45 protein-coding genes, 1 tRNA gene and 3 pseudogenes (1 of these 49 cut by a window edge) are annotated in these 57,671 nt (G+C 70.4%); 30 read left to right on the forward strand and 19 right to left on the reverse strand.

The features are described 5' to 3' along the window. From FrCorBMG51_RS30970 to FrCorBMG51_RS09290, 7 genes and pseudogenes are all read left to right on the forward strand, one after another. Window positions 1–1,317 (forward strand): annotated as a pseudogene (locus FrCorBMG51_RS30970) (hypothetical protein); the annotation flags it as partial. A gap of 95 nt (window positions 1,318–1,412) precedes the next feature. Further along, window positions 1,413–3,419: a serine/threonine-protein kinase gene (locus FrCorBMG51_RS09265; RefSeq protein ID WP_047222718.1), complete on the forward strand. Its 2,007-nt coding sequence runs from the start codon at window positions 1,413–1,415 to the stop codon at window positions 3,417–3,419. Between the two features lie 401 nt (window positions 3,420–3,820). After that, the gene (gene sdhC / locus FrCorBMG51_RS09270; RefSeq protein ID WP_013872480.1) at window positions 3,821–4,216 is read left to right on the forward strand and encodes a succinate dehydrogenase, cytochrome b556 subunit; all 396 of its coding nucleotides are present in this window, start codon (window positions 3,821–3,823) and stop codon (window positions 4,214–4,216) included. After that, window positions 4,216–4,653, forward strand: a complete 438-nt coding sequence (locus FrCorBMG51_RS09275) for a succinate dehydrogenase hydrophobic membrane anchor subunit (RefSeq protein ID WP_047222679.1) — start codon at window positions 4,216–4,218, stop codon at window positions 4,651–4,653. The genes sdhC and FrCorBMG51_RS09275 overlap by 1 nt, the downstream gene beginning before the upstream one ends. Window positions 4,654–4,682: 29 nt before the next feature. Beyond that, complete coding sequence (gene sdhA / locus FrCorBMG51_RS09280; RefSeq protein WP_047222680.1) at window positions 4,683–6,437, forward strand: succinate dehydrogenase flavoprotein subunit; 1,755 nt, start codon at window positions 4,683–4,685, stop codon at window positions 6,435–6,437. Between the two features lie 383 nt (window positions 6,438–6,820). Beyond that, window positions 6,821–7,585, forward strand: a complete 765-nt coding sequence (locus FrCorBMG51_RS09285; RefSeq protein WP_013872477.1) for a succinate dehydrogenase iron-sulfur subunit — start codon at window positions 6,821–6,823, stop codon at window positions 7,583–7,585. Window positions 7,586–7,764: 179 nt separating this feature from the next. Further along, complete coding sequence (locus FrCorBMG51_RS09290) at window positions 7,765–8,781, forward strand: SCO4651 family lipoprotein (RefSeq protein ID WP_157180447.1); 1,017 nt, start codon at window positions 7,765–7,767, stop codon at window positions 8,779–8,781. Window positions 8,782–8,991: 210 nt separating this feature from the next. Here FrCorBMG51_RS09290 and FrCorBMG51_RS09295 read toward each other — a convergent pair whose 3' ends face one another. Further along, window positions 8,992–10,488, reverse strand: coding sequence for an acetamidase/formamidase family protein (locus FrCorBMG51_RS09295; protein WP_235433450.1), 1,497 nt, complete (start codon window positions 10,486–10,488; stop codon window positions 8,992–8,994). A 414-nt stretch (window positions 10,489–10,902) separates the two neighbouring features. Between FrCorBMG51_RS09295 and FrCorBMG51_RS33680 the strand changes: the two are divergent. Continuing rightward, window positions 10,903–11,034, forward strand: a pseudogene (locus FrCorBMG51_RS33680) (helix-turn-helix domain-containing protein); the annotation flags it as partial. A gap of 198 nt (window positions 11,035–11,232) precedes the next feature. On the opposite strand, the gene FrCorBMG51_RS09300 reads toward FrCorBMG51_RS33680, so the two are convergent. Beyond that, window positions 11,233–13,356: a hydantoinase/oxoprolinase family protein gene (locus FrCorBMG51_RS09300; protein ID WP_047222683.1), complete on the reverse strand. Its 2,124-nt coding sequence runs from the start codon at window positions 13,354–13,356 to the stop codon at window positions 11,233–11,235. Window positions 13,357–13,683: 327 nt separating this feature from the next. Here FrCorBMG51_RS09300 and FrCorBMG51_RS09305 point away from each other — a divergent pair, with 327 nt between their 5' ends. Next, window positions 13,684–17,409, forward strand: a complete 3,726-nt coding sequence (locus FrCorBMG51_RS09305) for a multifunctional oxoglutarate decarboxylase/oxoglutarate dehydrogenase thiamine pyrophosphate-binding subunit/dihydrolipoyllysine-residue succinyltransferase subunit (RefSeq protein ID WP_047222684.1) — start codon at window positions 13,684–13,686, stop codon at window positions 17,407–17,409. A 53-nt stretch (window positions 17,410–17,462) separates the two neighbouring features. Continuing rightward, window positions 17,463–17,639 (forward strand): DUF6104 family protein, encoded by a 177-nt coding sequence (locus FrCorBMG51_RS29495; protein ID WP_013872471.1) that lies wholly within the window; start codon window positions 17,463–17,465, stop codon window positions 17,637–17,639. Window positions 17,640–17,831: 192 nt separating this feature from the next. Here FrCorBMG51_RS29495 and FrCorBMG51_RS09310 read toward each other — a convergent pair whose 3' ends face one another. After that, window positions 17,832–18,806, reverse strand: coding sequence for a zinc-binding dehydrogenase (locus FrCorBMG51_RS09310; protein WP_047222720.1), 975 nt, complete (start codon window positions 18,804–18,806; stop codon window positions 17,832–17,834). Window positions 18,807–19,423: 617 nt separating this feature from the next. Then, a complete protein-coding gene (locus FrCorBMG51_RS09320; protein ID WP_047222686.1) occupies window positions 19,424–20,692 on the reverse strand; it encodes an NAD(P)-dependent malic enzyme in 1,269 nt (422 codons plus the stop codon). A gap of 339 nt (window positions 20,693–21,031) precedes the next feature. Between FrCorBMG51_RS09320 and rfbC the strand changes: the two genes are divergently transcribed. Next, on the forward strand, window positions 21,032–21,682 hold the full coding sequence (rfbC, locus tag FrCorBMG51_RS09325) for a dTDP-4-dehydrorhamnose 3,5-epimerase (RefSeq protein ID WP_420848594.1): 651 nt from the start codon (window positions 21,032–21,034) through the stop codon (window positions 21,680–21,682). Here the strand turns inward: rfbC and FrCorBMG51_RS09330 are convergent. Continuing rightward, a complete protein-coding gene (locus FrCorBMG51_RS09330) occupies window positions 21,643–21,999 on the reverse strand; it encodes a S24/S26 family peptidase (RefSeq protein WP_047222722.1) in 357 nt (118 codons plus the stop codon). The two genes, rfbC and FrCorBMG51_RS09330, sit on opposite strands and share 40 nt — an antisense overlap. A gap of 118 nt (window positions 22,000–22,117) precedes the next feature. Here FrCorBMG51_RS09330 and sodN point away from each other — a divergent pair, with 118 nt between their 5' ends. The 3 genes from sodN to FrCorBMG51_RS09345 all read left to right on the forward strand — a co-directional run bounded on the left by sodN (window position 22,118) and on the right by FrCorBMG51_RS09345 (window position 24,653). Next, window positions 22,118–22,513 carry a superoxide dismutase, Ni gene (gene sodN / locus FrCorBMG51_RS09335; RefSeq protein ID WP_013872465.1) on the forward strand — a complete coding sequence of 132 codons (396 nt, stop codon included), beginning with the start codon at window positions 22,118–22,120 and terminating at the stop codon, window positions 22,511–22,513. Window positions 22,514–23,055: 542 nt separating this feature from the next. After that, window positions 23,056–23,628: an anti-sigma factor gene (locus FrCorBMG51_RS09340; protein WP_047222687.1), complete on the forward strand. Its 573-nt coding sequence runs from the start codon at window positions 23,056–23,058 to the stop codon at window positions 23,626–23,628. Beyond that, the gene (locus FrCorBMG51_RS09345) at window positions 23,625–24,653 is read left to right on the forward strand and encodes an RNA polymerase sigma factor SigF (RefSeq protein WP_235433451.1); all 1,029 of its coding nucleotides are present in this window, start codon (window positions 23,625–23,627) and stop codon (window positions 24,651–24,653) included. Before FrCorBMG51_RS09340 ends, FrCorBMG51_RS09345 begins: the two co-directional genes overlap by 4 nt. Before the next feature lie 105 nt (window positions 24,654–24,758). Here FrCorBMG51_RS09345 and FrCorBMG51_RS09350 read toward each other — a convergent pair whose 3' ends face one another. Further along, window positions 24,759–25,235 carry a hypothetical protein gene (locus FrCorBMG51_RS09350; RefSeq protein WP_235433452.1) on the reverse strand — a complete coding sequence of 159 codons (477 nt, stop codon included), beginning with the start codon at window positions 25,233–25,235 and terminating at the stop codon, window positions 24,759–24,761. Between the two features lie 175 nt (window positions 25,236–25,410). On the opposite strand from FrCorBMG51_RS09350, the gene FrCorBMG51_RS09355 reads away from it, so the two are divergent. Next, complete coding sequence (locus FrCorBMG51_RS09355) at window positions 25,411–26,433, forward strand: diacylglycerol/lipid kinase family protein (protein ID WP_047222688.1); 1,023 nt, start codon at window positions 25,411–25,413, stop codon at window positions 26,431–26,433. Between the two features lie 19 nt (window positions 26,434–26,452). On the opposite strand, the gene FrCorBMG51_RS09360 is transcribed toward FrCorBMG51_RS09355, so the two are convergent. Continuing rightward, window positions 26,453–27,187, reverse strand: a complete 735-nt coding sequence (locus FrCorBMG51_RS09360) for a glycerophosphodiester phosphodiesterase (protein ID WP_047222689.1) — start codon at window positions 27,185–27,187, stop codon at window positions 26,453–26,455. Window positions 27,188–27,765: 578 nt separating this feature from the next. On the opposite strand from FrCorBMG51_RS09360, the gene FrCorBMG51_RS26555 reads away from it, so the two are divergent. After that, window positions 27,766–28,014, forward strand: a complete 249-nt coding sequence (locus tag FrCorBMG51_RS26555; RefSeq protein WP_013872459.1) for a WhiB family transcriptional regulator — start codon at window positions 27,766–27,768, stop codon at window positions 28,012–28,014. 270 nt (window positions 28,015–28,284) lie between these two features. On the opposite strand, the gene FrCorBMG51_RS09370 is transcribed toward FrCorBMG51_RS26555, so the two are convergent. Then, window positions 28,285–29,757, reverse strand: coding sequence for a sensor histidine kinase (locus FrCorBMG51_RS09370; RefSeq protein WP_047222690.1), 1,473 nt, complete (start codon window positions 29,755–29,757; stop codon window positions 28,285–28,287). Between the two features lie 310 nt (window positions 29,758–30,067). Between FrCorBMG51_RS09370 and FrCorBMG51_RS09375 the strand changes: the two genes are divergently transcribed. The 4 genes and pseudogenes from FrCorBMG51_RS09375 (at window position 30,068) to bsaP (ending at window position 33,735) form a co-directional block, all read left to right on the forward strand. Continuing rightward, window positions 30,068–31,267, forward strand: coding sequence for an 8-amino-7-oxononanoate synthase (locus FrCorBMG51_RS09375; protein WP_047222691.1), 1,200 nt, complete (start codon window positions 30,068–30,070; stop codon window positions 31,265–31,267). Continuing rightward, window positions 31,264–31,978, forward strand: a pseudogene (gene bioD / locus FrCorBMG51_RS09380) (dethiobiotin synthase). Before FrCorBMG51_RS09375 ends, bioD begins: the two are co-directional and overlap by 4 nt. Window positions 31,979–32,081: 103 nt before the next feature. Beyond that, window positions 32,082–33,203, forward strand: coding sequence for a biotin synthase BioB (gene bioB, locus FrCorBMG51_RS09385; RefSeq protein ID WP_047222692.1), 1,122 nt, complete (start codon window positions 32,082–32,084; stop codon window positions 33,201–33,203). A gap of 178 nt (window positions 33,204–33,381) precedes the next feature. Further along, window positions 33,382–33,735: a biotin synthase auxiliary protein BsaP gene (gene bsaP / locus FrCorBMG51_RS34565; protein WP_476742138.1), complete on the forward strand. Its 354-nt coding sequence runs from the start codon at window positions 33,382–33,384 to the stop codon at window positions 33,733–33,735. Between the two features lie 46 nt (window positions 33,736–33,781). On the opposite strand, the gene FrCorBMG51_RS09395 is transcribed toward bsaP, so the two are convergent. Further along, on the reverse strand, window positions 33,782–34,012 hold the full coding sequence (locus FrCorBMG51_RS09395; RefSeq protein WP_047222694.1) for a biotin/lipoyl-binding carrier protein: 231 nt from the start codon (window positions 34,010–34,012) through the stop codon (window positions 33,782–33,784). Window positions 34,013–34,351: 339 nt separating this feature from the next. Here FrCorBMG51_RS09395 and FrCorBMG51_RS09400 point away from each other — a divergent pair, with 339 nt between their 5' ends. Beyond that, entirely contained in the window at window positions 34,352–34,900 is a 549-nt protein-coding gene (locus FrCorBMG51_RS09400; RefSeq protein ID WP_052914508.1) for a DUF5317 domain-containing protein, read from the forward strand. Between the two features lie 422 nt (window positions 34,901–35,322). Further along, on the forward strand, window positions 35,323–35,397 hold the full coding sequence (locus tag FrCorBMG51_RS33685; RefSeq protein WP_369299096.1) for a 50S ribosomal protein bL37: 75 nt from the start codon (window positions 35,323–35,325) through the stop codon (window positions 35,395–35,397). 325 nt (window positions 35,398–35,722) lie between these two features. Here the strand turns inward: FrCorBMG51_RS33685 and FrCorBMG51_RS09405 are convergent, their stop codons facing one another. The 4 genes from FrCorBMG51_RS09405 to FrCorBMG51_RS09420 form a co-directional block, all read right to left on the reverse strand. Then, window positions 35,723–36,673, reverse strand: a complete 951-nt coding sequence (locus tag FrCorBMG51_RS09405) for a GDP-mannose 4,6-dehydratase (RefSeq protein WP_047222695.1) — start codon at window positions 36,671–36,673, stop codon at window positions 35,723–35,725. Between the two features lie 62 nt (window positions 36,674–36,735). Beyond that, entirely contained in the window at window positions 36,736–37,020 is a 285-nt protein-coding gene (gene rsrA / locus FrCorBMG51_RS09410) for a mycothiol system anti-sigma-R factor (RefSeq protein WP_047222696.1), read from the reverse strand. Next, a complete protein-coding gene (locus FrCorBMG51_RS09415) occupies window positions 37,017–37,667 on the reverse strand; it encodes a sigma-70 family RNA polymerase sigma factor (protein WP_175648248.1) in 651 nt (216 codons plus the stop codon). Before FrCorBMG51_RS09415 ends, rsrA begins: the two co-directional genes overlap by 4 nt. A gap of 681 nt (window positions 37,668–38,348) precedes the next feature. Beyond that, complete coding sequence (locus tag FrCorBMG51_RS09420) at window positions 38,349–38,939, reverse strand: alpha/beta hydrolase family protein (RefSeq protein WP_338052719.1); 591 nt, start codon at window positions 38,937–38,939, stop codon at window positions 38,349–38,351. A gap of 245 nt (window positions 38,940–39,184) precedes the next feature. On the opposite strand from FrCorBMG51_RS09420, the gene FrCorBMG51_RS09425 reads away from it, so the two are divergent. From FrCorBMG51_RS09425 to FrCorBMG51_RS09445, 5 genes are all read left to right on the forward strand, one after another. Continuing rightward, window positions 39,185–40,072, forward strand: a complete 888-nt coding sequence (locus FrCorBMG51_RS09425) for a class I SAM-dependent methyltransferase (protein WP_047222699.1) — start codon at window positions 39,185–39,187, stop codon at window positions 40,070–40,072. 163 nt (window positions 40,073–40,235) lie between these two features. After that, on the forward strand, window positions 40,236–41,558 hold the full coding sequence (gene aroA / locus FrCorBMG51_RS09430; RefSeq protein WP_047222700.1) for a 3-phosphoshikimate 1-carboxyvinyltransferase: 1,323 nt from the start codon (window positions 40,236–40,238) through the stop codon (window positions 41,556–41,558). 182 nt (window positions 41,559–41,740) lie between these two features. Next, on the forward strand, window positions 41,741–42,781 hold the full coding sequence (rsgA, locus tag FrCorBMG51_RS09435) for a ribosome small subunit-dependent GTPase A (protein WP_047222701.1): 1,041 nt from the start codon (window positions 41,741–41,743) through the stop codon (window positions 42,779–42,781). A gap of 229 nt (window positions 42,782–43,010) precedes the next feature. After that, the gene (hisN, locus tag FrCorBMG51_RS09440; protein ID WP_047222702.1) at window positions 43,011–43,934 is read left to right on the forward strand and encodes a histidinol-phosphatase; all 924 of its coding nucleotides are present in this window, start codon (window positions 43,011–43,013) and stop codon (window positions 43,932–43,934) included. Continuing rightward, on the forward strand, window positions 43,931–44,773 hold the full coding sequence (locus tag FrCorBMG51_RS09445) for a glycerophosphodiester phosphodiesterase (RefSeq protein WP_047222703.1): 843 nt from the start codon (window positions 43,931–43,933) through the stop codon (window positions 44,771–44,773). Before hisN ends, FrCorBMG51_RS09445 begins: the two co-directional genes overlap by 4 nt. Before the next feature lie 1,045 nt (window positions 44,774–45,818). On the opposite strand, the gene FrCorBMG51_RS09460 is transcribed toward FrCorBMG51_RS09445, so the two are convergent. From FrCorBMG51_RS09460 to FrCorBMG51_RS09470, 3 genes are all read right to left on the reverse strand, one after another. Continuing rightward, window positions 45,819–46,889, reverse strand: a complete 1,071-nt coding sequence (locus tag FrCorBMG51_RS09460; protein ID WP_086055348.1) for an alpha/beta fold hydrolase — start codon at window positions 46,887–46,889, stop codon at window positions 45,819–45,821. A 109-nt stretch (window positions 46,890–46,998) separates the two neighbouring features. Next, a complete protein-coding gene (locus FrCorBMG51_RS09465; protein WP_047222706.1) occupies window positions 46,999–48,429 on the reverse strand; it encodes a gamma-aminobutyraldehyde dehydrogenase in 1,431 nt (476 codons plus the stop codon). A 521-nt stretch (window positions 48,430–48,950) separates the two neighbouring features. Continuing rightward, entirely contained in the window at window positions 48,951–50,357 is a 1,407-nt protein-coding gene (locus tag FrCorBMG51_RS09470) for an aspartate aminotransferase family protein (RefSeq protein ID WP_047222707.1), read from the reverse strand. A 601-nt stretch (window positions 50,358–50,958) separates the two neighbouring features. Between FrCorBMG51_RS09470 and FrCorBMG51_RS09475 the strand changes: the two genes are divergently transcribed. Further along, window positions 50,959–52,311 (forward strand): aminotransferase family protein, encoded by a 1,353-nt coding sequence (locus tag FrCorBMG51_RS09475; protein WP_052914509.1) that lies wholly within the window; start codon window positions 50,959–50,961, stop codon window positions 52,309–52,311. Window positions 52,312–52,446: 135 nt separating this feature from the next. On the opposite strand, the gene FrCorBMG51_RS09480 is transcribed toward FrCorBMG51_RS09475, so the two are convergent. Further along, a complete protein-coding gene (locus FrCorBMG51_RS09480) occupies window positions 52,447–53,835 on the reverse strand; it encodes a polyamine ABC transporter substrate-binding protein (protein WP_047222708.1) in 1,389 nt (462 codons plus the stop codon). A gap of 289 nt (window positions 53,836–54,124) precedes the next feature. On the opposite strand from FrCorBMG51_RS09480, the gene FrCorBMG51_RS09485 reads away from it, so the two are divergent. Next, window positions 54,125–54,382 carry a hypothetical protein gene (locus FrCorBMG51_RS09485; protein WP_013872435.1) on the forward strand — a complete coding sequence of 86 codons (258 nt, stop codon included), beginning with the start codon at window positions 54,125–54,127 and terminating at the stop codon, window positions 54,380–54,382. Window positions 54,383–54,645: 263 nt separating this feature from the next. Then, window positions 54,646–55,371 (forward strand): hypothetical protein, encoded by a 726-nt coding sequence (locus tag FrCorBMG51_RS24955; protein ID WP_175648249.1) that lies wholly within the window; start codon window positions 54,646–54,648, stop codon window positions 55,369–55,371. A gap of 357 nt (window positions 55,372–55,728) precedes the next feature. Here the strand turns inward: FrCorBMG51_RS24955 and FrCorBMG51_RS09495 are convergent. Both FrCorBMG51_RS09495 and FrCorBMG51_RS09500 read right to left on the reverse strand, forming a co-directional pair. Next, window positions 55,729–55,805: transfer RNA gene (locus FrCorBMG51_RS09495), tRNA-Met, on the reverse strand. A 197-nt stretch (window positions 55,806–56,002) separates the two neighbouring features. After that, window positions 56,003–57,671, reverse strand: partial view of a UPF0182 family membrane protein gene (locus FrCorBMG51_RS09500; protein ID WP_047222709.1) — the 3' portion only. It continues 1,307 nt past the right edge of the window; 1,669 of the gene's 2,976 nt are visible here — the last part of the coding sequence; its start codon lies beyond the right edge, outside the window; the stop codon is at window positions 56,003–56,005.

Consider the following 57,671-nt stretch of genomic DNA (forward strand, 5'->3'; position numbering starts at 1 on the left):
GGCGGCACCCCGCCGGCCGGCGGCACTGCCCCTGCCGGTGACGCCACGCCCGACAGCACCGAAGCCGGTCACCAGCGGGCCGGCCGTCCCGTCGACACCCCGGCACTCGACATCCCGACGCTGGACGCCCCGGCTCCCGACATCCAGGCGGCGGTAAGCGCCGCGGCCGCCGCCCGGCAGCCGGCCGCGCCCCCTGCCGGGGAACCGGCCACGTCCCCTACCGGGAAAACCGAGGAGCCGGCCACGCCGCCGGCCCACACCCGGCAGCAGGCTCCCCCCGCACGCTCCGGGCCAGCGAAAACAGCGGCCGAACCGACCGGGACGGCCACCCCGCCGGCCGGCCTCCAGGGTCAGCTTCCCGCCGCGCGTCCCGGACCAGCGAAGACATCCGAACCGGCTGAACCGGCCGGGACGGTCAGTTCAGCGGCAACGCCGGGAACAGCCGCGGCGGCAGCAACCGCCGGAGCGGCTCAGACGCCCGGGTCCGTCCGGACGGCCAGGACGACCACGGCCGCCGAGCCGGGCGAGCCAGGCGGGCCGGGCGTCGCGGGGCCGACGGGCGCCGTGGCGGCCGACCGGCCCAACCGCCGGCGCCTCGGCGTGATCGCCGCGGTCCTCGCGGCGGTGCTGGCGGGTACGGTCATCGTCCTCGCCGCGGCGCTGACATCGGATCCGGACCGGCCAGGGGCGGGCCGGCTGCCGGCCGCGGCCGCGACCGGCCAGGGGGCCTCGGGCGGGACCACCACGGGCCAGGCCACTCCCACGATCACCGGCCCGCCGACCTCCGCCCAGGCGTCACCTGGCGCGAGCATCAAGGCTGCCACGGTCACAGCCGATCCGGGGGTGGCCCCGCTGGACAGCACGCCAGCGCCCCCGCCACCGGGCTGGCGTACCTACTCCGGCCCGTCGGGCTGGTCGATCGCCTATCCGGAGGGCTGGGAGGAACGGCCCGCGCCCGGAAACGAAGGGCGAAACTTCACCAATCCGCAAACCGGCGCCTACCTGCACATCGACATCACCCAGCAGGCCAATCCGTCCGCGCTGGCGGACTGGACGGCGCACGAGGACGGTCTGAGCGCCCAGGTGCCCGACTACCGACGAGTGAAGATCGCACCGAGTGACGGCGGGGACGGGGCAATGCAGGCAGACTGGGAGTTCACGTACACATCAGGCGGAAAGACGGTGCACGTTCTCAATCGAGGATTTGTGCGCAATGGCCATGGCTACGCGTTGTACTGGCGTACCGCGGACTCCCGCTGGGAAATGGACCTTCCGTTGATGTGGCAACTTTTCTCGACGTTCCGGCCCGGCCCCTGACCGTCTTCCGGGCCGATGTCCGACCATGCGCGCCGGGCCAGGCCAGATGAGGGCTGTCTGCACGTCCGGCCGTGCATCTGCAAGACTTGACGGTGATGGCCAGATCGGCACCGCCGCCCGGAGACCCCGCGCGCCACAACACACCCCGATATGTATCTCAGCGTTACCGTCTGGATACTCCAATCGGACGAGGTGGCGCCGGTGTCGTCTGGTGCGGTGAGGACGAGCTTCTCCAACGCCCGGTCGCGGTCAAAGAAATTCTGATTCCGCACACCGGCTCACAGGTCGAGCGCGACGGGCTGCGAGCGAGGGTGCTGCGGGAGGCCCGCGCCCTCGCCCGGCTGAACAGCCCGGCCATAGTCTCCGTCTACGACGTGGTCGAGGAGGCCGAGCGCCACTGGATCGTCATGGAACTGGTGGACGCCGACAGCCTCGGCGAGGTCATCCGTGCCGAGGGGCCGCTGCCGCCCGACCAGGTGGCGGCCATCGGGCTGACACTCACCGAAGCGCTCGCCGCCGCCCACTCGGCGGGCGTGCTGCACCGCGACATCAAGCCCGGCAACGTGCTGCTCGGCCGGGACGGCCACGTCCGGCTGACCGACTTCGGCATCGCGGCCACCGAAGGCGACGCGACTCTCACCGGCACGGGTGCGCTCGTCGGCTCCCCCGCCTACATCGCCCCGGAACGGGTGCGTGGCTCCTCCGGCACCCCCGCGAGTGACCTGTGGGGGCTGGGTGCCACGTTGTACGCGGCGGTGGAGGGGCAGCCACCGTTCGAGGGGCCGGAGACCTACGCCGTTCTGACCGCTGTGGTGGAGGGGCGCCGGCGCCCGTTCCAGCTCGCCGGCCCCCTGCGCGGCCTGCTCGGCGACCTGCTTGACCGGCCGGCCGAGAGCAGGCCGGACGTGGCCGAGGTACGTCGGCGGCTGCGCCCGATCGCGGGCGGGGCCGTGCCCGTGCCGGCTTCGGTCACCGGACCCGACGCGGAACCGGTGACCGAAGCGGTGGCGGACACGGCGAGGAAGTCCGGCCCCGGGCTCGCGGTGGGTGCCGTGGAGCACGCCAGCGGCGATCCGGCATCCGGCGGGGACGCGCGGGCCCGCGGCCCGCGNNNNCGGGCCCGCGGCCCGCGGGTAACTCCTCCCGTCACCGGCGCGCCCACGGCCGACCCGGCGACCGTGGACCGGTCGGTGGGCGGCCCGGCCGAGGATGGCGGCGCGGTGGCCGGCGGCGCGGCCGAGGATCCGACCGAGGCCGGGACGCTGGTCGCCAGGAGGACGGCCGCCGCCGCGACGGTGGGAACGGACGCGCCGAGCACCGGCCGGGCGGTCAGCGCCCCGGCGGCGTCCGCGCGGCGTGACCGTGCTGGCAGTCCTGAGGAGCCGGCGACCGCGGTGGCGGTCCGGACGCGTGCCGGCGGCGCCCCGCTGCTGGACACCTCGGCCGCAACCACCCTGGCCGGCAACCGGTTCACCCCGCCCCCGTTCGACTTCGGCGGGTACGGCGTCGGCAGCCAGGACGACCCCGATGACGGTCTGCTACCGGTTACCAGCAGTGCCGTGGGTAGCCCGCCCGGCAACAGCACAACTCATGATCACCTGGGAAGCGGACGAACGTCAACCGGCTGGTGGCGTGACAGAACTCCCCTGCACCGCGGTGCGCTCGCGGCGGTGGCCGCGTCCGTGGTCATATGTGTGGCGCTCGTGATCGGTACGGTGCTCCGCTCAGGTCCCGAGACCGACGTGCAGTTGCAGCCTGGCGGGGGCACCAGCCCGTCGGCGAGCGGGGTCGCCGGGCAGCGCAGCGTCAACCCCTCCGCGCTCACGTCCAGCCTGAAAGCCCCGGTGGGGGTGGACAGGATCCCCACCTCCCGCCCATCGTCACCGCCCGTAGCAAGCACACCGGCCGAGCCGCCGCCTACCGCGACCGAGCCGCCGCCCGTGACCCCCTCGCCGACGCAGGTGGGCGCGAGCCCGACCACTCCGGCCCCGCCAACGAGCCCGCCCCCCAGGACGCCAACGCAGGAACCATCGACGCCGCCCACCGAGCCCCCGCCCCCTCCGCCGTCCGGCGGAGCACCGCCGCCTGCCGGAGGGGCCTGATGTCACGATGCCGCGCCTCCGGCAGAGGCCCCTGACGGCGAGGCCCCTTACCCTTCAGAGCGCTTCGTCACACAATGAAGACGATCACTATCTGTGACATACCTCACCTAAGTGTCACGGAAGCCGGCATGCCCCGCCAGGAGGCCAGCACTAGCATCGGGTGCACACAAACCGTCGTCCACATCATGATGTCTCCGGGTGCCCTGGTTCCTCGGTGACGCGAGCTGCCTGCCCGTCAGATCACTGCCCGGATCATCGGCTCGAGCGCGGCCCCCTGTGCCACGCTCGTGAACTGGCGGGGCCATGACAGCCGTGTCATCTTTGGCCGGACAAGCCACCATGAGTCATCGGACGGATCATCAGGACCAGCCTGTCGGAAGGCCGGTCCGGAGGAGCTTTCAGTGCCGAAGGCACCAGCGGGCACGCTCTACCGCGGCCGCGAGGGTATGTGGTCCTGGGTTGCTCACAGGATCACGGGCGTACTGATCTTTTTCTTCCTGTTCGCCCACGTCCTGGACACCGCGCTGGTGCGGGTGTCCCCATCGTCCTACGACACCGTGATCGCGACGTACAAGAACCCGGTCGTGAACCTGCTGGAGGTGGGGCTGGTAGCGGCGGTTCTCTTCCACGCGCTCAACGGGATCCGGATCGTGCTGATCGACTTCTGGGCGTCCGGCCCCCGTTTCCAGCGCCAGATGCTGTACACCGAGATCGTACTGTGGGTCATCCTGGTCGTTCCAGGCACCTTCTACATGCTGAAACACACGGTCGAGACCCTGTTCGGGAGCGCGTCCTGATGGCGACAACGATCGACGGCGCGGCCACCCCGGCCATCGAGGCTCCGCGCAGCCCACAACGCCGGCCCGTACGCACCAAGGCGCGGACGAACTTCGAGCTCTACGCGTGGCTGTTCATGCGGGTCTCCGGCATCCTGCTGGTCTTCCTGGTGCTCGGTCACCTGTTCATCATGAACATTCTTGACGGCGGTGTGCAGCGGATCGGCTTCGGTTTCGTCGCGGGCCGCTGGGCCTCGCCGTTCTGGCGGACCTGGGACCTGCTCATGCTCGTCCTCGCCGAGCTGCACGGGACCAACGGCCTACGCACCGTCATCAACGACTATGCCGAGCGGCCACAGACCCGGTTCTGGCTGAAGATGTTGCTGTACGTGTCGGCGTTCCTGGTGATCTCCCTGGGATCACTGGTCATCTTCACGTTCGACCCGAACATCTCCTGATAGCGCCTGGGAAGGCGGAGGTCCAAGCGGTGCAGATTCACAAGTTCGACACGGTCATCGTGGGTGCCGGCGGCGCGGGCATGCGCGCGGCACTCGAATCCGGCAAGCGGTGTCGCACCGCCGTGCTGACCAAGCTGTATCCCACCCGCTCCCACACCGGCGCGGCGCAGGGCGGCATGTGCGCGGCCCTGGCCAACGTCGAGGAGGACAACTGGGAATGGCACACCTTTGACACGATCAAAGGTGGTGACTATCTCGTCGACCAGGACGCCGCCGAGGTCATGTGCAAGGAGGCCATCGACGCGGTCCTCGACCTGGAGAAGATGGGCCTGCCGTTCAACCGGACCCCCGAGGGCCGCATCGACCAGCGTCGTTTCGGCGGCCACACCCGCGACCACGGCAAGGCGCCCGTCCGCCGCTCGTGCTATGCCGCCGACCGCACCGGCCACATGATCCTGCAGACCCTCTACCAGCAGTGCGTCAAGCACGACATCGAGTTCTACAACGAGTTCTACGTGCTGGATCTGCTGCTGAACGGCGGTGTCGCCGCCGGTGTGGTCGCCTACGAGCTGGCCACCGGCGAGGTGCACGTCTTCCAGGCCAAGTCCGTGGTGTTCGCCACCGGCGGTTTCGGCAAGGTCTTCAAGGTCACCTCGAACGCGCACACGCTCACCGGCGACGGCATGGGCATCATCTTCCGGCGCGGGCTGCCCCTGGAGGACCTGGAGTTCTACCAGTTCCACCCGACCGGTATCTGGAAGATGGGCATCCTGCTCACCGAGGGTGCCCGCGGTGAGGGCGGCATCCTGCGCAACAAGGACGGCGAGCGCTTCATGGAGCGCTACGCGCCGACCATCAAGGACCTCGCCCCCCGGGACATGGTGGCCCGGGCCATCTACACCGAGATCCGTGCCGGTCGCGGCTGTGGCGTCGACGGCGACCACGTCTACCTCGACCTGACGCACCTGCCCCCGGAGCAGCTCGACGCGAAGCTCCCGGACATCACCGAGTTCGCCCGTACCTACCTGGGCATCGAGCCCTACACGGACCCGATCCCGATCCAGCCGACCGCCCACTACGCCATGGGCGGCGTCCCGACGAACATCAACGCCGAGGTGCTGCGGAACAACACCGACATCGTCCCGGGGCTCTACGCCGCGGGCGAGGTGGCGTGCGTCTCCGTGCACGGCGCGAACCGGCTCGGCACCAACTCGCTGCTGGACATCAACGTCTTCGGCCGTCGCGCCGGCATCGCCGCGGCGGCGCACGCGAACGAGGTCCCCACCCACGCCGAGCTCCCGGACGATCCCGCCGGCTTCGTCGAAGGCCTGCTCAGCCGGCTGCGCGACGGCAGCGGGACGCAGAACGTGGCAGCGATCCGCCGTGAGCTCCAGGAGACGATGGACGTCAACGCGTCGGTCTACCGGACCGAGGCGACCCTGAAGCAGGCGGTCGGCGACATCGCCGGGCTCAAGGCCCGTTACCAGAACGTCGGCGTCACCGACCGGGGCCGCCGCTACAACACCGAACTGCTGGAGGCGGTCGAGCTGGGCTTCCTGCTCGACCTCGCCGAATGCCTGGTCACCAGTGCCCTGGCCCGCAACGAGTCCCGAGGGGGGCACTCCCGCGAGGACTACCCCAACCGCGACGACGTGAACTTCCTGCGGCACACCATGGCCTACCGCTCCGGGCCGCTGGCCGCCGCCTCACCCGACTCGGAGATCCGGCTGGACTACAAGCCGGTGGCGATGACCCGCTACCAGCCCATGGAACGCAAGTACTGACCGCTACCAACCGCGCGCCGGGTGGCGGGCGGTCCTGGCGGGACCCGGCCCCGGTGCTCGGGACCCCGCCAGGATCTGGCCGGCCACCCGTTCCGCGCGGTGATGCCGCTGCCTCGACGACCGTGGGAAAACGCGGGAGGGTACTCGGGGTGGCAGCCGCGGGAAGACGGCTGAAAAGAGACAGGAAGACGTCGTAAGGGTGCTGGTCAGCACGGCCACCCGTACCCGCACCAGCGTGCCCCGGCACTCCCGGACGGCGGCCACGATCCCGGGCCCGGTATTCCTCCGGGCTCGGGGAGCGAGGCACCGACGGTCGGGAGACCGGCGGCACGGTCTATGATTTGCCGACCCGCCTTGTGGGTCCGATGTGAGAAAGGTCCGGCGTGACTGTCACAGACGATCTATCAACCACTGTACCGGCCGGCGCCAGTCCCAGTACCTCGGATGGGCGGACCATCACGCTGAAGATCAGGCGCTACAACCCCGAGGAGAGCGACAAGGCGTACTGGCAGAGCTTCGCGGTTCCCTTCGTCCCCAGCGACCGACTGCTGGACGCCCTGCACTACGTCAAGTGGAACCTCGACGGCTCGCTGTCCTTCCGGCGCTCGTGCGCGCACGGCGTGTGCGGCTCGGACGCCATGCGGATCAACGGCGCGAACCGGCTCGCCTGCAAGGTGCTGGTCAAGGACCTCGGCTCGGAAATCTCGATCGAGCCCATCAAGGGGCTCCCGGTCGAGAAGGACCTCATCGTCAACATGGAGCCGTTCTTCGACGCGTTCCGTGCGGTCAAGCCCTACCTCATTCCCGAGGGGCACGAGCCGACCAAGGAACGGCTGCAGTCCGCCGCCGACCGGGAACGTTTCGACGACACCACCAAGTGCATCCTGTGCGCGGCCTGCACCACGTCCTGTCCGGTGTTCTGGAACGACGGCGACTACTTCGGGCCGGCCGCCATCGTGGCCGCGCACCGCTTCATCTTCGACAGCCGGGACGCCGCCAGCGACGAACGCCTGGAGATCCTCAACGAGCGCGAAGGCGTCTGGCGCTGCCGGACGACGTTCAACTGCTCGAACGCGTGCCCGCGTGGCATCCAGGTCACCAAGGCCATCGCGGAGGTCAAGCGTGCGCTGATCTTCCGGCGCATATAACGCGGGCGCGGCTGGCGATCCGGTGGTGCGGTGACCACGTATCTTCACCGGGACTCCCGACGCCGCGGTCACAACGATCACATGGCCCGGACCCGGCCGATGGCACTGGCCACCGTGCCGGCCGACGCGTGACACGGCCCGCGTCGGCCGGCACGGACGGCCAGGGAGGACGGACGGTGATGACCATCAGCGGGCCCGGGGCGACACAGTCACGTTTTTTGTACGCTCTCCATTTTTTCAGCTTTTTCCGCTTGTTCGGCCGGCCCAGCTTTTTTGGCTTTTCCCACTCTGGCTTTTCCCGCTCTGGCTTTTCCCGCTCTGACTTCTCCCGCGCCGCGCGGGTCACGGCGTCCGCGCTCGCGCTGCTGGCGCCGGGCCTGCTGCTGGCCGCGGCCGGCTGTTCGTCCGACGACTCCCCCGCACCGCCGCCGGCGATCCCGACGAACGTCGCACCCACCGAAATCAACGGGGTGCCCGCGCCCCTCGCCGGCGCCTACCAGGCGACGATCAACCGAGGGACCGCGCGTATCCGCTTCAGCGACCAGGCGAACTTCGTCTCCTCGTCCGGGCGCAGACAGATCTCCATCACCGGCACCGGCACGGTCGACTTCGTCAACAGCGCCAGTCAGACCGTGCGTGACGTGGCCGGCGGGGGCCGCAGCGAGCTGCTGATCGTCGGCTCTGATCTCTACCAGCGCAGCGTCCCGCCCGCCGACGTGCCGAACCCGCCTCGATGGACCCGTGTCGTCCCCGGCGCCAGCGGCAGCCGCCCGGCGACGCCCGCTCCGACACCGACCACCCAGCCCACGACCGGTGACGCCCTTGCGCTGCGGCTCGGCTTCCTCAGCGGGGCCTCGGCCCCGGCGACCACCGTCGGCCAGGAAACGATCGACGGTGTCACGACCACCCACTACACGCTGTCCGTGAACCTGGACACCGCCGCCACCCGGGGAAACATCAGCGCCACGACGGTCGAGTACTACAAGAACACCCTGGGGACGGCGATCCAGCCAACCGAGGCATGGATCGACGCCGACGGGCTCATCCGCCAGCTCCGCGTCACCGTCGCCACCTCCAGCACCGACGCCGACACCAGCGCTGGACGCAGCGAGATCGTCCGGACGGTGACCTACTCGGACTTCGGCGTGCCCCCTCACATCACCGCGCCATCCCCCGACCAGATCGCGCCAGGCTGACCGCGGCCCCTTCCCTTCCCCACGCGGCACCACGGCACAGCCCGCGCTGATGCCGATCGCTCAGGCGCCCCTTTCCTTCCCCACGCGGCGCCACGCCTGCCTGCTGTCAGGTCTGTCGGCTGTAGGTGAGAACCGCTGCCGTGACGACGTTTTCCACCTACAGCTCCCGCGGCCGTAGGTGGAAAACGCTGCCATTGCCACGATTTTCACCTACGGCTGGGGAGCAGGCCCGGCGTTGTCGGGCTCGGCGATGGGCGCGTTCGGCGGCGCGGACGTGTCCGCCGCGGATCTCGAAGCCGCCGGGCTCGCGGCGGCCGGATCCGGGACCGCCGGGCCTGACGCGTCCGATGCCGGCCGTGGCGTGTCCGGAGGCTCGTGAGCCGTGCCCGCGGCCGGCGGCTCCTCGGAACGCTCGTCCGCGGACGCGGGGCCTGCGACAGAGGCGGGAGGGCCGGAGCCGGCGGTGGAGCTACCAGGAGCAGAGACGCCAGGAACGGAGGTAGCAGGAACAGAGCCGCCGGGAGCGGAGCTGTCAGTAGCGGGGGTGGGGGCGGCCCGGCCGAATCCGGGGCGTACCAGACGGGGTTTGGCGGCGGCCGGCTCGCCGAAGTCCGCCCGGCGGATCCGGCAGTACACGGTCTGTAGATCGCTGCCCGACCGGCCGATGCCGAAGACAGCCGCCGCGGACAGGTAGGCAAGTGCGTCCGCCCGGTCCATCCCCAGCCGGCTGGACAGGAAGAGCACCGCCGACCGGGCGGCCTGACGGGCGGCGTCGGTGAGATCGGCCTGCGCCCCCAGCGGCACCCAGTGGGTGTCGGTTTCGGCAAAGGGCTCGCGCAACGTCCCGAGAGCGGCCCGGGCGGCGGGTTCCTTCAGGACGGTCAGGCGGAACGTCGCCCGCAGCGGCCCCTCCAGGCCACCCGTCGCAACCTTTCCGTCACCTAAAGAATAGTGCGGATCGCCAACGGCGAACAGCGCGCCGGCAACCCGCACTGGAAGAAACAAACGAGAGCCAATAACTAACTCGCCGCAGTCAAGCGCCCCGCCATGTATCCCAACGGAAGTCGAGCGGACCGGGCCAGGGCTGTCGACGGCGACCGACATGATCCCCATGAACGGCGACAGCGGAAAACGCACCTTCCGCCCCTTGGAGACCTCCAGCGCGCCGAAGAGCCTGCCGCGGCGCCGTTCGACAGCGCAGAAGCTGCTTGTCGTCCGGAAGGCCGCCCAGTTCCGGGCGTTCGCGTCCGGGCCGGGCGGGTCGTTCTCGGGGAACTCCCCGGTGAGCAGCCCGGCACCGTGCCGGGTCGACACCACCCCGTACCTGGCCCGCGGATGCAACGAGACGACGTCCACCCGCAGCACGTCGCCGGGCTCGGCACCGCGTACGAACACCGGCCCGGTCACCAGGTGCGGGCTGTCCACCCCGAACCGGTGCGGAATCCCGGAGGAGGCGATCATCCGGGCGTCGTCGAGGACCTCGGACGCCGGAACACCGAAACGGCCGAAGAAGGCGTCCGGGTCACGTCCCTGATCGTCGAGGATTCCCTCCTGGCTGACCGTGTCGATGGTGACCGTGGCCCCCGACTCCACGCTCAGTACGGGTCGGGTGTCGGCGGTCGGCAGCCGCCCCCACAGGATCGTCTCCGGGGTCGACGGCAGGTAGTGCCTGCCGTCCATCTTGCCCTTGCCGGGCTGTAGCGCCACGACGCCGTTACCGTGACATCCGGGACTGCCGCCCGCGGCGCCCGGTGCCAGGACGCCCAGCGTCGGAGCACCCGGCGTCGAGGAGCTTGCCCAGGGACGCGGTCGGGAACACGGCCATTCCGAACATCGCCTGACAGGAGCGGCGTAACCCGCCAGATTCCTGCCCAACGGGCTGGTGACGACACGGCAGACACGGCACGGGCGTCAGAGTCGCAGTGAAATATGACACATATGTTTCCGACACGTTGCGGTCCCCTCATCTGCCCATATGGAACCCGCGCGACAATCTCGGCGCGCGGGCCGGGGGGCATCGCCACACGGGAACTGACGATGTGGGAGAAGCGCACAGATGGAGCCCGTGCGGCAGTGCTCGGATGTCGGTGAGCGGGTCCGGCAGGCCAGGCTCAGGCCAGGCTGGCAGCCGGTCTCACGCAGGCGGAACTGGCATCGAAGATCTCCCTCAAGAGATCCGCTCTCGGACGAGCCGAAGGCGGATCCCGTCACCTCGACGCTCTGGAGCCGTTCCGGCTGTCAGACGCTCTCGGACGGCCTCTCGCCCGCTTCTTGACCTGTCCGCCGGCAGCCGTGGTCTCCCGGCGGACCGCGCTCGTGGACGAACCCGACCGGGCCGCGCGGGAACGCTACCCACCTTGTCGGCCCTTGTCGACGCCGACCTCGAAACCCATCTGCGTGACACGCACCGTTGGGCTCACCCACGGCCGGCTGCGAGAAATTCGGTCTGTATCAGTGGACGCGGGTGAGCAGGAGGGAGCCGGCGGGGTCGACCTGGGCGTGCCAGGTGGGGCGGATCAGGCAGGTCGCCTCGGGGAACTCGACGACGGCCGGTCCCGTCACGGTGTCGCCGGGGCCGAGGGCGGCGCGGGGCACGACGTCCACCTCCCGCCAGGAGCCGTCCAGGTAGATCGGACGACGGGTACGGGCGGCGGTGGGGTCGGCGGCCGGGGCCCGCAGTTCGGGTCGGCGGCCCGGCACCGTGGCCACCAGCCGTACGGCCACCACCTCGACCTCCCGGTCGGGCGCGGTGTGCCCGTAGCGGCGCAGGTGCTCGGCCTCGAAGGCCGCCCGTATCCGCGCGACGGAAAAACCACCGCCAGCACCACCCCCGTCGGCGGTGGCCACCACCGTCAGCTCGTGTGACTGACCCACGTACCGGCAGTCCACCTGGTGTTCGATCACGAGCGCGGGGACGTCCGCGGCGGGGGTGTCCGCGTGGGCGGCCCGGGTCAGCTCGGTGAAGGCGGCGTCCAGGCCGGCCGTTGCCAGCGGGCTGTGCAGCGGACGCAGATAGTCCCGGCGGACGTCGCCGATGGCCAGCCCCAGCGCGGAGAGCACCCCGCAGGCCAGCGGCACCAGCACCCGGCGCATCCCGAGATCCTCGGCCAGCGCGCACGCGTGTGTCCCGCCGGCGCCGCCGAAGGCGACCAGGGTCAGCTCCCGCGGGTCGAGGCCGCGTTCCACCGAGACCACCCGCAGGGCACGGATCATCTCCGCGTCGGCGACCGCCACCACCCCGGCCGCCGTCTCCTCCACCGACAGGCCGTGAGGGCCGGACCCGAGCAGCGCGCCCAGAGCGGCCAGCGCCTTGAAGGCGGCCGCCCTGGACAGGGTGACCTCGCCGCCGAGGCTCGCCCCGTCCGCCAGATAGCCGAGGACCAGGTCCGCGTCGGTCACCGTCGGTTCGACACCGCCGCGGCCGTAGCAGGCCGGGCCCGGATCGGCGCCGGCCGAACGGGGCCCGGCCCGCAGCGCCCCACCGGAGTCGACCCAGGCGACGGATCCACCGCCGGCGCTCACCGAGTGGACGTCCACCGTCGGCAACGTGACCGGTATGCCGGCGAGCACCGCCTCGGCCGTGGTCTGCACCCGACCGCCGATCACCGGGGCGACATCCGTCGACGTCCCGCCCATGTCGAAGGTCAGCAGGTCGGCCAGGCCCGAGCGGGCCGCGACGTAGGCGGCGCCGACCACGCCGCCGGCCGGCCCCGACAGCACGCACGCCGCGGCGTGCTCGGCGGCGATCGCGAGCTCCACCACTCCCCCTGAGGAGCGCATGACCAGCGGGGACGGCAGCCCCGCCGCGGCGCACCGGCGGGCGAGCGCGCCAAGGTAGGTCGACAGCGTCGGCGTCAGATAGGCGTCGGCGACGGTGGTGGCGAACCGCTCGTACTCCCGGAACCGTGGGAGCACCTCGTGGGAGGCCACCACGGTCACGCCGGGCAGCGCGGCCCGCAGCGCGTCGGCGACCTGGCGTTCGTGCTCGGGATGGGCGAAGGAGAACAGCAGGCACACGGCGACGGCCGCCAGCGGCCTGACCACCCCGCCGGCCCTGGCAACAGCCGGCGTCCCGCCGGCCTCGGCAACAGCCGACAGTGCGGTGAGGGCGGCGACGACGTCCCGCAGGCTGTTGGCGTCCAGCGGGACGATCACCCCGTCCGGCCCGGTGCGCTCGACCACGGTGTACCGCAGTTCGCGGGGCACCAGCGGGGGTGGGCGGTCCCGGGTGAGGTCGTAGAGCGCGGGCCGGTTCTGGCGGCCGATCTCGATGATGTCGGCGAACCCGTGCGTGGTCACCAGGGCTGTCCGCGCCCCGCGCCGCTCGAGCAGGGCGTTCGTCGCGACGGTGGTGCCATGGGCGAACCGCTCGACGGCCCCGGCTGCTCCGCCCCGGCCGGAGCCGGGGCCGGCAAGAGGGCCGGCAAGACCGGCTCCGCGGACGGCGTCGAGCACCGCTTCGGACGGGTCGGCGGGCACCGATGGCACCTTCCCGAAGATCATCCGACCGTCGTCGCCGACCGCGACGAGATCGGTGAAGGTCCCACCCACGTCGACACCGAGCCACACCGCCACGTGGCGATCCTGGCATGTCGCGGCGGCCCGCTCCCAGCCGTCCGGGACGGACCGCCTACGGCACCGCCCAGGATGAAGACCGACGGTAACAGTGCTAATGACCATCAGTAATCAACAGGCAGGCCGCAGTCATCAAACCAGCAGGCCACCAGTTACCCAACTCACAAACTACAGCCGCCTACGGCCGCCTGGATCGCTCGTGGCCCGGATCACGGGCCACGACCTTCAGACACATACAGGTGAAGGTGACGAGTAGCCTGATTACACGGCAGCGGAAGGGCCCGCGCCTCGGGCCCCAGCAGAAGGTGGATAGAGGGGAACGCCCCCGTGACAGCACCGACGGTACCCGAGTCCGGCCCCGACTTCGGCCCCAACGAGTGGCTGGTATTCGAGATCTACCAGCAGTACCTCGCCGATCCAGAGAGCGTCTCGCCGCAGTGGCGCGAGTTCCTCTCCGACTACCGGCCAGAGGGTGTCAACGGCCAGCCAGGCGTGGCGGGGCCCATCCCGCCAGCCGTCGCCGACGGTGCGGTACTGGCCGCGGGCGGTGTCCCCGACGCGGCCCCAGCCGGCCAGCCGGCCACCGCGACCCCGGTGGCCCCGGTGGCCCCGGTGGCCCCGGTGGCCCCCGCGGCCGACGCGCCAGCGGCAACAGCCGCACCAGCGGCCGGCCAGAGCGCTCCCGCCGCGGACGGTGGCGTCCCGACGTCACCGTTGCGAGGCGCCGCCGCCCGCGTCGTCGCGAACATGGAGACGTCCCTGCACGTCCCCACGGCGACGTCGGTGCGGGCGGTGCCCGCCAAGCTGCTCGCGGACAACCGGATCGTCATCAACCGGCATCTGGCTCGTTCCCGCGGCGGCAAGGTGTCCTTCACGCACCTGATCGGCTACGCCATGGTCAGGGCGCTGCAGGCCACGCCGGTGATGAACCACTCCTACACCGAGGTCGGTGGCAAGCCCGCCCTGGTCACGCCGGAACACGTCAACCTGGGCATCGCCATCGACCTGGTCAAGGGCTCCTCGCGCCAGCTGGTCGTCGTCGCGATCAAGCAGGCCGAGACGATGGACTTCAGCCAGTTCTGGCTCACCTACGAGGACCTCATCCGGCGCGCCCGGACAAACAAGATCACCGCCGACGACTTCGCCGGCGTGACGATCACGCTGACCAACCCCGGCGGTATCGGTACCGTGCACTCGGTGCCCCGCCTGATGCAGGGCCAGGGAACGATCGTCGGGGTCGGCGCGATGGAGTACCCGGCCGAGTTCCAGGGCGCCTCCCAGGAGACCCTGTCGAGACTGGCCGTCTCAAAGATCATCACCCTGACCAGCACCTACGACCACCGGATCATCCAGGGTGCGCAGTCCGGCGAGTACCTGCGCCGCATCCACCAGCTGCTGCTGGGCGCGGACGACTTCTACGAGGAGGTCTTCCGCTCACTGCGCGTCCCGTACGAGCCGGTGCAGTGGGTCGCCGACATCACCTCGTCCCACGAGGGCGATCTCGACCACGGCACCCGGGTGCTGGAACTGATCCACGCCTACCGGGTCCGCGGCCACCTGATGGCCGACACCAACCCGCTCGAGTTCGCCATCCGCAGCCACCCCGACCTCGACATCATCAGCCACGGGCTGACCCTGTGGGACCTCGACCGCGAGTTCCCCGTCGACGGCTTCGCCGGCCAGCGGACGATGACCCTGCGCGACATCCTGGGCGTCCTGCGGGACTCCTACTGCCGCCGGGTCGGCATCGAGTACATGCACATCCAGGAGCCGGACGAGCGGGTCTGGATCCAGCAGCGGGTCGAACGCTCCGCCGAGCGCCCCGACCCCGCCGAGCAGTTGCACGTCCTCGAACGTCTTGGCGCGGCCGAGGCGTTCGAGTCCTTCCTGCAGACCAAGTACGTCGGGCAGCGGCGTTTCTCCCTCGAAGGCGGGGAGTCGGCGATCCCGCTGCTGGACGAGGTCCTGCAACGGGCCGCCGAGGCCGGCATGGACGAGGTCGCCTTCGGGATGGCCCACCGCGGCCGCCTCAACGTCCTGGCGAACATCATCGGCAAGTCCTACCGGCAGATCTTCGCCGAGTTCGAGGGGTACGTCGACCCGCAGACCGCGCACGGCTCGGGTGACGTCAAGTACCACCTCGGCGCCGAGGGCGCCTACACCACCCTCGACGGCCGCCAGGTGGCGGTCTCCCTGGTGTCCAACCCCTCCCACCTGGAGGCGGTCGACCCGGTGCTCGAAGGTGTCGTCCGCGCCAAACAGGACCTGCTCAACAAGGGCCCGGAGGGCTTCACCGTCCTGCCCGTGCTCATCCACGGGGATGCCGCCTTCGCCGGCCAGGGCGTGGTCGCCGAGACCCTGAACCTCTCCCAGCTGCGCGGCTACCGCACCGGCGGCACCGTGCACGTCGTCATCAACAACCAGGTCGGGTTCACCACCTCGCCGGTCTCCAGCCGGTCGTCGGTGTACGCCACCGACGTCGCCCGGATGGTGCAGGCCCCGATCTTCCACGTCAACGGGGACGACCCCGAGGCGTGTGTGCGCGTCGCGCGGCTGGCCTTCGAGTTCCGGCAGGCGTTCCACAAGGACGTCGTGATCGACATGGTGTGCTACCGGCGGCGTGGCCACAACGAGATGGACGAGCCGTCGTTCACCCAGCCGCTGATGTACGACACCATCGCCACCAAGCGGTCGGTGCGCAAGCTCTACACCGAGGCGTTGATCGGCCGTGGCGACATCACCCCGGCCGAGGCCGAGCAGGCCATGAAGAACTACTCGGCGCAGCTGGAGAAGGCGTTCGCGGAAACCCGCGACACCACCAGCCGGCCGGCCAGCCAGCCCCGGCTGGTGACGACCCCGGCGGAGGCCGCCGCCGCGGCCGCCGTGTCCACCGCCGTGTCACTGGACGTCGTCAAGAAGATCATCGACACCCAGACCACGCTGCCGGATGGCTTCACCGTCCACCCGAGGCTGCGCCCGCAGCTCGAGCGCCGGGCCCAGATGGTCGCCACCGGGGCGATCGACTGGGCGTGCGCCGAGACCATCGCGTTCGGCTCGATCCTGCTGGACGGGCGGCCCATCCGCCTCGCCGGGCAGGACAGCCGGCGCGGCACCTTCGGCCAGCGGCACGCCGTCCTGGTCGACCGGCACACCGGCGAGGAGTACTCGCCGCTGAAGTCGCTGGAGGTCGAGTCGGGCGCCGGCACCTTCTACGTCCACGACTCGCTGCTGTCCGAGTTCGCCGCGATGGGCTTCGAGTACGGCTACTCGGTGGCCCGGCCGGACGCGCTCGTGCTGTGGGAGGCCCAGTTCGGTGACTTCGCCAACGGCGCCCAGTCGATCATCGACGAGTTCATCGCGGCGGGCGAGGCCAAGTGGGGGCAGCGCAGCGCGGTCGGCCTGCTGCTCCCGCACGGCTACGAGGGCCAGGGGCCGGACCACTCCTCGGCGCGCGTCGAACGCTTCCTCAGCCTGTGCGCCGAGAACAACATGCTGGTGTCGGCCCCGTCCAGCCCGGCGAGCTACTTCCACCTGCTGCGCCGGCAGGCGCTCTCGCCCGTGCGCCGCCCGCTGGTCGTCTTCACCCCCAAGTCGATGCTGCGGCTGAAGGCGGCGACGTCGACGGTCGAGGAGCTGACCGGCGGGTCGTGGCTGCCGGTCATCGACGACGCGAGCGTCGATGACCACGCCGGCATCCGCCGGGTGCTGCTGTCCAGTGGGAAGGTCTACTACGACCTGCTGGCCACGCGGACCAAGAAGGAGATCACCGACACCGCGCTCGTCCGGGTCGAACAGCTCTACCCGACCCCGGTCGCGGAGCTGCGCGCGGTGTTGGCGACCTACCCGAACCTCACCGAGGTGACCTGGGTGCAGGAGGAACCCGCCAACCAGGGTGCCTACCCGCACATGGCCATCCATCTGCCGGAGGCGCTGCCCGCCGGCCTGGTGCTGCGCCGGGCCTCCCGTAACGCGTCGGCCGCGCCAGCCTCCGGCTCCTCCTCGCGGCACGAGAAGGAGCAGGCGGAGCTGCTCGGACAGGCGTTCGCCGGTTAGCCTTCCCTCTCATCTCAGCGTGGCTGTCATCTCAGCGTGGGGCGGAGTACGCGGTGTATTTCACCGACCGGGGTGTCGAGGAGCTGTCGCAGCGTCGCGGTGAGGAGTCCGTGACGCTCGACTGGCTCGCCGACCAGTTGCGCACGTTCGTCGACCTGCATCCCCAGTACGAGGACGCGGTCGAGGAACTGGCCACCTACCTGGCCCGCCTCGACGACCTGGACGACTGAGGCGGACGGCCGGCATAGCGGCAGGGGCACCCGTTCCCTGGCCACCGCGCCGGCCAGCCGGCCTCCCACGGTGCGGCTCCCCGAGCCGAACAGCCGAAAGAAAAAGGCAGGGACAGACCGATTTCGATCTGCCCCCTGCCTTTTTCGTACCGTTTTTCGCCTGTTTCAGATGGTTCAAATGATCCAGACAGCTCAGACGGTGAGGACGAGCTTGCCGAAGACGTCCCCGCGGACGAGTTTCGCGAACGACGCGCGAGCGTCGGCGAGCGGACGGACGTCGTTGACGAGCGGGCGGACCCCGGTCCGGTCGATGAAGGCGGCGAGTTCGGCCAGCTCGTCCCGGGTGCCCATGGTGGAGCCGACGACGGAGAGCTGGAGGAAGAACAGCCGGTTGAGCTCGGCTGGTGGGTTGGCACCGGTGGTCGTGCCCGAGCAGACGATCCGGCCGCCGGGCCGTAGCGACCGCAGGGAGTGTCCCCAGGTCGCCGCCCCCACGGTCTCGATCACCGCGTCGACCTTGACCGGCAGCCGCGCGCCGGGCTCGAACGCCTCGTCCGCACCGATCTTCAGTGCCCGCTCCCGCTTGGCGGCGTCTCTGGAGGTGACGAGAACGGTGTGGCCGGCGGCCTTCCCGAGGATGATCGCGGCCGTGGACACCCCGCCGCCGGCGCCCTGCACCAGCAGGGTTCCGCCCCCGGCGGCCGGCAGCGCGGACCGGTGGACGACCATCCGGTAGGCCGTCAGCCACGCGGTCGGCAGGCAGGCGGCCTCCTCGAACGACAGCGAGGGCGGCTTGGGCACCAGGTTGCGCCGCGGTACCGCCACCGCCTCGGCCAGGGTGCCGGGGTACAGCTCCGAGAGCAGCGTCCGCCGCGGGTCGAGGGTCTCGTCCCCGCCGCCGGCGGCCGGGTCACCGATGACCGCGTGGACGATCACCTCGTCGCCGTCCGCGCTCACCCCGGCCGCGTCGCAGCCGAGGATCATCGGCAGCCTGTCCGCGGGCAGCCCGACCCCGCGCAGACTGAAAAGATCATGATGGTTGAGCGTCGCGGCCCGGACGGACACGGTCGTCCAACCGTCGGGGACGTCGGGGGCGGGCTGCTCACCGACGTCCAGAGCAGAGAGGGGGTCGTCGGCGTTCTGGGACACAGCGGCGACAGCGAGCACCAACCAACAGTAAAGCCACGGCCGGCGTGACGCTCGTGATCACATCGATCGGGAGGAGTGGCCGGAATTTTCTCCATCCACATCCATCGGAAAAACAACAAATAAACTACTAGATAACTACACACACATGAAAAACCATGTGCGCTACACCGCCTGCGTCGCACGACAGGGGCGGCTGTGCTCCACTCTTCAACGTGACGACACACAGGCGGGTGCAGGAGCCCAGCTCGGGTGTGTCCCGGTGGTTCCGCCGGAGACAGCAAATACCCGTGTCGGTGGCCGATCCTGCGCCAACCGCTTACGCCGACGGCACCACGATCGTCGTTTCCGTGACGGATTTCGTCTCCTGCACCTACAAGGGATGCGGAACGCTGCGGCCGCTGGCGGAAGTGTCCGAGAACCGGCAGTGCCCCGGCTGCGGCCGGGTCTGAGCGGCCCGCTCCGACCGCGGCCAGGGTGACGGGAGGCCGGGGCCCGGTGGCGGCGCGGCGGACGGCCTGTCCCGGCTGTCCGAGGCCGCCGCAGGACGCCTCCGCGGTACGACCCCGGCCGGGGGCCCCACGCGCCACCGGCCACGCGCCGGCCGACAGCACATCCACCAGCGGCGCGTGGTGCGTCTACCGGCGGGCCACCCCGTCGGCGTGTGCCTGGCGGGCCACCGCGGCGGCGACCGCCGGCGCCACCCGGTCGTCGAAAACGCTCGGGATGATGTGCTCCTCGGTCAGCTCGTCCGCGATCACAGCGGCGAGCGCGTCCGCCGCCGCCAGCTTCATCGACTCGGTGATCCGGCTCGCGCGCACGTCCAGCGCCCCGCGGAACACACCGGGGAAGGCCAGCACATTGTTGATCTGGTTCGGGTAGTCGCTGCGCCCGGTGGCGACGACCCGGGCATGCCGGCGCGCGACCTCCGGATCGACCTCGGGGTCGGGGTTCGCCATCGCGAACACGATCGAGTCCGGCGCCATCGAGGCCACGGCCGCCTCGGGCACCGTGCCCGAGGACAGGCCGAGGAAGACGTCCGCCCCGGCCAGCGCGGCGTTGATCGAACCGGAGATCCCGGCTCGGTTGGTCGTGGCCGCGATCTCCGCCTTGACCGGGGTGAGATCGGCCCGGTCCGGGTGCAGGATCCCCCGGCTGTCACCGACCGCGATGTCCCCGATGCCGGCGGCGAGCAGGATACGGGTCACCGCCAGGCCCGCGGCGCCCGCGCCGGAGACCACCGCGCGCAGGTCGTCCAACCGCCGGCCGGTCAGCCGCGCCGCGTTCTCCAGCGCGGCGAGCGCCACGATCGCCGTCCCGTGCTGGTCGTCATGGAAGACCGGGATGTCGAGACGGTCCTGGAGCAGCCGTTCGACGGCGAAGCAGCGCGGCGCGGAGATGTCCTCCAGGTTGATGCCGCCGAAACTGGGCGCCAGCCGGGCGACCGTCTCCACGATCTGCTCGGTGTCGGTGCAGTCCAGGCAGATCGGGATCGCGTCCACCCCGGCGAACTGTTTGAACAGCGCCGCCTTGCCCTCCATGACCGGCAGGGCCGCGGCCGGGCCGATGTTGCCCAGCCCCAGCACGGCGGTGCCGTCGGTCACCACCGCGACGACGTTCGACCGCCAGGTGAAGTCGTCCGCCAGGCCCGGCTCGTCCGCGATGGCCGTGCAGACCCGCGCGACCCCGGGGGTGTAGGCAAGCGAAAGATCCTCCCGGTCGTTCAGCGGGACGGTCAGCGCAATGCCGATCTTGCCACCCCTGTGCAGGGTGAACACGGGGTCGATGTCACGGGCCAGCGACCCCGGCCCATCCGACTCGACGGCGGGCCGGGGCACGGCCGGCGGCAGATCCCCCAGCGCGTCGGGAACGGCCTGGTTGACAGAATGATCGGTTGTGGCAGTCATCACTACTCCCTCGGACGAGATGCCTCGACGGGTGGGAGGCGTGGACGGCAGGTCCGGGGATCGCCCGGGGATGCCTTCCAATATGACATGCGGGCCCCGCCGCCTCCTGCGCGGACACCCCATGTCCTCGACTGAAGCATGCGCGTGCCCCGGGTGTCCCGAATAGTTTTTGTGGCCGGCCCGGCGTACCGGAACACCAATGGATCGATACCGGAACAGGCACGGACCAACGGTGACCAGCAGCGATCAGCGGCGATCAGCGATGGCCGGCGCTGGCCGGCGTGGTCCTCGTGCGCCGGCCGGGATGCCCACCTGGCAGGTGGGGGCGCATTGGCCCCCATGGGGCATCGTTACCGGGTACGGTGCGCGTTCGTGGAGGTTCACGAACTCGAGATAGCCGGCGCCTGGGTGTTCACCCCCCGCCAGCACACCGACGACCGGGGCACCTTTCTGGAGTGGTTCCGGTCCGAGACCGTGGTCGAGGCGGTCGGCCACCCGCTCCACCTCGCCCAGGCGAACCACAGCGTGAGCCGGCGCGGGACGCTGCGCGGCATCCACTACGCCGCCGTACCGCCCAGCCAGGCCAAGTACGTCACCTGCGTCCATGGCCGGGTTCTCGACTGTGTGGTCGACATCCGGCTCGGTTCGCCGACATACGGAACGCACCAGGCGGTGCTGCTCGACGACGTGGACCGCAAGGGCCTCTACCTCGCCGAAGGACTCGGCCACTCCTTCATGGCGCTCACCGACAACGCGGCGATATCGTACATCTGTTCGACGCCCTACAGCCCCGCGCGCGAGTACGGCATCGACCCGCTCGACCCCGACCTGACGCTGCCCTGGCCGCGGGACGTGACTCCGCTGCTGTCCGAGAAGGACGCGCGGGCTCCGTCGCTGAAGGAGGCGGAGGCCGCCGGCCTGCTGCCGTCCTACAGCGCGTGCACGGCCTACTACGAGACCCTGCGGATCCAGGCGGGCCGCGGCCAGTAACGTGCGATCACCCGGCCCAGCACGTCCTCGGCCGGGACCGAGCCGAACGTCGCGCTGTCGGTGCCGGCCGCCACGTTGTCGGATCGCAGCCACCACGACCCGTCCGGCTCGACGAAGGCGGCCCGTTTCACCCCGAGCCCACGGCCGGGTAACCGTGCGACGACCACGTCACCCACTCGTGGCGACATTCCCCACAGGACCACGCACGCGTCCCCGTCCCGCAGCGTCGGTGTCATGGAGCGGCCGCTGACGGAGACCATCCGCACGGCAACATGTCGGCCCACCCGGGTAAGTTGCCACAAGGTGGAGCCATGCATCGACACCATCCGAGGGCCGCTGGGGCACGTCCGCGGCGTCCCGGCCTTCGACCAGGCGGCATGCGCACCCACCCGAGAGTTGCCTCAGGCGTCCAACGAGACGAGAAGGGATGGCAGCATGAGCCTCCTACGTCCGAAGACAACGGTCAGCGCCCACTGTGATCTGCCCTGTGGAGTCTACGACCCGGCCCAGGCGAAGATCGAAGCGCAGTCCGTGAAGGCGATCCAGGAGAAATACCAGAGCAACGACGACCCGGCCTTCCGCGCTCGCGCCCTGACCATCAAGGAGGAGCGGGCGGACCTGGTCAAGCAGCACCTGTGGGTGCTGTGGACCGATTACTTCAAGCCCAACCACCTCGAGAAGTACCCCGAGCTCCACGACCTGTTCTGGCAGGCCACCAAGGCGGCCGGGGCGGCCGGCGCCAAGGGCTCGGTCGACCCGGCCGACGGGCAGAAACTGCTCGACCTCATCGAGCGGATCTCCACGATCTTCTGGGAGACCAAGGCCGCATAGGCCGCATGGCCGCGCGGGACACCCACATCCAGGCCACACGTGTGGGCCATGTGGGCCGCGTAACCTCCGCGCAGGGATCCGGGAACCCGGGCTTCCGGCACCACGAGTTGGCATGACCGGAACAAGCATGACTGCCTGTTGCCGGCTCGCTGGTGGCCCGGGGAACCGGGCTCTGCGCGATACGGCCCGGCCCGGCCGGTCGCGACAATGAAGATCTACCGGACCGGAAGATCTACCAGGCTGGCCGCGGAGCATGCCACAGAGCACGCTGCCACTACTGCTGATCACAATCCCGGCTCCGGCCGGAGCCCGCGGGCAGGAGCATCCCCGAACGACGACGGGACGTAGTCGGCATCACCCACACAATCCTCAGAATCGATCACCCGACCTGCGGTGGCGCCTCGGCACTGGGTACGGTGGTCTCCACGTGGCATGAACTGGGCACGGACGTCTCCAGCCTTGACCGGCACGACCGCTGCCCAGGTGGGGGTCAAGAGATCAAATGGGATACGGAATCACAAGGCACACAAGGGGGTAACACCGTGGACACAACGCCGAGGACCGAAACCACCAGCGGTCAGGGCGGTGTCCCCGGGACAGGGGTCCCCGGTGGACGGCTGCGAGACGTCGTCCAGCTCACCCTGCCCGCCGCGAGTGCCTACCTGTCGGTCCTGCGGACCGCCACGGCATCGCTGGCGGCCCGCGCGGACTTCACCCTCGACGACATCGAGGACCTGCGGATCGCCGTCGACGAGGCATGCGCTCTGCTGCTGCTGTCGGCCGTTCCCGGTTCGGGCCTGGAATGCACCTTCGAGCTCTCCCCCGGCGTCATCGACGTCTCGGTCACGGTGCTCAGCCTGGACGGCGAGCCACCGTCCGTCGAGACGTTCGCCTGGACGGTCCTGACCGCGCTGGCCGACGAGGTGTCCTCTTCCGTGGACGCGGACTCGCGAGTCACCATCGTGCTACGCAAGCGACGCGGGATACCCGAGGAACACATCCACAGTCCCCGGGCCGCGGCGCCCGAAACACCAGCGCCCGCGGCAGCGGCCCCCATGGCACCGTGGACCGAGAACGCCGGCGCGCCGGCCACCGGACCGGTGGGCACGCCGTGACCGCAGGGCGTACCCGACCGTTTCAGGACGCCGTGGCCACGACCAGGCAACGCTCGAAGGCCTTTCTCGACGACAGCCACGATCTTTTCCTCGCCGCGGACGAGGAGGCCACGGACGAGACGTCGCCCGGCACGCCGGTGGCGGAGGCCGCCCTGACGCCACGCTCGCCCAGGCGGGCGACGGTCGCGGCCCAGGGCCATCCCAAAAATGATCACTCCAACCCCGATGCCGACGCCGGTCATTCCGGCCATGACCATCCCGGTGAGACCAACGACCGGGTGCGTGCCCGGGAGCTGTTCACCCAACTGGTCGCCCTTCCCGAGGGGGACCAGCAGCGAGCCGAGATCCGCGACCAGCTCGTCCGGATGCACCTGCCGCTCGTCGAGTACCTCGCGCGCCGTTTCCGCAACCGCGGCGAGCCCCTGGACGATCTGACCCAGGTGGCGACGATCGGCCTGATCAAGTCGGTGGACCGCTTCGATCCCGAGCGTGGCGTGGAGTTCTCCACCTACGCGACGCCGACGATCGTCGGCGAGATCAAACGGCACTTCCGGGACAAGGGCTGGGCGATCCGGGTCCCGCGGCGGCTCCAGGAACTCAAGCTGGCGCTGACCAAGGCCACCTCGGAACTCTCCCAGACGCTCGGCCGCTCACCGACGGTCAGCGAGATCGCGGCTCATCTCCAGATGAGCGAGGAGGAGGTGCTGGAGGGCCTGGAGTCCGCCAACGCCTACTCGGCGGTCTCCCTGGACGCACCGGACTCCGGCGACGACGAGGCCCCGGCGGTGGCCGACACCCTGGGCGTCCAGGACGAGTCCCTCGAGGGAGTCGAGTACCGGGAGTCGCTCAAGCCGCTGCTGGAGAAGCTGCCCCCACGGGAGAAGCGCATCCTGCTGCTGCGGTTCTTCGGCAACATGACCCAGTCGCAGATCGCCACCGAGCTCGGGATCTCCCAGATGCACGTCTCGCGGCTGCTCGCCCGCACGCTGGCCCAACTGCGCCGCGGCCTGCTGGACGACACCTGACGAGCGTTCACCGCGCGGCCAGGCGGCTGCCGCTCGGCCCCCTCGCTCCCGGCCGAGCGGGCCGCCCCCGGCGGCGGTGGCCCGCTCGTGCCAGATCGTGCCAGGTCATTCAGAGGAACCACCCGGGCCCGTGGGCTGGTGCGGGCGGTAGGCACCGGCCAGACCGATCAGCACCAGCACCCCGACCGGGACCACGACCAGCGGGACACCCTCGCCATAGCGGTGGGCCTGCAGAAGGCCAACAGCAACCGGAATACACAAAATTTGAACAACAACAAGCGGAGAACGGGCCCACTGTCGGCGCGCGAGCAACGCCCATGTGAGCAGCCACAGAACAACTCCGGCGACAACCGCGAACAGGCCGCCGAGCTCGGCCCGGCCCCGGTCGTCGGTGTCCGCGCCGAAACCCCGCACCACCAGAAAGACGCCGAGGGAGACGAGTAACAGCCCCTCGGCGGCCAGCAGTACCACGGCGGCCCGCAACGCGCGTACGGCACGCCGGGCGCCATGCCGGGCATCGTCGTGTTGTCGACCGCCCGCCGGCGTCGGTATGATCCGCTCGGATCCAGCCCTGGAACCCACATGCCGACAGTACGTGTTCCCCACGGCCACGTAACCCCGGTGGGTATGCCTGACGGGCCCCCACCTGACACGCGGATGTCCGCCGGCGTCGGGATTCCACCGGTCACGGGATTCCACCGGTGGCAAGAATTACGTCATGACGCCTGGAAAGCCCTGAACGGCTAACGTAGACATCATGCGTGCGCTGCTGGTCGTTAACCCCCTCGCCACGGCTACGACCCAGCGCATCCGGGATGTCCTGGTCAGTGCCCTGGCCGCCGATCTGCACCTGGAGACCGTCGCCACCAAGGGCCGCGGCCACGCCATCGAACTCGCCGAGCGCGCCACCGACGCCGGTGTCGACCTCGTCGTCGCCTTCGGCGGCGACGGAACGGTCAACGAGATCGCCAACGGTCTCCTGCGGGCGGGGCCGGTTCCGGGCGCGCCCGCGCTGGCTGTGGTGCCCGGTGGGAGCACCAACGTCTTCGCCCGCGCGCTCGGCTACTCCGCCTCCCCGGTGGAGGCCACCGGAGAACTCCTGGAGGCACTGCGCGAAGGCCGCAGTCGCCGGATCGGCCTCGGGCACGCCACCTTCACCAGCCGGTCGGGCATCAGCCAGTCCCGCTGGTTCATGTTCTGCGCCGGCCTCGGCGTGGACGCGGCCGTGGTCGAACGGGTGGAGCGCAAGCGGGTACGCGGACGCCGCAACACCCCGGGGCTGTACCTGCGCTCGGCACTCGGGCAGTTCGTCCGTGGCGCCGGGCGCCACCGTCCGCCCATCACCATCACCACCGACGAACCGGGCCAGACCGCCGGGGCAGCCAGGGCAGCCGGGGCAGCCGGGGCAGCCGCCGACGGTGCCGACCCGGGCACCGCGCGGCCCGGCACCGTCCAGGCCGTCGTGGTGTGCAACACGACGCCCTGGACGTATCTCGACTCCCGGCTGGTACGTGCCTGTCCGGCGGCCTCGTTCGACACCGGCCTGGATCTTCTCGGCCTGCGCCGGCTGACGCTCGCGCGGACGGCCCACGCCGGCCTGCAGATGCTGCACAGCGCTCGAGGCCCCCACGGCAAGAACGTCCGTGCGCTGCACGACCAGCACACGATCACGTTGACGGCCGCGCGCGAGCTGCCGTTCCAGATGGACGGCGAGTACATCGGCCCGCAGGCTCAGGTGACGCTGCGATCCGAGCCGAGGGCGCTGCGCGTCATCGTCTGAGACGGACGCGAACGTCCGCTCAGGCCGCTCCCCGGCCCAGTCCTCGGACGACCTCGGCCGGGTCGTCGCAGATCACCCCGTCCACACCGGCGGCCCGCAGCCGGTCGGCGTCCCGCACCGAGGTGACCGTCCAGGTCACCAGGCCCACGCCGGCTGCCCGGGCCCGTTCGGGCACGTCCGGGGAGCCGAGCACCGAGGAGATGTGGGCGTGCAGCTCCTGATGGCCGGCGGAGCGCACATAGGCGATGCCGCCGCTGACCGACATCCGCGGCATGGTGAGGAACGCGGTGGACACGCCGATCCCGGCGTCGCGCACCGCCTCGATCGCGAACCAGTCGAACGAGGAGACGGTCACGGCCCCGGACGCGCCGCCGGAGGTCCGGGTGAGCCCACGGGAGCGCAGGAGTTCGACCAGGGCCCGGGCGGTCCGTTCCCGGGGGGCGTCGAAGTCGGGCTGGCCCGGCTGATTCTTGATCTCGAGGACGAGGCGGCCGCGGCCGTCCCAGGCGTCGAGGATCTCGGCCAGGGTGGGCACACCCAGACCGGTGAGCTCGCGGGTCGTCCGGCGTATCACGGCCCGGCCGGTCAGCCGCCCCGGCAGCCGAGGATCATGGACGCAGACCAGATCCCCGTCGGCGCTGCGCCGTACGTCCACTTCGATACCATCAGCGCCGGCGCGCAACGCGGCGTCCACCGCCTCAGATGTGTTCTCCGGACCGGGAACCCGGCTACCGCGGTGACCAAGAACCTGCATGCGCCAACGATGCCATCACGGCCACGCCCCCGGTAACGCCAGGGCCGCCGAGGCCAGCTGCGTCGAAACGCCAAAAGCGGCGTGATCACGGCTTGGTACGCCCATGAGCCGGAAGCCAGCCAGAGATCCGGGAGGCCCGGACTCGGGAACTGAGCGAGAAACCCAGGATGACAACCTCGAATGCCAATTCGGCATGTTGTCCGCCTCTGCCGGGCGTGCGTGTTCACTGAGTTGGCGGTACTAGGACGGTCTGTGTGTCGCTGTCGTCTGATCCGCCGCAAAGAGTGGTCCACCTGTGTCTCTAACGGACGAAGCCAGGTGGTCAGGGGTCGGTAAGGGGCGGGAAGCCACTTGCAGGTCCTTGCGCCCATGCCAGTTGCGGTGGGAGGGTGGCGAATGTCCGAGGTGGATGGACCCACACACCTCGGGTTCACACGCGACGGTGCATCCGGTTGAAAGATCGAGAAGCCGCGCGGACCCGGCAGCCGTTTGGCCGCCGGAAAGTGCGACACAACCGTGGCGGCTCGTAAAGCGTCTCACGTGCAGTGTGGCCCGAGACGAGAGAGGGAGTTGTACGCATGGACTGGCGCCACAGAGCGCTCTGTCGCGACGAGGATCCCGAGCTCTTCTTCCCGATCGGTACTACCGGTCCGGCTGAACGCCAGGTCGAAGAAGCAAAGGCCGTCTGCCGGCGGTGTGCTGTGACAAGTGATTGCTTGAGCTGGGCTCTTGACACCGGGCAGGACTCCGGGGTCTGGGGCGGTTTGAGCGAGGATGAACGCCGAGCGCTCAAACGCCCAGCGCGCACCCGCGTTCGCACCGCCTGAGCAGTATCCACCAGCACCACACCAGCTCGAGCCGTACGACGACTTCCCAGATGGCCATGCCGTGAGGTATCGGTCACCGGGGTGCTGTCGTGCGCCTTGGAGCTGCTCCTGTCCGTGTCCGCATCGTTTGCCAGCGAAGCCGACGGAACTCGCTGTACCGGTGTTGAGACGGCAGGAAACGACAGGCCAGGACGGGGTGGGACGGCGCCAGGCACGGTGGTGCTGTACCCACCTCGACGGTCCTCATAACACCGATCTTGGAAAAATTTTTCAGTCCCGCAACGGGATGGAGAGCAGGGCCTCGGTGCCACGCTCCGCTCCCGCCTGAAGACGGATTGCTCCCTGCATCTCACCGAGGACGAGCTGGCGCACGATCTGCAGACCGAGCCGGGGAGAGTGCTCCAACTGGAAGTCCTCAGGCAACCCGGCGCCGTTGTCGGCGACCACCACGTCCAGCCGGTCGGGATACCGCCGGACCCGCAGCTCGATCGAACCAGCGGAACCATCGAACGCATGTTCGACGGCATTCTGTAGAAGCTCGGAAAGCACAAGTGCCAGCGGCGTGGCAAGCTCACCGGGCAGCCGGCCGAACGATCCCCTGCGGGTCGTGCTCGCCCGGGTCCCGGTCGAAGCCAGATCCACTGTCACCGATGTGATCTGGTCGGCGATCTCGTCGAAGGGCACCGACTCGCCGAGGCTCTGCGAAAGGGTCTCGTGCACGACGGCGATCGAAGTCACCCGCCGCACCGACTCCCGCAATGCCAGGCGTGCCTCGTCCACCTTGGTACGACGCATCTGCAGGCGCAACAGGGCCGCGACCGTCTGCAGGTTGTTCTTCACCCGATGGTGGATCTCGCGGATGGTCGCGTCCTTGCTCAGCAGCTGCGCCTCCCGGCGCCGCAGATCCGAGACATCGCGGACGAGGACCAGCACCTCACGGGTGGCGCCGGGAAACAGCGGGATCGCGCGCAGCAGCACCACCGTGCTCCCGACCGCGAGCTCCACCTCGACCGGCCGGCGACGCCCGATCGCGTGCCACACGGCCGGCGTGGTCGCGGGCAGGTTCAGCGTCCGGTGCACCGAGCGCAGGTCCTCACCGGTGACGTTGCCGGTGTAACCGAGGCGGCGGTACGCCGACAGCGCGTTCGGACTGGCGAAAATGACCTTCCCCGAGCCGTCCAGACGCAGCATCCCGTCACCGACGCGCGGCGCCTCGGGCAACTCGGCGTTGCTGCCCCGGAACGGGAACGCCCCCTCGGCGATCATCAGTGCCAGGTTGTTCGCGCACTGCAGGTACGCCGACTCCAGCGCGCTCGGCGTCCGGGTGGTGGCCAGGTTGGTGTCCCGCGCCAGCACGGCGATGACCCGGTCGGAGTGCAGGACCGGAATCGCCTCGGTACGCACCGGCACCCCGCCGTCCCATTCCGGCTCACCCTCACGGGCGATCCGGCGCTCGCGCCACGAGTTCTGCACCACCCACCTGTTGATCACAACGCTGCCGACCTCGTCGTTGTGGTACGCCGTCGGCCCGGTGGTCGGCCGCACCTGCGCGACCACCAGGAACTCGGCCCCCGGGCCGGCTCCGCCGCGGGCCGCCGTGGCCCGGCTGGGCACGAGCAGCAGCAGGTCCGCGAAGGACAGGTCGGCCAACAGCGCCCAGTCGGCCACCAGGGCGTGCAGGTGGTCGATGTCGTCCGCACCAAGATCGGTGCTCTCGCGTAGAAGGTCCGCCAGCGTTCCCACGCAGGCAGACTGCCAGACGCGGCGCCGGCTCGGAGCATGTGTGCCCGATCAGCTTTCCCGGATCCCGGCACCGCCATGATCCGGCCACTCTCCCGACAACGCGAAAATCATGATCGAATCATCTCTGACGCCAGCGGCTTTGTGTCTCCGGCAGCGCGACAAACCACGATCGCGCTGCCTTCGAGCGAGCCAGCTGAGCGTCTCCGGCAGCGCGACAAACCACGATCGCGCTGCCTTCGACGGACCGACTTGCGTGTCTCCGGCAACACGAAAACCATGATCGCGTCGCCTTTGACCTAGGCTTCCTGGTGTGCATCCGCATACCACCAAGGCGGTCGCCGATCCGCTTGGCTGGCTGGACAGCCATGCCCGGCGCCGGGAAGAGGCCGGGCTGCGCCGGGTCGTGCGCCCACGTGCGCCCGACTCAGGGGCGCCGGGCGACCCGGCACGCGGGGATCCCACCCGCCTGCTGGACCTGGCCGGCAACGACTACCTGGGCCTGTCCCGCCACCCCGAGGTGATCGAGGGCGGGGTGCGGGCACTGCGCACCTGGGGTGCGGGCTCCACCGGGAGCCGGCTGGTCACCGGGACGACCACCCTGCACGGCGACCTTGAAGACGCCCTCGCCGAGCACACCGGCTTCGCCGCGGCGCTGGTCTTCGCCTCCGGGTATGCGGCCAACCTGGGTGTGCTCACCTCGCTCACCGGGCCCGAGGACCTCATCGTCTCGGACGAGCGCAACCACGCGTCACTGGTGGACGCCTGCCGGCTGTCCCGGGCACAAGTGATCATCGTCCCGCACGCCGACGTCGAAGCGGTCGACGCGGCGCTGGCCGAACGGTCGTGGCAACACGCGGTCGTGGTCACCGACTCGGTGTTCTCCGCCGACGGCGATCTGGCCCCGCTGGCCGCGCTGCACACGGTCGTCCGCTCCCGCGGCGCGCTGCTGGTCGTGGACGAGGCCCACAGTCTCGGCGTCGTCGGCCCCGGCGGGCGAGGCGCGCTCGCGGACGCCGGGCTCGCCGGCGAGCCGGACGTGGTCGCCACCGTCACCCTGTCCAAGGCGCTGGGCAGCCAGGGCGGTGCCGTGCTGGGCCCGCCAGCCGTACGCGCGCACCTCATCGACACCGCCCGCACGTTCATCTTCGACACCGGCCTGGCGCCGGCCTGCGCCGGCGCGGCGCTCGCCGCGCTCGGAATCCTCACCACCACCCCGGATCTCGCGGACGGCGTCCGACGGCACGCCCGCCACCTGGCCGACCTCACCGGCGCGCCCCGACCGGCCGGCGCGGTCGTCTCGGTCGTCCTCGGTGAACCGGAACGCGCGGTGCGGGCGACGGAGATCTGCCGTGCGCACGGGGTGGCCGTCGGCTGCTTCCGCCCCCCGACCGTGCCCCCGGGCACGAGCCGGCTGCGGGTCGCGGCCCGCGCCAACCTCACCGCCACCGACCTGGCCCGGGCCGCCGACGCCTTCGCCGCGGCCATCGGCGCACCCGGCTGTCCCGGATGACGGTCCTCGTGGTGACGGGGACCGGGACGGGGGTCGGGAAGACGGTCGTCACCGCGGCGGTGGCCACCCTCGCCCGGGATCGGGGCATCGACGTCGCCGTGGTGAAGGCCGCCCAGACCGGCGTCGAGCCCGGTGAGCCCGGCGACCTCGACCATGTGCGCGCCCTGTCCGGGGTCGAGGAGCTGTACGAGTACGCCCGGTTCCCGGCGGCGCTGTCGCCGGCTGCCGCGGCCCGCCNACCGGCGTACCCCGGTGGAGCTCGGCGACGTCGCCCGGCATGTGGGCGAGCTCGCCGAGCGCCACCGGCTCGTCCTGGTGGAGGGTGCCGGCGGGCTGCTGGTCCGCTACGACGACGAGGGCAGCACCGTTGCCGACCTCGCCCGTACGCTGGCCGCGCCGGTGCTGCTGGTCAGCGAGGCCGGGCTCGGCTCGCTCAACACCACCGCGCTGACCCTGGAGGCGCTGGCCAACCGTGGGCTGGAACTCGCCGGGCTCGTCATCGGCTCCTGGCCGGCCAGCCCCGATCTCGCCTGTCGCTCGAACATCGTGGACATGGAAATGCTTGCCGCGCGTCCACTCGCCGGAGCGGTGCCAGCGGGGGCGGGGCACACCGACGCCGCGGCGTTTCGCGCCACCGCCCGGGCCTGCCTGGCGCCCGCTCTCGGCGGCACCTTCAACGCCCACGACTTCCGAGAGAGTCACAGACCGTGACTCTCTCGGTTCGTCAGCCATCCCGGGGACCTCGCGGACCTGGGCCACCCGGATCCTCGGACGAATCGACGGTCCGTAACCTACCTACCACAGGGAGACCGCTTTGCCGCCGTCAGTAGTCACCGTGCCCGTGCCCTCGCCGACGCAACCGCCGACACCGGCCCGGTCGGCGGCTGACCAACCAGCAGTCGACCAGCCGACAGCCGTCGGGCGACCCGGCGGGAACGCGCCGGTCACCGACATCCTCCAGGTCGCCCGTGAGCAGGTGCTGGAGCATGGCCAGGGGCTCTCCACCGAACAGACCCTTCAGGTGCTACGGCTCGACGAAGACCGGATCGGCGAGGCGCTGGCGCTGGCGCACGAGGTGCGGATGCGCTGGTGCGGCCCGGAAGTCGAGGTCGAGGGGATCGTCAGCCTCAAGACCGGCGGTTGCCCGGAGGACTGCCACTTCTGCTCCCAGTCCGGCAAGTTCGACTCACCGGTGCGCTCGGTCTGGCTGGACGTCCCGTCGCTGGTCGAGGCCGCGAAGGCGACCAGGGAGACCGGCGCGACCGAGTTCTGCATCGTCGCAGCCGTCCGGGGACCGGACAAGCGTCTGATGAGCCAGGTCCGGGCGGGGGTCGAGGCGATCCGCGCCGCCGTCGACATCAACATCGCCTGCTCGCTCGGGATGCTCACCCAGGAACAGGTGGACGAGCTCGCCGCGCTGGGCGTCCACCGCTACAACCACAACCTGGAGACGGCACGCTCGCACTTCCCCCAGGTCGTGACCACGCACAGCTGGCAGGAGCGGTGGGACACCTGCGAGATGGTGCGGGCCGCCGGCATGGAGCTGTGCTGCGGCGCCATCATCGGGGTCGGTGAGACGCTGGAGCAGCGAGCCGAACTCGCCGGCCAGCTCGCCGCGCTGGAACCCGACGAGGTCCCGCTGAACTTCCTCAACCCGCGGCCGGGCACACCGTTCGCCGATCTTCCGGTGGTCGGCCCGAAGGAGGCGTTGCGCACCATCGCCGCGTTCCGGCTCGCGCTGCCGCGCACCATCCTGCGCTACGCCGGCGGACGCGAGATCACTCTTGGCGATCTCGCTGTCGACGGGATGCTCGGCGGCATCAACGCGGTCATCGTCGGCAACTACCTCACCACGCTGGGACGGCCCGCCGAGGCAGATCTTGAAATGCTCGCCGACCTGAAGATGCCCATCAAGTCCATGCAGTCCACGTTCTGATCACAGGTCGTCCCGGTCGTTGCGGGCCGGACCGCAACGACCGGGACGACCGAGGCGCAGGGCGCGCCGGTGGAGCCGCGACCGGCCGCGCGGTGGTGGGTGGCGGGCCGGCGGGTCCGGGTAGAACGACCGAGGGTAGAACATCGGCTGGGCCGCTCGATGTTCTACCCTCGGAAGCATGACTACCGAGGGTCAGAGGCGCCACGATCACGCTTCTGCCGCACCCGGGGCGCCGACAGACCGCCGGCAGCCTGATCATGCTTCTGTCGCCCTCGGGGCCCCTCCCGGACCGGCACAGCCGATCCGGGAGGTCCGACGCAGCCCGCTCCCCGGGTCACCCGGTGCGGCGGAGACGACCTTCTGCGACCGGTGCGGGCGGCCGCTGGCCGACAGCGGGCACGACAGCTGCGTCCAGGCCCGGTTGCTGGAACCGCCACGGTTCTGCCAGACCTGCCGGCGGCGGATGATCGTCCAGGTCACCCCGACCGGCTGGACGGCCAGCTGCGTCGAACACGGCACGATCGCGGGCTGACCCCCAGCCCACTCGTCCCCGGGCCCGCTCGTCACAGGCCTGACGGTCAGGCCACCGGAAGCTGGTCGAGGAGGGCGATCAGATCGCCTTCCTGAACGACGTCCCCTTCCCGCACGGCGATCTGGGCGACCAGGCCGCCGTCCTCGCTGAGTACCGGGATCTCCATCTTCATGGAGTCGAGAATCACCAGCGTGTCACCGGCCGACACGGTGTCCCCGACACCGACCACGACCTTCCACACGTTGGCCACCATCTCAGCCCGAACTTCCTCGGCCACGGCTCCCCTTCCCTGTTCCGAGCGTTCCCGCTCCGGCGCGGACATGTGCACAGCGTGAGCGTAGTGTGCGTCGACGCCCGACCGCTGCGCGCCACGTCGACAAAGAAAGTCCCCGTTCGACCACCGATCCACCCAATTTCTTGACACGGTGGTAACAACTCCCGCCCCAGGCTCCCTCCGAGCCCACCAACGATCTTCGCTGGACGGACGGGAAACCGGCGCGGGCGGCCAGTCCGCACAGCCGGGGACGCGGCAGCGGAGAACCCGCGACGGCGACCCGGACATGCCGGAATGCCACGCCTGCGATCGAAGGCCCCGCGGACAACGCACACTACGAGTGTGTTCGTTCTCCTTGTGCTTGCCCTGGTGGGCGGTGTCACCGTGGGACTGATCCGCGGTGGCACGCTGGACGCTCTGGTTCGTGTCTATGTGTCACGCCCGTGGATGTTCGTGGCCACGATCGCGGCCCTGAGCGTGAGCCGGTTCATCCCCGGCCTGTACGCGGCCGCGTGGGTACTGGCCACGGTGGCGGTCGCGCTGTTCGCCGCGGCGAACTCCCGACTGCCCGGCGTCGGCCTGCTGTGGGCCGGGATCGCGCTGAACACCGTCGTGATCCTCGCCAACGGCGGTCAGATGCCGGTGTCACTGTGGGCGGCCGAACGGGCCGGCGTGTCCGCCAGCGAGATATACGCCTCCGCCCAGCACACACCGGGCGGTGACAACACCGTCCTGCGCCCGGCCACCGACGTGATCCCGCTGGCGTTCCCCGGCGCGGGGGCCGTCATCAGCATCGGCGACGTCCTGGCCGCCGCCGGCGTCGGCATGTTCGGCGCGGTCGCCCCGGTACGGGCACGCCGCACCCTGGAGTCCCGCCTGACCCCCAAATAGTGGCTTTGCCACTATTTGGGGACCCCTGGCGGAGTGGCTGGTCGTCGCGCGGGCTTATCGATCATCTGATGATGATCGATAAGGAAAAGGAGTGGGGCGTCCTGGGGGTCTCGCCGTGGGGGTCCTGGGGTCTCGCCGTGGGGGCGGGGGCTTCGGCCCACCAAGGCCCGTGGCCGGCCCGCGGTCCCGCGGTCTCGCCGGGGGCGCGGGGGGGGCTTTGGGCGTGGGGCCGGAGGGGGCTTCGGGTGTGACCGGGGAAGGTGTTTCGGTGTCGTGGATGGGCTGATCCACATCGTTCGGATGGGCCGGGTGGCCGGGGCCGTGGGCGTCGGTGGGTGTGGTCTGCGGGCGGGCGGGGTCGGCTGCGGTGGGTGGGGGTGGCGGTCTGGCAGGATGGCCCGAGCGGAAAGGAGGTTCCCGACGTGGCGAAGAAGAAGCGCAAGCGGCGCGCACGCGCCAAGAGCAAGGCCAACCACGGCAAGCGCCCGAACACCTGATCCCCACGAGCACCTGACGTTCCTCGGATGACGTTCTTCGGGCCACGGGCGAGCTCAGACGCGGACAGTCACGGATCTGTCACACTGCTCGCATCCCGTGTGCGGCCGCGAAGCCACCTGCCGGGAGCGGCAACGGCCCGGTGGCGACCCACCGGGCCACAGCCCAGTCCAGCGGGCCACAACCAACCGGCCAGAACCAACCGGCCAGAACCAACCGGATGGTCGGCAACACCGGCCGGGACACAGCGTCCGCCGGCCTGTGACGAGCGGCGAACCCGCCGCCCAACGGCGGGGAGGCTGCGGGGATGGCCGGGAGAGGCGCTGGTCAGCCGGTGGCGGTACGGGTCCGTAGCCACTGCACGGTCTGCCGCAGCCCGTTGTCCAGATCGACCTGGGGCCGCCAGCCGACCAGCCGGGCCGCCCTGCCGATGTCGAGCGCGATCCGTTGCAGCTCACCCGGCCGGGACGGGGCGAACTCGGGGGCGTCCGCCACGCCGACGATCTCCGCGATCGCGCTGTGCAGATCCCGGACGGTCGTCTGCGTGCCGGTACCGATGTTGAGGCGTTCGCCGTTGGCGGCATCCGACGGGACGGACCGGGCGAAGGCGTCCGCGACATCGCCGACGAAGACGTAGTCACGGGTGGTCGTGCCGTCACCGAAGATCCTCGTCGGACGACCCTCGAGCATCGCCGTCCCGAAGATCGCCACCACGCCGGCCTCGCCGTGCGGATCCTGGCGGGGCCCGTAGACGTTCCCCAGCGCCAGCGCCGTCGTGGCCAGCCCGTACGTGGACCGGTACACGGACAGGTAGAGCTCGCCGGCCGCCTTGCCCGCGGCGTACTGCGACTCGGGGGCCACCGGCACGGTCTCGTCCACCGGCAGGTGTTGTGGCGTCCCGTAGATCGAGCCGCCGGAGGATGTGTGGACGAACTTCCCGACGCCGGCCAGCCGGCTCGCCTCCAGCACGTTGATCGTCCCGAGCACGTTCAGCCGGGCGTCGAGCAGCGGGTCGCTGACGCTCACCCGCACGTCGATCTGGGCCGCCAGATGCAGGACGACGCCGGGACGGATCCGCTCGACGACACCGATCAGCTCGGCGGACGTGATATCCACCTTCTCGAAGGAAAACCGGTGGTCACGCAGGGCAGGGCCGAGGTTCTCAAGCCGACCGGTGGACAGGTCGTCGACCCCGACGACATCATGGCCGTCGGCGAGCATACGGTCGGTGACCGTGGAACCGATAAAACCGGCCGCGCCGGTGACGAGGATACGCACGGCACAAGAGCCTAACCGCCAGTCGGACGGTCGGCTGTCATGGCCAACCCTCTTGTTCGGCCTTATTCGGCGCGGAACTCCGCGGTGTCGGCGTCGATGCGGGCAGCCCGCAGCCGTTCCAGGACGCTCTCCCGGAGCGACTCGGGAGCGCGCTCCCCGCCGCATCTGCGGGCCACCAGCAGCTTCACCTCGTGTTCCACCCCGAACTCCCGAAGGCACGGAGAGCATTCGTCCAGGTGGGAACGAACCAGATGTTTGTGATCGAAGTCGATCTCACCGTCGAGATAGAGGTAGACCGCTTCCAGAACCTTCCGACAGTCGACCGCGTGCGGGTCCCCACAGCTCACGATCCACCACCGTCGATCTCGGAGCTGCCGGCCCGGACCAGGCCGCGTTCCCGGGCGTAGTGCTCAAGAGCGGTACGCAGCCCGCGACGGCCACGATGCAGGCGTGACATCACGGTACCGATCGGGGTACCCATGATCTCCGCGATCTCCTTGTAGGCGAACCCCTCGACATCCGCAAGATACACCGCAATACGGAAATCCTCGGGCAGCGCCTGGAGCGCCTCCTTGACATCGCTGTCCGGCAGATGCTCCAACGCCTCGGTCTCAGCGCTCTTCAGACCGCTGGACGTGTGCGACTCGGCGTCGGCGAGCTGCCAGTCCTCGACCTGCTCGGTCGGGCTCTGCAACGGCTGGCGCTGACGCTTGCGGTAGGTGTTGATGAACGTGTTCGTCAGGATACGGTAGAGCCACGCCTTGAGATTTGTGCCTTCCTGGAACTGGTGGAAGGCGGCGAACGCCTTGACGAAGGTTTCCTGCACCAGGTCTTCGGCGTCGGCCGGATTACGCGTCATCCGCAGCGCCGCCGCATAAAGTTGATCAAGAAAAGGCAGGGCGTCTCGCTCGAAGCGGCTGCTGCGCTCCTCGACGGTCTCGTCGACCAGGACCACTCCCTCGTTCCTTGGGTCGTCCGCGGGATACCGGCTCACGGACGTGCCGGCGGCCCCTGGAACGGACGATACCCTGGCAGGTGCGTACGCGCGTGTGGAAAAACCACCGGTACCGGCCGACTCCGGGACGCTTGGCCACCGGGCGGAAGGGTCAATCGGCCCATCATGCGGCCGGGGCGCCGGAGCGGGCGTCGACGCGGTGGCGCGGGCACAGGTTACCAGCGACCCAGGGGCCGCGGCTCCGGCCGACACAGCCGCGGACGATACAGCCGCGGCCGACGCAACAGGCATACCGTCGCGAACGTCGTCGCGTCGCCACCGGCCCGCCAGCCCGGTTGCGAACTGGGCAGTCATCGAACCTCCGAACGGATGTCCCCGCCGACCGGAAGCAAAACGATCATAACGGCCTGCGGATCAAGAAACGATCAGCTCGGCCCGTCGTTCTCCTGCGTCACGGACGGCTCCAAGAATCCCTGCAGGTGGCGTAACTGCCCGACCAGCCGTCGGATTCCCGGCGACGACCCGGGGCCCCGACCTCGGCGAACGGACGACAGAGGTATCATCACGCCTCCATAAATACGCTGGAAGAGCAACATGAGAACATGCAAAAGTCAATAGAATGTTATTTATCAACACTAATCACTACTAATCGCCATGGGGCAAGGCGAGGAGCGCGAGGCGGAGGGCGGGGCGTACGGTGCCTCGGCGGCCGCCGGGTACTCACGGCCCGGTGGAAGCCAGCCGGGCAATGATCCACTCTGTCGCGACGGTCGCAGCCTCGTCGACGACCTCGGCTTCGTCGCGGCCGTCCTTGCGGCGCGTCCGCATGGCGTGGTCGGCGCCGGCCAGGACGTGCACCTCGATGTGCCGGGCCGGGTCCGGATCGGGCATGCCGAACGTGTCCCGGTCCCCCTGGAGCACAAGCACGGGGACGCCGACGGCAAGCAGTTCGGGCAGGCGTGACGGCCGGCTCCCCAGCGGCTCCCGTCCGCCGTCGTGACCGACATCCTCCCCGAGATCTTTTTTAGCCGGGGCGGCGGGCTTTCCCGGTGGACACAGGGGGAAGCCGAAGGCCACTACCGCGGCGGCTCCGGTCGTGCGGGCGCACCGGCAGGCCACCCTCGATCCCATGGAACGGCCGACGAGGACGACGGGCCGCGGCCGCCCCAGGGCGTCCATGACCGCGTGCAGCACCGCGTCCAGCCGTGCCGGACGATCCGGCGCACGGCGTCCGGCGACGCGGTAGGGCATCTCGAGGCGGGCCACGCCGATCCCGCGCCCCGGCAGCCGCGCGGCGAGCACAGACAACACACCGACATCCGTTCCACTGCCAGCACCGTGCAGAAGGACAACGGATCCTATCGACGCCCGTGTCGCGGGAACCAGGAACACCCGTGCGCCGTCGACATCCAGGGAAGTCCGATCGGTGGAGGAGGCGTCGGCCATGGCCGTACCCGGGAGAAAAATGTCACCGCTGCCCGTGTGCATCTGTCAGACTTCCCGTGAGTGTGTGTGACTTGTTTCGCATCTTCCCCCCTGAAGGGTAGGAAAGGTCCATGCTGCCGCGTCTCGACGCCGAGCCAGATCAGCCGCGCGGACGAACGCCGACCCTCGTCTACGAGGCCCCCACGGACAGTGATGATCCGTACTGGGCGTTCTACGAAGATGTCGCCGCGACCCAGCTGGCCAGCTGGCTGCCGATGCCACGGATCCGGGTGCTGGACGTCTCCGGCCCACGGACGAGGTTCGCACGCCAGATGGTCACGGCGGGACACGACGTCGTGCGCGTCGTGCCGGCCCCGGACCGTCTGGGTGCCCGCGGTGTCGGCAGGCGCGCGGACGGCCATGCCCGCTTCGGTGGGGCTTCTCTCCGTCTCGGCGAGGCCGGTGGGCCCGCCACGGTCCGGCTGGGTGACATTACCGGCCCCGGGCGGCTGGTGCAGGTGGCCGGTGACCCCCGGTCACTCGACTGGTTCGCACCGGAGAGCTTCGACGCTGTCCTGGCCGAAGGCCGCGCGCTGTCGTTCTGCCTGGCCACCGAGACGACCCTGGAAGAGATCCACCGCATGCTGCGCCCCGGCGGACGGCTGCTGCTGTGCGTCGACTCGCTGCTGCTGGGCCTGGCCCGGCTCGCCGAACAGCACCGTTGGGCGGAGCTGTCCGATGTTCCACGGGCCGACGTCGTTCTCGTCCCGGCCGAGGACGGCTCCATCACCCGCTGTTTCTGGCCGGAGGAGCTGCGCGCCCTGTTGACCAGCGCCGGCCTGGACGTCGACTGGATCCGGCCGCGGACGGTGCTCTCGGCCGAGGCGGTGACCCGCGCGGTCGCCTCCGATGTCTCCTGCTTTCCCACCCTGGTCCGCACCGAGGTCGATCTGTCGGCCGAACGCGAGGGCGAGTCGATCGGCATCCACCTGGTCGCCAGCGCCCGCCGCCCCGACTGAAGCCCCGCCGTCCCGGCTGGAGTCCCGCTGTCCTGACCGGAACGCTGTGGAGCATCGTCCTGGCTGGAACGCCGTCCTGGCTGGAACGCCGTTCCAGCCGTGGCCGAAGTGCGCCGGCGGACGCCGCCGGCCCTCCGCGTCCCGCGTCCGGCATGCTGAACGGGTGACCGTCACCACGGACGTACCCACGGATCCCTGGCCGGCGCCGACGGCCGACCGGCCGGTCGACGCGACCGTGACCATGCCCGGGTCCAAGTCGGCGACGAACCGCGCCCTGATCCTCGCCGCGATCTCCGCCGGCACCAGCCGGCTGACCAGGCCGTTGCGCTCCCGGGACTCGCTGCTCATGGCCGCCGCCCTCGGCGAGCTCGGCGTGGCCGTCGCCGACGACCACGATGACTGGCTGGTCCACGGCCGCTACCCGCTCCAGGCGGCCCCAGCTGCCCGGGTCGACTGCGGCAACGCCGGCACCGTCGCCCGGTTCACCCCCGCGCTGGCCACGCTGGCGCACGGCGACGTGGTCTTCGACGGCGACCCGCGCATGCGGGAACGCCCGCTCACCCCGCTGCTGGACGCGCTGCGGACCCTGGGCGCGGCCGTCGACGGCGACCGGATGCCGTTGACCGTGCACGGCCGGGGGCACCTGCCCGGCGGCGCGGTGACGGTGGACGCGTCCACCTCCAGCCAGCTCGTCTCCGGTCTGCTGCTGGCGGCCCCCCGCTACGATCAAGGGGTCACCGTCCGTCATGTCGGCGCGCGGCTGCCGTCCTGGCCGTATCTGGAAATGACCGTCGCGGACCTGCGCGCCGCTGGGGCGACGGTCGAGGTGGACGTCGACCGCCGCCCCGGCGGCGAGGCGCGCTGGTCGGTGGCGGCGGGGCCGCTGCACGCCCACGACCGGGTCATCGAACCCGACATCAACAGCGCGTCGGCCTTCCTGGCCGCGGCCGCGGCGACCGGCGGCCGGGTCGTGCTCGCCGACTGGCCGGGCGGAACCGTCCAGCCCGGCCGCATGCTGCCCGACCTGCTGACCGCCATGGGATGCGTCTGCACCCTGACCGCGGCCGGCCTGGAGGTCCGCGGGCCCGGCCGGCTGCGCGGCATCGACGTCGACCTCAGCGACTACGGCGAGGCCGCCCCGACGCTCACGGCGCTCGCAGTCCTCGCCGACTCGCCCAGCCGGCTGCGCGGCATCGCCCACCTGCGCCTGCAGGAGACCGACCGGCTCGGCGCGCTCGCGGCCGAGCTGGGCCGTCTGGGCGCGGACATCACCGTGACCGACGACGGGCTGGCCGTCTCCCCCGCGCCGCTGACCGGCGCCCGCCTCGACCCGCGGGCCGACCATCGCCTGGCCATGGCCTACGCCGTGGTGGGGCTGGTCGTGCCGGGGGTGCTCGTCGACGACATCGCCACGACCGGCAAGACCGTGCCGTACTTCCCCAAGTTGTGGGCGCGGATGCTCGACGGGGCGGACCCACGCCCGTGAGAACCGGCCGCCACGACCGCACACGGGGTCACCCCGCGCTGTCCGGCTCCGAACAGCACCACCCCGTACCGCGTGGCCCGGCGCGCCACCCCGAACGGCACCGCCCTGAACAGCACCGCTCCGAACAGTGCCACTCCGAGCAACGTCATCCCGAGCAACGTCACCTCGAACGGCGCGGCTGAATGCCCCGCGAGCTCGACGAGGACGACGTCCGGGTGCGGGCCGGGCGCGGGTCGCGGCCGCGTACCCGGGACCGTCCCGACCACGCCGACGCGGTGGCAGCGACCGTGGTGGCGGTCGACCGCGGCCGTTACACCTGCCATCTCGTCGGGGTGGCGCCGCCGGGACCGCCGGGACCGGCAGGAGAGCCGGCGCCGGAGGCCGGCGGGGCGCTGGTGGCCGCCGTCCGCGGTGGCTCGGTGCGCCGGACCAGCGTGGTCGTCGGTGACGAGGTCGCCCTGGTCGGGGACGTCTCCGGCCGTCCCGGCAGCCTTGCCCGGATCGTCGGGCGGGCCGAGCGCCGCAGCGTGCTGCGCCGTACCGCCGACGACACCGATCCGGTGGAGCGCCCGATCGTGGCCAACGCCGACAGGCTGGTCATCGTCTGCGCCCTCGCCGACCCGCCGCCGCGGTCGGGGCTGATCGACCGCTGCCTGGTCGCGGCCTACGACGGCGGTCTGGAGCCGCTGCTGTGCCTGACCAAGGCCGACCTCGCCGATGACACACCTCTGCGCGCACTCTACGCGCCACTTGGCCTACCTATGGTGACCACCAGGCCGGACGCCGGTCTGTCCGGGCTGACCGCCCTGATGGCGGCCCACGTCTGCGTCATGTTCGGCCATTCCGGGGTGGGCAAGTCGACGCTGGTCAACCGACTGGTACCGGACGCCGCCCAGACGATCGGCGCGGTCAACGCGGTCACCGGCCGTGGCCGGCACACCTCGTCCGCGGCGATCGCCCTGCCGATGCCGGGCGGCGGCTGGGTCGTCGACACCCCCGGGGTGCGCTCGTTCGGGCTGGGCGCGGTCTCCACCGACCGGCTGCTGCGGGCCTTCCCCGATCTGGCGCCGGCCACGGCGGCCTGCCCGGGCGGCTGTACCCATCTGGCGGGCCTCGCCGACTGCGCGCTTGATCAGGCGGTGGCGGACGGCCAGGCGGACCCGGCCCGGCTGGCCAGCCTGCGCCGGCTGCTCGCCGCCCGCTTCGGCGCCGACCCGTCATGACGACCGCAACCGGCTACGGTGGGCGCGGCTACGGTGAGCCCTCCGGCGGTGATGCCGGGTGCCGCGATACTGGATACTGCGGTACCGCTCGTCTCCCGGTGCCGGCCGAGGAGCGGGAGATCGTCCGTGGCCGCCCGTGGTAGTGTCGTCGTCTTCGCCACGCCTGGTGGGCCTCGTTCACGAAGGCTGCCATCCGTCCGGGTGAGGCGCACGCGGGTAGGCTCCCCGCGTGACCAATGCCGCCCAAACAGACGCCCTGGAAGCCGTGGGGACGGACCTGCCGGGATCAGACCGACAGCCAGCTTCCAGCGGCGCTCGGCCCACCGTCGACGGGTACGCGACCACCGGACACCCGATCGGTGACGACCTCGCCCTCGCCCTCGCCCTCGCGGACGCCGCCGACGCAATCACACTCGCCCGTTTCCAGGCCGTCGACCTGCGCGTCGAGGCGAAACCCGATGCCACCCCGGTCACCGACGCCGACACCGCCGTGGAGGCGATGATCCGTGCGCGGCTGGCCGAGTCCCGGCCCGGCGACGCGGTACTCGGCGAGGAGCAGGGGCTCATCGGTGCCGACACCCGGCGCCGATGGGTGGTCGACCCGGTGGACGGCACCAAGAACTTCGTGCGTGGGGTGCCGGTATGGGGGACGCTGCTCGCCCTCGAGGTAGACGGCGAGGTCGTCGTCGGGGTGGCGAGCGCCCCCGCGATGGGCCGGCGCTGGTGGGCGGCACGCGGCCAGGGCGCGCACACCCGGACCGCGGTCGGCGAGACCCGTTCCCTTGCCGTGTCCGCGGTGGCGGACCTGGCCGACGCCTACCTGTCCTTCGCCTCGGTCGAGAGCTGGTCGGCCGCCGGGCGGCTCGCGCCCTTCCTGGGCCTGGTCGACGCGGTGTGGCGGACTCGCGCCTACGGCGACTTCTGGTCCCACATGATGGTCGCCGAGGGTGCCGTCGACCTCGCCTGCGAGCCCGATGTCTCCCTCTGGGACATGGCCGCGCTCCAAGTGATCGTCGAGGAGGCCGGTGGCACCTTCACCGACCTGACCGGACGCCGTGGGCCCGGCGGTGGCTCGATCCTGACGACCAACGGCCGTCTGCACACCCGGGCCCTGGACATCCTCAACCAGCCCGCCCAGCCCGCCGTTCGGTGACCCGTCCCGCCAGGGCGGCCCCGATCGGGTTCGCCCACCGGGGCGCGCCGGGCCGCTTCCGGCGGGAGAACACCCTGGCCGCGTTCAGCCGGGCGCTGGCCGGCGGCGCAGGCGGGTTGGAGTCGGACGTGTGGCTCACCGCCGACGGCGTCCCGGTGCTCCACCACGACGGCGTGCTCGGGCCACCGGGCCGCCGCCGCCGGATCGGTGACCTGCCAGCGGCCCGGTTACCGGGCTGGCTGCCCACCCTGGCCGACCTCTACGCCACCTGCGGCAGCGACTTCGAGCTCAGCCTGGATCTGAAGGATCCCCCGCCGGCCGCCGGGCGGGCCGTCGCGGCCGTCGTCGCGGTGGCCCGGGCCGCGAGCGCGGCGGGACGGCTGTGGCTGTGCGGCAGCCTGCCGGCGATCCGTCACTGGCGGTCGCTCGATGATTTTGTTGGGCCGGAGCCAGTGCGACTGGTCAACTCCGCGTCCGCGCGGGATGCCGGCTTTCGCGGCCGTGGCCGCGGCGGCAGTGACCTGTTGGACGGCCTGCTGGACGCGTACGTGCGCGATGCCGCGGCGGCTGGCGCCACGGTGCTGAACCTGCGGGCCAACGAGTGGACCGCGTCGATGGTGCCGGTGGTGCACGCCGGTGGGCTGCTCGCCTTCGGCTGGCACGCGCAGACGTCCGGGACGCTGAACCGGCTGGTGGGATTCGGCCTGGACGGCGTCTACTCGGACTACCTCGGCCGGCTTGTTCGCGCCACGGGCAGCGATACGACAATCACGGACGCGGATGACGTCGACGGCAGGCGATCGGATGAGAGCGATCAATCATCCTCGCTGGCGGAATGACCGGCGCGAATCACCGGGCCCACATTAGGGCCGGGCCACGGATGCCGGCGCAATCCAGCAGGTCAAAAGCGACGTGGCCACGCTTTTTACACGCTGCCGGAAGGCCTCGCCCCCCGGGTCGCTGCCAGGCTCCGCAGGGTGACGGCCCGGGGCATCGGTACGGCGCTTGGCGCTTCCCCGCCCCGCCAGCTCGGGGCACCCCACCGGAGCCTGTCGCTATAGGCGTCGCGGAGCGTGCTTATTTCGCGGCCGAAGCGGATGGTGACCGGCCGACTCACTCGTCGGCGGCGACTTCGGCGACTTTCAACATCTGCGGCGGAAATCCTGTGCGTTCCGCTACACGCTCGACAGAGTAACCCTGCCGTACCAGGTCACGGGCCTGCTCGAGGGTCCAGCCGCGACCGGGGTCCACCCGGCGGACGACGACCTCACTTGCCTGGCGACGCTCTTCTGGCCAGCTCAGACGCGCACGACGTGCCAACGGTCGACCTCCGATATATCTCTGACTTCAGTTACTACGACAAGGATAGGCCATATTGGCATGACCGCGCTCGACGAACTCCACGATAGCGGGCGTCGGCGACCCAATACGACACCGGGTTGGAACATAGAAGTGGCATCTGTCTCGACGATCTGACGTGATGGCCGGCGGCGGCGTCGTGGCAGGCCATCATACCTGGCTGATCACGGCCACTGGACCAACCGGCCCACGGTTGTTCATGCCCGGGAACAGCACGAGGCTGTCACCAGTATGAACCGTTGCGGGTACGACTCAAACACAACTCCTGACAAGACGATGCCCACGAGCGGCACGCCGACAACCTGAAGCGACAACCGCCGTGCGTTCACCACCGGCCACCGGAGCATCGACGTGTCTTCGTTTCCAGCTCACCTTCTTCACCGTGGTTCGGTCATCCGGTTCCCGGCCGGCCCCGTGGCCAGGCAGATCCGCCTCCGTCCGCATCATCACCCCGCCGGTGCCGCCGGTGCCGCCGGTGCCGGCGGCGCTGCCGGTGCCGGACGCCGATGAACCGGCCGCCGACGGTCACCGGCAACCGACCATGTCCCGCTCATGGGTGGGCCGTTGATCCACCCGTCCCCGTGAGCACAGCAGATCCCGCCACTGCCGGGCGGAGTACGTTGCCGGACGGGTGGTGGCCAGAAAGTCCTCCAGTACCGCTCGGAAGCGCTCCGGATCGCTGTGATGGGGGAAATGCCCGGCACCCTCGAAGATCTCGAGACGGCTGCCGGGCATCGCCGCGTGCGCGATCCGCGCGTGCTCGACCGGAATCACCGCGTCATGCTCACCCCAGATGATCATACATGGCATTCCGGCGGCAAGATAGCAACGGTCCAGCATGGTGATTGCCTGGCCGTGGCTGTCCACCGAGGAGCGCAGCGTCCGCAGAAATGCCGCCCGGGCGGTGTTCACGTGCAGGTTGTCGAACATCCGCATCAGGTCGTCGGCGTCCCGGCCCAGATCGGTGCGCAGCCATCGCAGCGTCCGGGTCACCGCCCAGCCGACCTGGCGTAGCGGGGACGCGGTGGCCAGCGAAAGCACCAGCCCCGACCCGGGAGTGGTCGCCACGGTCCGCAGTACCGGATGCAGATCCGGGCACACCCCGCCGGTCGCCACCAGTACCACCCGTTCGCAACGCTCGGGGAACTGGTAGGCGAACTGCATGGCGATGCCGCCGCCCAGGGAATGACCGACCACTGTCACCCGGTCGATACCGAGCACCGTCAAAAGGTCACGCATCCCGCACGCGTATCCGCCGATGGAATAGTCACCGCGCGGCTTGTCGGACTCACCGTGACCGAGCAGGTCCGGCACAATCACCGTCCGCCCCCGCGCGAGCAGCGGAACGATGCCGCGCCAGCTCTGCGAGTTGTCCCCGACTCCGTGGATGAGCAGCAACGCCGGGCCACGGCCCACCCGTATATAGGCCCTCCGATATCCGTGCACCGTCACATATCGGGTGGCATAGCCCGACGAGACCGATGGCTGGACGGCTCGCGTCACATCCGTGCCGTCCACCGCCGTGGCCAGGTCGTCCCGGCCGTCACCCGGCAGGCTGATCAGGTCGTGCGCCGTACGAGTGCGAATCTCATCCATGGCCGTCCTCCGACCATTCGCCATCGGTCGGCCGGGTACCGCGCGGTGTGGCGGGATGCCCGCCCGTGGCACCGTCACGACCCGGCCGGCCTCCAACAGCCCGAACCGGTCAGAACTCGATGTTGCTCATCACGTGTTTGACCCGGGTGTAGTCCTCCAGACCGTAGATCGACAGATCCTTCCCATAGCCGCTCTTCTTGAAGCCTCCGTGTGGCATCTCGGCCACCAGCGGTATGTGGGTGTTGATCCATACACAGCCGAAGTCGAGCCGGCGGGCGACCCGCATGGCCCGCCCGTGGTCGCGCGTCCACACGCTGGAGGCAAGCCCGTACTCGACCCCGTTCGCCCAGGCCACCGCCTCGTCCTCGGAGCTGAACCGCTGGACGGTCACGACCGGGCCGAAGATCTCGTTCTGGGTCATCTCGTCGTCCTGGCGCAGGCCCGCGACCACCGTCGCCGGGTAGAAGAACCCGGGCCGGTCCAGGGGCTCCCCGCCCGTGAGCACCTCGGTGTGCGCCGGCCTGCGCTCCACCAGGCCGTGCACCCGGCCGAGCTGGCCCAGATTGTTCAACGGGCCGTAGGCCGCCGCCGGCTCCTGCGGTGGCCCTGTCCGCGTCGCCCGCGCCTGCTCGGTGAGGGCCGCGACAAGATCGTCGTGGATGCCCGGGGCGGCCAGCACCCGGGTGGCGGCGGTGCAGTCCTGGCCGGCGTTGAAGTAGGCCGCGCCCGCGATCCCCTCCGCCACCTCCTCGGCGTCGACGTCGTCGAAGACGATGACCGGCGCCTTGCCCCCGAGTTCCAGATGGACCCGCTTGAGGGAGTCCGCGGCCGTCCGGGCGACCTCCGTGCCCGCCCGGACGCTGCCGGTCACCGACGCCATCGCGGGCAGCGGGTGGGCCACCAGCGCCCGGCCGGTGTCCCGGTCCCCGCACACCACGTTCAGGACGCCGGGCGGCAGGAACTCGGCGGCGATCTCGGCGAGCAGCAGCGTGCTCACCGGGGTCGTCTCCGACGGCTTGACGACCACGGTGTTCCCCGCGGCGATCGCCGGGGCGAACTTCCACACCGCCATCATCATCGGGTAGTTCCACGGCGTGACCTGCGCGCAGACCCCCACCGGCTCACGGCGGACGAAACTGGTGTGACCGGCCAGGTACTCCCCGGCCGAGCGGCCCTCGAGCAGCCGGGCGGCACCGGCGAAGAAACGGATCTGATCCGCCGTCGGCGGGATCTCCTCGTTCATGGTCAGTTCGATCGGCTTGCCGGTGTTCTCGCACTCCGCCCGGACGAGATCCGCGGCGCGCTCCTCGACCGCGTCGGCCAGCCTGAGCAGCGCTCTGGCCCGCTCGCTCGGCGTGCTGTCGCGCCAGGACTCGAAGGCGCGTGCGGCCGTCTGGACCGCGGTGTCCACGTCGGACGGGCCGGACAGGGGCGCTTCGGCGAAGACCTCCGCGGTGGACGGGTTCACCAGCGGCATCGTGCGGCCGCCCGTCGCCGGAACGCTGGTACCGCCAATGAAGTTCGTCAGAATCCTGTCCATACGCACACTCCGGTAGCCAATATGGATCGAACGGACCTGGGACCGTGCCGGCGTCGGTCGGATTGCCACCCGGCGTCGGCATCAGGTTCCCGGCCGGGCTCCGAGTGCGCGAGAAGAGCTGTGGACGCGCGTTCCTCGGCCGGTCGCGGAACCCCCGGGCGCGAGCAGGCCACTGACAGGCAGACTAGACCACGGATTGCGTCCTCGTCAGAAGGATCTGGCGAGGAAATCATACCGAAGTATCCCTTGAGCGCCATATCCCTGGTCATCCTTAAGTCACCTCTCAGGAAGTCCCTCGGATATCCTCAGCCCTCCCTCGGTATCCCCCACCGCGCCCGCGGGCACTCCCGGGCGACCGATCGGGCCGTCCACGCGCCCGCGAGCCCCTCGCCGGCGGCCCGACGATTCCCACAGGTCAGTGGTTTTCGTCAGCGGGTGACGCCCTCCGGCCATGAGGTGACATTCCGTCAGTAGGCGATACTCCGTCGGTCGGTGATATTCCGTCAGCCGGTTACATTCCGTCATGAGGTGACGTCTCGGACCAGCGCGTCGAGGGAGTCCAGGTAGCGGTCGACGTCGGCCTCGGTGTGCTGCACCGACAGTGTCCACTCCTCCTCCCGGCCCGGCGCCATCAGCACGCCTCGGTTGGCGTTGTACAGCCACGCGAGCTCCGGCAGCGCCGCGTTCTGGTGCGCCATGAAGGAGGTGTAGTCGCGAATCGGCGCGTCGGTGAAGTGGACGCAGCCCTTCGAGCTGATCCCGACCGTGTAGCCGGGCAGCCCGCGCCGGCGAAGGATCTCGTCGCAGCCGGCGATCAGCAGCTCACACAGCCGGTCCAGGTAGGCGTAGGCCTGCGGGGTGAGGACCTCCAGCAGGCTCGCCCGGGCCGCAGCCATGGTCAGCGGGTTGCCGTTGAACGTCCCGACCTGTTTGACCCGGTCCGACGCCACCACCTCCATGATCTCGACGGTCGCGCCGACGGCGCCGGAGGGCAGGCCACCGCCGAGCGCCTTGGCAAGGGTGACCATGTCGGGCCGGACGCCGAACCGCTCGGTCGCTCCCCCGGGCGCCACGCACAGCCCGGTCTTGACCTCGTCGAAGATCAGCACGATGCCGTGACGCCGGGTGATCTCCCGGACGGCTTCCAGGTAGCCGGGCTCGGGCAGGACCACCCCGAGGTTCATCATCGCGGCTTCCATGATCACGCATGCCGGTGGTCGCCCGTCGGCGGCGAGCGCCTCGATCCGCCGTTCCATGGCCGGGGCGTCGTTGAACGGCACCGGCACGGTCAGGTCGACGACGGCCCGCGGTATGCCTTCGCCATAGGCGAGGGACGCCATGTTGTCGGGCGGGCCGATCTCGTCGTACGGGGTGCCGATGGAGACCATCACGTAGTCGTGGTGGCCGTGGTAGGAGCCGAAGATCTTGATGATCGTCTCGCGCCCGGTGACGGCCCGGGCGATCCGGATCGCGTCCATCGTCGCTTCCGAGCCCGAGTTGAGATAGCGCCACTGCGGCAGGCCGAAACGACGGGCCAGCTCCTCACTGACGATCACGGAGTCCTCGGTCGGCATGGCGAAGTGGCTGCCCAGCCCGATCCGCTCCCGCACCGCCCGGACGATCGCCGGGTGCGCGTGCCCCTGCACCATCGACCCGAAGCCGTTGTGGAAGTCGCAGTACTCGCTGCCGTCGACGTCCCACACCCGGGAACCGCGCCCGTGCGTGAGGTAGATCGGCCAGGGATCACGGGCCTGGTAGGACGACGGAACCCCACCGGTCATCGACCGCACCGCCCGGGCGTGCATCGCCCGTGAGCCCGGGGTGCGCGCCTGTAGCCGCAGTTCCTCACGCTCGGTCAGGGCGGCCACCCGCTCGTCGCGACGGGCCGACAAGGCGCCTTCCTTCGGTTCGGACGCTGTTCCGGCCATGTGCTGCGCCCCCTCCCAGTGACCTCGCTTCCTCCCAGTGACCTGGGAATCCGGAAATCGCGAGGACTCGATCGGGCCACTCGGACCACCGGCGCTCGGTATGGAAAGCGTAGCCCGCCCGGCACCTGCCGACCCGGTCCACGGCTGACGCGCAAAAGACAGGACCGTCCTACCGCCGGCCTGGCGCGAAGCACTAGGAATCCGCGCCGACCACCGGCCCGGAAATACCGGGCCCATACCGGATGAATCACTCCGGCAGACTTCCCGCTACTTACGGAATTCCTATTACTTACGGACTGCCAGTTACTTGCGGAAGTATCCGACAAAACAAGTCATGCTTACTCCCGGTTCGCCCGGTCCGATGCGGAGAGGCCCCACAGGGACGGCGTTGCCCCGCCATCATCATCCGGGCGGGGCCCCGGCAGGCACCCGACAGGCACCCGACAGGCGGTGCGCACACCGCGTCCGCGCCACACCCGCACCGTGCCTGCGCCATGCCCGTATCACGCGCCGGAGCCCCAGCCGGACCGAGCCGGCAGAACGAGCCGGCGGGACGGCGGGGCTGTTGCGACGATGCCCGGGACGTGCGCTACTTGCCTGCATGCCACACCCCGCGCCCGCGTCACACCCCACCCAGCCGCGATCCGCCGCTCAGCCGCACCCCGCCCAGTCACATCCCACGGTGGAGGAACCGGCGGGACCGGGGCCGCTGCTGCACCCGTTCGCGCGTCCGGCGACGCCCGCGGGGTCGTTCCTGCGGATCGTCTCCGGCCAGGGCGCGTACGTCACGGACGACTCCGGCCGTCGCTACCTCGATGGGATGGCAGGCCTGTGGTACTGCGCGGTCGGACACGGCCGCGAGGAGATCATCCAGGCGATCGCGGCACAACTGCGGGAGCTGGACGCGTTCCACCTCTTCGAGCGGTTCACCAACGCCCCGGCCGAGGCGCTCGCCGAACGGCTCGCCGCGCTCGCGCCCATGCCACAGGCGCGGGTCTTCCTCACCAACGGCGGGTCCGAGGCGGTGGACAGCGCGGTGAAGATCGCCCGTCTCGCGCACGCCCTCGCGGGCCGACCGGAGCGGACGATCATCATCAGCCGCTCCCCGAGCTATCACGGCGTCACCTACGGCGGGATGACCCTGACCGGCCTACCGGCCAACCGGGAGGGATTCGGCCCCGGGGTCGGCGACGTTGTCCAGGTCGGCAAGGACGACCTGGACGCGGTGGGCGCGGTGCTGGCCGGCAACCACGGCCGGGTCGCCGCGGTGATCGCCGAGCCGGTGATCGGTGCCGGTGGCGTCCACCCGCCGCGGCCGGGCTACCTCACCGGACTGCGCGAGCTGTGCGACCGTCATGGCGCGTTCCTCATCCTCGACGAGGTGATCACCGGATTCGGGCGGCTGGGGAACTGGTTCGGCGCGGGCCACTTCGGCGTCCGGCCCGACATCGTCACGTTCGCCAAGGCCGTCACCAGCGGCTACCAGCCGCTCGGCGGGGNNNNCCAGCCGCTCGGCGGGGTGCTCCTCGGCCCTGCCGTGCACGAGCCGCTGGGCCGTCCGGATGTGGTGCTGCGGCACGGCGGCACCTACGCGGGGCATCCGGCGGCGTGCGCGGCCGCGCTCGCCAACATCGGCCTGCTGGAGTCCGAGGGCCTGATCGACCGGGCGCCCGCGATAGGTGACCGCCTCGCGGCCGGGCTGCGCTCGGTGGCGCGGACGCACGGCCTCACCGACGTGCGCGGCCGCGGCGCCATGTGGGCGGTCGACCTGCCAGCCGGGGTGGACGCCACCGCGACCCGCGACCGCATGCTCGCCCACGGTGTCATCGTCCGTCCGATCGGCGCGTCGACCCTCGCCTTCTGCCCGCCGCTGGTCGTTGACCTCGCCGAGGTGGACACGCTGTCGGACGCGCTGCGGGCGGCCCTCGACGCCGGCCCCGGTCCCGGGGCCTGATCCGGCTCCGGCATCCGATCCGGGCCCGAAGCCCGCGTCGGCCCCGCGCCCGACAGGGCCCGCACCGGTGGCGGCTGCCGGGCGCGGGGCCGGCCATCAGGCCCTGATGGCCGGGGCCGTCAGGGCTGGTAGACGTCAGGGCTGGTAGACGGACTGGAACAGACTGTTCCACTCGACGGCCTCGAGCTGGGTCAGGACGCGGTAGCGCCGGAGCCGGGAAAGATCCGAGCGGACCGGGAAAACCAGCGGGCTGTCGGCGGTGGCGACCATCTGTGCCTGCGCGGGTCCGCTGGCGGCGCCCGCGTCCCGGATGATCTTATCCCGCGCGAACGGGACGGGGGTGATGTAGTTGATGCCTTCGGCGAGTTTCGCGGCGATGTCGGTCTGGTAGACGAAGTTCATGAAGGTGATGGCGTCCACCGGATGTGGCGCGGTGACCGGGATGCACATGCTGTCGGTCCACAGGATGCCGCCCTCGGCGGGAATCACGAAACGCAGGTCGGCGCCCTCGGAGTTGGCCTGGAAAATATCCCCGGACCAGGCCATGGACAGCCAGATGTCCCCCTTCTTGAGTGGCTCGATGTAATCCTGCTGGTAGTAGTCGCGGACGATACGGGCGTCCCGCTGCCGGCGCAGGAGCTCCGCGGCCTTCTGCCAGTCCGCCGGCGTCGAGGTCTCCGGTGTGATCCCCATGCCTACCAGGGTGAAGTTCGGCAGGTCCCGAGCGTCCCCGAACATCCCGACCCGGCCCGCGAAGGCCGGGTCGAACAGGTCACGGAAGCTGTTGATCTCCCGGCCGGTACGGTTGGGGTCGTAGGCGATCCCCGTGATCCCCGACTGCCAGGCGACCGTGAACCGGTTGTTCGGGTCGTAGGAGGGATTCACCACGCTCTCGTCCGCGTTGGCGAAAAAGGCCGGCAGCCGGCCCGCGTCCAGCGGCGCCAGGTGGTTGCGCCGGATAAGGTCGGCGAGCACCTGCCCATTGGGGATGACCATCAGGTCGTAGCCGGTCGGGCGGCTCGCCTCCAGCAACGGTCGGATCCCCGCGTAGAACGACTCGTCGTTCTCGATGGCCTCGCGGTAGGAGACCGTGATGCCGGTTGTGCTGGTGAAGACGTCGAGCGTCGGATGGCTGTTGGGCTGGCCCGGGGAGGTGTCGATGTACAGCGGCCAGTTCGCGAAGTCGAAATGACCGGCCGGTGTCCGGCCGGCCCAGTACTCGGCGATGCCGCGTGCCGGCAGCGGACTCGGTTCCGGGGGCAGCGGCGGCGGTGCGGGGTGCTCCTTGCTGCATGCCGCCAGCAGGGCGCCACCGCCGGCCAGCGCGCCGGACAGGCTCAGGCCGGCCAGGCCGAGGAACTCCCGCCGCCCGATCCCGCTCCGGCCCGCTACCGGCCGTCTGTGTGCCCCCCGGCGCGTGGATGTGCGTGGCATGGTCAGGCCGCGCAGCAGGGCGGGATGGCAGGGATCACAGCGGCCCCTGTCCGGCGTGTCGGCGGCGGAGCCTCCGGAGCTCGGCGTCATCTCGACCTCTCCAAAAATAGACGAAAAGTAGCGACACCACTGCTGATCGCTGATTACGATCGATGTCTCTCTCGCCTATATTCAACTGCGTGTCCGGATGACTACTTTTAGGACCACAATGTGGCCCCACGGTACGGACACCGCCAGCACGCCGCCAGCACGATGATCATGCTGTTCCCGCGGCCGCGGTCGGAAAACCGACGTCCAATCGGAGCAACCAGTACCAGTGGACGAGAGTCCAACATGTGCGACAGCCGGAACCAGTTCGGTTCGGGAGGAGTGGATGACCATGGCGCTGGTTCATCACGATCCACACGACGGGGTTCTGACCACCCGGATCGGTCAGGCAGAGATCACGGTCCGGCCCGAACCACCGGCCGCCGCGGGACAGGCTCCGGTGATCCTGCTACGTCTGGACGCCCCGATGCTCGACGCCCTCGCCGCCGCCTACCTCACGCCCGAAGAGGCCCGCCTGCTCGCCGAGGTGCTGCTGCGTTCGGCCGACCTGCTACGCCCCGCAAGCCCCTGGCGCACCCCCGGCACCTGAACCCACGGCACCTGGACCCACGGCACCGGCCCAGTGGAACGCGACGTGACGGAACAACAACCGTCCCGCCCTCGCCGCCGGACACGAAGACCGGCCGGCGTCCCGCCGCATTCCGACGGTATTCATCGAATCTCAACAGGCTGACGGCGATTTTACGCTGTCGATATCCGGACAGGCTCACCGCGGCACGATGACCTCGTATTCATCCGAGTCAGCGGATATACCGGATGAAAGCTTTTACGGCTGTGGGGAGCATCATGCGTGTGTCCGTGCCATCCGCTGTTCCCGTCACCCTGGTGGTCGCCGCGGCGCTCCTGCTGGTGGCGGGCTGCAACGGTAGCAGCAGCGGTAGCAGCCGCTCGTCCAGCGGGCGATCGTCGCATGTCTCGAAGTCGTCCGACAGCAATCGGACGGGAACTACGGGAACGCAGCGCTCCACGCCGCTGGCAACGGCGTCCGCCAGCGCCTCCCCGGCGCGGGATGGCGATGTCGACGGCGACGGCCGCACGGACTCGATCGCCCTTCCCGCCGCTGGCACGCTCCGCGTCCGCTACGCGACCGGCCACACCGACGAGGTTCCCTTCCAGGGCAACCCGGACCTGACGGTGCAGGGGGTACTCGGCTCGGTCGACGCGGACCGGGACGGGCACGCGGAGGTGTTCGTCCGGGTCGACCGGGGTGCGGGGCTGCAGGCGGCAACGGTCTTCCGATATGTCGGCTCCCGGCTGCGGCTGGTCACGCTCGACGGGCAGCAGGCGTCGCTGCCCTACGGCGCCTCGCTGCGGAACGCGGCGAAATGGGGATGCCGCCGCACACAGTCACCGGCCGCCGCGATCGAGATCTGGACGGGCACCAGCACCGACGGCAGGAGCTATCAGGGCCGCGCCACCTTCTACAACTTCTCCGACTCCCGCCTGATCACCCGCGGCCAGTCAACCCCGACCCCACCACCGCAGAACCTCACCTGCGGCTCGGTGAAATTCACCTGAAACCCCAGCCACACAGCTTCCACACCCCTGGCGCTCCGTGAAGGTGTCAGCAGCCTCGTTCTTGTATCTGAACCTGAGACGAACAGGTGAGATCTGACGGCATTCCGCTCTGTCCATGGTCGCCGCGGCGGCCTGAGGAGCCGCCGCTCGGCGGTTCCCCGCCGGTCCCGGGGCGGAGTCGGGGAGTCTGGCCGAACCTGCGACTGTGGCCTCCAGCCGGCCACGGTGGTCGGTGTGACCCACCGATGGGCGGCGCGTACGTCCTCGACGGCGTCGCCCCTGCGGACGACGGTGCTCACCAAACCGCCCGCAGATAATAGAAAATCCCGGAAGTCGTCTGACTTCCGGGATTTTCTTTGGTAGCGGGGACAGGATTTGAACCTGTGACCTCTGGGTTATGAGCCCAGCGAGCTACCGAGCTGCTCCACCCCGCGTCGGTGTGCCTTCACCATACAAGACGCGGGGTGGGGGGTGTCAAACGGACGTGATCGAGTCTTCCGATGGGCTGCCAGCCAGTCGCCCGCGGGCCCCGACGGCCGGGCCCGGCCACGCGATACGCGGAACCGGGCCCGGCCTCAGTGGGCCCGGCCTCAGCGGGGCCACACGGTCCTCCCGGGCTCCCGGCGGACGGCTACCCTCCCGGCGCCCCGGCCGGCGCCACGGTGGTCGGTGGCGCGGCCGGCGCGGCGTCGGGGGCGGCGGCCGGCGGCGGAGAAGGCGGCGGCTCGGGGCCTGCCGGCGGCGACGGTGGCGGTGGCGCCGCGGTCAGCCGTCCCAACCGGTCCAGGGCGTCCGCGAGATCCTTCTGCGCGTTGCCGTAGGCGGTGAAGTCGGGCGGGTCCTTGCGCAGCGCGTCCTGCCCGGCGGTGAAGGCACGGTCGGCGTCGGTGATCGCCTGCCGGATCTGCGGATCGTTCGTGCCGCCGCCCGGCGGGGGGCTCTCCGGTCCCGTACCACCTGTGCCGCCCGTACCGCCGCCGGGCGTGCTGTCGGGAGTCGTGCCGAAGACCTGGCTCAACGCCTCGCCCAGGGTCGGCGCGAAACCGATGTTCTCGCCGTAGACGGCCGCCACCCGTTGCAGGGTCGGATACACGGCGTTCTCCCGCGCCTGGACGTAGTACGGCTCGACGTAGAGCAGCCCGCCCGCCACCGGCAGGGTCAGCAGGTTCCCCTGAATGGTCCGGGAGCCCTGGCCTCGTAGCAGGTTGAGCTCCTGGGAGATCTTCGCGTTGGACTCGATGAGGTTCTGCACCTGGACCGGCCCGTTGATCGTGACGCCCTTCGGCAGTTGCAGGACCTGGAACTCGCCGTAACTGCCGGGATCGCTCGACACCGCCATGTAGGCGGCGAGTTTCGACGATGCCCGCGCCAGCAGCGGGGAGGTCAGGTTGAAGGTGGGCTGCGACTGCCCGACCAGCTGGCTGTAGACGTAGAACGGCGGCTGTGTCTGGTTCTGGTCGTCCGGGGCCGGTGAAACCGCCCAGAAGTCCTCCTGTGAGTAGAACTCACGCGGATCGGTCACATGGTAGGAGGCGAGAAGGTCCCGCTGCACCTTGAAGAGGTCCTCCGGGTAGCGGAGATGGCTCAGCAGGGACGCGGGAATGTCCTTCTTCGGCTTCACGCTGCCCGGGAACGCCTTCATCCAGGTCTTCAGGACGGGATCCGCCTCGTCCCAGGCGTAGAGCGCGACGGTCCCGTTGTAGGCGTCGACGGTGACCTTCACGGAGTTCCGGATGTAGTTGACCTCGTTCGCGGCCTGGTTGGCCCGGTTGGCCACCCGGGTGGTCACCGCGTCCGCGGTCACCGAGTCGAGGGTGCGGCGCTGGGCGTAGGGATATCCGTCGGTGGTCGTGTAGCCGTCGAGAATCCATGTCACCCGGCCGTCGATGACCGCCGGGTAGGGGTCGCCGTCCAGGGTCAGCCAGGGTGCGACCTTGCTCACCCGGTCCCGCGGGTTACGCACGTAGAGGATCCGGGAGCTGTCGGTGATGTCGCTCGACAGCAGGATGTTCTTCTCCTGGAAGCGCAACGCGAACAGGGCCCGCCGGAACGTCGAGCCGATCGAGACGCCGCCGCTGCCGTCGTAGCTGGTCGTCGCCTGGCTGCCCGCGGCGTCGCCCGGCCCGTCGATCTCGGCCTGCCGGGTGCCGACGATCGAGTAGTCCGGGGACATCTCGCCGAAGTAGACCCGGCTCTCCCGCACGTTCAGCGGGCCGGTCGGCGGCAGGTTCTGCTCGGTGAAGACCGGGCGCCCGGAGCTGTCGACGGTGTTCGCCGGCGCCGCGACGAACCCCTTGCCG

Origin of the sequence: Protofrankia coriariae (assembly GCF_001017755.1) — a bacterium.
Classification (GTDB): domain Bacteria; phylum Actinomycetota; class Actinomycetes; order Frankiales; family Frankiaceae; genus Protofrankia; species Protofrankia coriariae.

What these genes read in the sequence shown, in the direction of transcription:
- FrCorBMG51_RS09275 (WP_047222679.1), top strand. Translation starts at nt 4,216, where the DNA reads ATGGCGACAACGATCGACGGCGCGGCCACCCCGGCCATCGAGGCTCCG.
- FrCorBMG51_RS09290 (WP_157180447.1), top strand. Translation starts at nt 7,765, where the DNA reads ATGACCATCAGCGGGCCCGGGGCGACACAGTCACGTTTTTTGTACGCT.
- FrCorBMG51_RS09320 (WP_047222686.1), bottom strand. Translation starts at nt 20,692, where the DNA reads ATGACTGCCACAACCGATCATTCTGTCAACCAGGCCGTTCCCGACGCG.
- rfbC (WP_420848594.1), top strand. Translation starts at nt 21,032, where the DNA reads ATGGGGCATCGTTACCGGGTACGGTGCGCGTTCGTGGAGGTTCACGAA.
- FrCorBMG51_RS09330 (WP_047222722.1), bottom strand. Translation starts at nt 21,999, where the DNA reads ATGCATGGCTCCACCTTGTGGCAACTTACCCGGGTGGGCCGACATGTT.
- sodN (WP_013872465.1), top strand. Translation starts at nt 22,118, where the DNA reads ATGAGCCTCCTACGTCCGAAGACAACGGTCAGCGCCCACTGTGATCTG.
- FrCorBMG51_RS09355 (WP_047222688.1), top strand. Translation starts at nt 25,411, where the DNA reads ATGCGTGCGCTGCTGGTCGTTAACCCCCTCGCCACGGCTACGACCCAG.
- FrCorBMG51_RS09360 (WP_047222689.1), bottom strand. Translation starts at nt 27,187, where the DNA reads ATGCAGGTTCTTGGTCACCGCGGTAGCCGGGTTCCCGGTCCGGAGAAC.
- FrCorBMG51_RS26555 (WP_013872459.1), top strand. Translation starts at nt 27,766, where the DNA reads ATGGACTGGCGCCACAGAGCGCTCTGTCGCGACGAGGATCCCGAGCTC.
- bsaP (WP_476742138.1), top strand. Translation starts at nt 33,382, where the DNA reads ATGACTACCGAGGGTCAGAGGCGCCACGATCACGCTTCTGCCGCACCC.
- FrCorBMG51_RS09425 (WP_047222699.1), top strand. Translation starts at nt 39,185, where the DNA reads ATGCTGCCGCGTCTCGACGCCGAGCCAGATCAGCCGCGCGGACGAACG.
- rsgA (WP_047222701.1), top strand. Translation starts at nt 41,741, where the DNA reads ATGCCCCGCGAGCTCGACGAGGACGACGTCCGGGTGCGGGCCGGGCGC.
- FrCorBMG51_RS09460 (WP_086055348.1), bottom strand. Translation starts at nt 46,889, where the DNA reads ATGGATGAGATTCGCACTCGTACGGCGCACGACCTGATCAGCCTGCCG.
- FrCorBMG51_RS09465 (WP_047222706.1), bottom strand. Translation starts at nt 48,429, where the DNA reads ATGGACAGGATTCTGACGAACTTCATTGGCGGTACCAGCGTTCCGGCG.
- FrCorBMG51_RS09470 (WP_047222707.1), bottom strand. Translation starts at nt 50,357, where the DNA reads ATGGCCGGAACAGCGTCCGAACCGAAGGAAGGCGCCTTGTCGGCCCGT.
- FrCorBMG51_RS09480 (WP_047222708.1), bottom strand. Translation starts at nt 53,835, where the DNA reads ATGACGCCGAGCTCCGGAGGCTCCGCCGCCGACACGCCGGACAGGGGC.
- FrCorBMG51_RS09485 (WP_013872435.1), top strand. Translation starts at nt 54,125, where the DNA reads ATGGCGCTGGTTCATCACGATCCACACGACGGGGTTCTGACCACCCGG.